A 54,775-nucleotide genomic window follows, 5' to 3' on the forward strand; every position below is an offset into this window, starting at 1 on the left:
GGTCTTTTGTTGGGGCGGGCCGCGGCGCGGAGCGCGGCGCCGCCGGGGGCCTCGTGGGCTTTGTGGTCCTGGGGGGGCTGGTTGTCGCGGGGGGGGGGGGCGTAGCGCCGCCGCCGGCGCACTTGATTCGATGGATGCGCTGTTCGGCTCTTCGGCCGACGACACCGCGATCTGAACTGTCGTCATTCCTGTCGTCAACGGTGCTCGTGAGAGGCTCGCAAACGACGAAAGCCAGGTCCGCAATTTCGCCGGACCTGGCTTTTTGTTCGAGTGGAGCTAAGGGGACTCGAACCCCTGACCCCCACACTGCCAGTGTGGTGCGCTACCAGCTGCGCCATAGCCCCTTGGTGGGTCGCGCTCGGTTTCCCTCGCGCCTGATGAAAGTTACACCACCAGCGTGTCCGCAGCCAAATCGCCTGGAAAAAGGGGTGGCGGTGGGGTTAGCTGGGACCGTAGAATCGAACACATGTTCGAACAAAATCAGCTCTCTGCGATGGACTTCGGGACCATGAGTGACGAAGGGTTGATCGAGGCGCTCAGGGCGGTGCACGGGGCGGCGGCCGCGGCTCAGGCTGCGGAAGTGTTCGCGGTGCGTGAGTTGTATCGGCGGGCCCGGGCCGCGAGCGCGGAGCCGGGGCCGGGTGGGGTGCGGGCCGGGGAGTTCGCGGCGGCCGAGGCGGCGGTGGCGCTGTATGTGGACGAGGGCACCGCGGGGGCGTTGATCGACATCGGGCTGGTGCTGGAGGAGGCGCTACCCCGGACCCGCATGGCGTTCGCGGCGGGGCGGATCGACCTGGCGAAGGTGCGGGTGATCGTGGACAGCACGCGGGCACTGGCGAAGGAGGTCGTCGACGCGCTGGAGCCGCGACTGCTGGAGGCCGCGGCGCGGACGAATCCGGCGCGGCTGCGGCAGGCGGCGCGGCGATGGGCGAATCGGCTGGATCCGGGGGGCGCGCGGCGGCGGCGAGAGCGGCGGCAGGAAAACCGCGATGTGCGGATACGGGCGGTGCAAGACAGCATGGCGGTGTTCGACGGGCTGCTGCCCGCACCCGGCGCGCAGACGGTCGCGATGCGGTTGCGGGAGATGAGTTTGCAGGTCTGCGCGGCCGATCCGCGGACGATGCCGCAGCGGCGGGCCGACGCCCTGGTGGCGCTGGCGGACGGGTCGGGGCGGCTGCGTTGCCGTTGCGGCCGAGGTGAGCGGTGTCCCAAGGTCGGGGTGCCGGTGGAACCGCCGCGACGGCCGCTGATCCAGATCGGGATCGCCGCCGACACATTGCTGGACATGCGGGAGGCGCCCGCGTTCCTGGCAGGCTATGGGCCGATCGACGCGGCGCTCGCGCGATTGCTCGCCGAGCACGCGTCGTTCCAGGTGGTTTCCGAGCACACCGACGGCGGCGCGACGGACGAGGCGGCGCTGCGACGAGTCGCGAGCGAGATTCGGGCGGTGGACGGTATGTGCCGGTTTCCCGGGTGCACGATTCCCGCGGCGGAAGGCGAGCTGGAACGCAGCGGCGGCGGACTCGCGGTGCTCTGTTCGCGGCACGGACGACTGAAGTCGTTGGCGGACAAGAGGAAACAGTGGCGGGTCTGGCGGGACGACCGCGATCGGTTGCAGTGGACCGCGCCGGATGGTGACGTCCACACCACCGTGCGCGAAGGTGCGCGATATCTGTTCCCGCACACCGATATCGAACTACCCGCGGTCGAAACCGCCGGGATACGAGCCGCGTTCACCGCCGACCGGCCGACCGGCGAGGAACTGCTCTACCCGCTCGACGGCCACATCCCGCTGCACCGCCAACTCGCGCGAATCGCCCCCGAGAACGACATCCCGGACGACGCCCCGGAACACCGCGGCTGAGCCGCACGGGGGTCGTCGCCTCCGGCCTCGAGCCGAACCGTGTCCGACGGCGGGGGAGAAACCGCACAGCACCAGTCGGCTCTCGTCGCCGAGCCCGGCAGGGTCCGTGCCCAGCGCGCTCAGCGCGTCAGCTCGACCACCCACTCTTCGTTGTTCACATCCACCTTGTTGGACCCGTCGAACACCGACGGCGTCGCGGCGGGACCGTCCAACCGTGCGGTCAGGTCGTCCGTCGCCGCCTTCGCGTGCACCTTGGCGTCCGCCACCTTCGCACCGCTCGCCACGCACTGCACGATCGGCTCCGGCGCACCCGCCTCGCGCGCCAAGCCGGAGAGCTGCTCGTTGCTCAGGTCGTCGCCGCCTTCCTTCGGCTGCTTCGAGGCGAAGAGCAGCTCGTGGAACTTCGCGTACGACGGACCGTTGCCCGCCTCAGCGACGCATTCGTTGGCCGCGATCGCGCGGGTCGAGTAGTCCTCGCTGCTGGACTTGGGGTCGAGGAAGTTGACGTAGTGGTACCGCACCGCGAGTTTGCCCTCGTCCAGCTGCTGGGCGAGTTCCTGGCCGTAGACGCGCTCGAGCGCGCCGCAGGCGGGGCACAGCGGGTCCTCGAAGACGTCGATCGTCTTGGGCGTCCCCGGCTTGCCGAGAACGACCACGCCGTCGGGTTGCAGCACCGCTTGCACGCCGGGGTCGCGCACGGGGCCGTAGCCGTCGTTGCGCACGTCCGGCTCGTCGCGCCCCGAGCGGAACGCCAGGAAAACGATCAACACGATGAGGGCGAGCGCGACGCCGCCCAAGGCGTAACTGGTCGCGCTCGACATCGGGCGCGGGGTGTAGTTCGAACGCGATTGGTTCACGTCAACACTCTGCCCCAGCTCCCGCTGCCGATGTGCGCCGGGCACCCGGCCGCCCACACCGCGTCGGGCTAGCGGCGCGAACCCGTGGGCGAGGCAGGGCGTTCGTTGTGGACCTGGCCGCGTGACTCCTCGCACTCATCGGCCACACGATGCGCGAGCTGGTACTCCGCGTCGTCGCACGGCACCGCCGCGACGTGATCGGTCTCGACCTCGGCGGTGTGCCCGCGCAGCGTTTCGGGCACCACCAACCACGCCACGGCCGCGATGGCCAGCAACGCACCGGTCACGGCGAGCGCGGGCCCGTAGGAGGTGTGCTGGGCCAGCGCGCCCACGGCGACCGGACCGAGCACGGTGCCGAGATCGGCCGCCATCTGGAAGCCCGCGAGCACCGGCCCGCCGCGCGCCTTCGGTCCGAGGATGTCGGCCAGCGCGGCCTGCTGGGTGGGCGTCAGCATGCCCGAGCCGAGCCCGGCGACGACGGACGTCACCAGCAGCCAGCCGAAGTTCGGCGCGTACCCGAGCCCGGCGGTGCCCAGCGCGCACACCAGCGAGCCGACGACGAGGAACGGCTTGCGCCCCCACCAATCGGACAGCCTGCCGGACAGGAACAGCACCGCGACGTTGCCCGCGGCGAAAGCCGTCAGCGCGACGCCCGCCATACCGGCGGGCTGCCGCAACACCTCCACGACCAGCAGCGGCACCAGCGCCATCCGGACACCGAAGATGGCCGCGCCGTTGGCGAAGTTCGACCACAGCACCGCGCGGTACGCCGGGCGGGCCAGCGCCTCACGAAAGGTCATGACGCGCAGTTCGCCGCTGACCTCCGGCGCGGCCAGATGCGAATGGCGCAGGCTCAGGTAGACCGCGGCGCTTACCGCGAGCAGCGCCGCGGCGTAGATGAGGAACGGAGCCCGCAGCCCGAGCCCGGCCAGCGCGCCGCCCACCAGCGGACCGCTCACCGAGCCGACCAGGAAGCTCGTCGACCACAACCCCGACACCCGCCCGCGCTGCTCCGGCGGCGACAGGCGGATCACCAGCGCCAGCGACGACACGGTGAACATGGTCGAGCCGATGCCGCCCACCGAGCGCAGAGCCAGGAGCTGCCAATAAGTCTGTGCCAGCGCGCTCGCTCCGGTGGACACCGCGACGATGACCAGGCCGGACAGGTACACCCAGCGCTCCCCCAGCCGCTGCACCAGCCGACCGCTGACCGGCGCGAACAGCAGCCGCATCAACGCGAACGCGCTGACGATCGCGGACGCGGCGGCCACCCCGACGCCGAAGCTGCGCGCGAACTGCGGCAGCACCGGCGCCACCAGTCCGAACCCGATCGCGATGACGAACGCGGCGCCGACCAGCACCCAGATCTCGCTGGGCAGCGCCTTACCGCTCGCCGATGACTCGGCTCTACCGCTCACCCGTCAGCGCCTTGCCCACCATCTCCTCCGCGGCCGCCTGCACCTGGGCCAGGTGCTCGCTGCCGTGGAACGACTCCGCGTAGATCTTGTACTTGTCCTCGGTCCCGGACGGACGCGCCGCGAACCAGGCGTTCTCGGTGGTGACTTTGAGTCCGCCGAGCGGCGCGCCGTTGCCTCGGGCACGGGTGAGCACGGCGGTGATGGGCTCGCCCGCGATCTCTTCGGTGGTGATCACATCGGGAGTCAACCTCGCCAACCGCGCTTTCTGTTCCGCGGTGGCCGCGGCGTCGATGCGCGCGTAGGCCGGACTGCCGTAGCGGCGCTCGAGTTCGACGTAGCGCGCGGACGGCGTCTGCCCGGTGCAAGCGGCGATCTCGGCGGCGAGCAGCGCGAGCAGGATGCCGTCCTTGTCGGTGGTCCACACCGTGCCGTCCATCCGGAGGAACGACGCGCCCGCGCTCTCCTCGCCGCCGAAAGCCAGGCTGCCGCTGAACAATCCGGGCACGAACCACTTGAACCCGACCGGCACCTCGTGCACGTCGCGGCCGAGCACGCCGACCACCCGGTCGATCATGGACGAGGTGACCACCGTCTTGCCGATCTTGGTCAGCGCGTCCCAGCCGATACGGTTCGCCACCAGATATTCGATCGCGACGGCGAGGAAGTGGTTGGGGTTCATCAGCCCGCCGTCGGGCGTGACGATGCCGTGCCGGTCGGCGTCGGCGTCGTTGCCGGTGGAGATGTCGTAGTCGTCCTTGATGGCGACCAGCGCCGCCATGGCGTAGCGCGAGGACGGGTCCATCCGGATCTTGCCGTCGCTGTCCAGCGTCATGAAACGCCAGGTGGGGTCGACGAACGGGTTGACGACCTCGAGCTCGAGGTCGTAGCGCTGGCCGATCTCCTCCCAGTAGTCGACGCTGGCGCCGCCCATCGGGTCGGCGCCGAGGCGGATGCCCGCGCCGCGAATCGCGTCCAAATTCAACACGTTCGGCAGGTCGGCGATGTAGTGGTCGAGGTAGTCGTAGCGCTGGACGCACGTGGCCATCGCGTGTTGCAGTGTCGTCCGCTTCACCTCGGATAGACCGGTGCGCAGCAGCTCGTTCGCCCGCGCGGCGATGGCGTCGGTGGCGACGGTGTCGGCCGGACCGCCGTGCGGCGGGTTGTATTTGAAGCCGCCGTCGCGTGGCGGATTGTGCGACGGCGTGACCACGATGCCGTCGGCTTGGTGCCTGGTGCCGTTCGTGTTGTGGCGCAGCACCGCGTGGCTCAGCGCGGGCGTCGGCGTGTAGCGGTCGCGGGCGTCGATCACCGCTGTCACGTCGTTGGCCGCGAGCACCTCGAGCGCGGTGGTCCAGGCGGGCTCGGACAGCGCGTGCGTGTCTCGCGCCAGATACACCGGACCGGTGATGCCGCGGGTGGCGCGGTATTCCACGATCGCCTGGGTGATCGCCAGGATGTGCGCCTCGTTGAACGCGCTGTCCAGGCTGGACCCGCGATGCCCCGAGGTGCCGAACACCACCTGCTGCGCCGGATTCGCGGGATCGGGAATCTGGCTGTAGTAGGCGGTAACCAGGTGGGCGATGTCCTCCAGGTCGGTCGCCCGCGCGGGTCGCCCGGCTCGATCATGGGCCATGCTCGGGTCTCCCTTCCAGGTCGGCTGCGCCCGGCTCGTCATCAGGATCATGCCCACAACCACTGGGTCGTGGACGCGGCAGCGTATACCGCGACCAAACAGGCCGTCACGCTGATCACGACATTGCCCACCGCGTAGAGGTAGGCGCCGTCCGCGACCAGCCGGATGGTCTCGTAGCCGAACGTGCTGAACGTCGTCAACGCGCCGCAGAAACCCGTTCCCGCCATCGCCAGAACCTCGCTGCTCGCGCTCGCGCCGATCAAACCGCCCAGCACCGCCGAACCGACAATGTTAACCGTCAAAGTTCCCAATGGCAGCAGGGATTCGAAACGAGCGGCCATCGCGCGATCGATCAGGTAGCGCAGTGGCGCGCCGACCATACCGCCGACCACGACGAGTACCGCCATCATCGGGCGACCCCGACGGCGGGCTGCCAGGTCTCCACCGGCGACAGCGTGACGGTCACGCCGGAGAGCACCTCGGCGTTCTCCGCCACGAACGAACGCAGCCGCTGCGGCTCGTCCACGATCATCACCTGCACGGGTAGGTGCTCGGCGAGGTCGAGAACGCGGCTGGTGTGGATGCGTGAGGACGCGCCATAGCCTTCCACGCCGCGCCACACGCTGGCGCCGGCCAGACCGGCGTCGCGGGCGCGGCGCACGATCTCGTGGAACAGGGGGCCGCGCCGCCACTTGTCGTCCTCGTCGAGCAGCACCGTCAATCGCGCGGCCTGCTGCCACCGACCCGCGTCCGCAGGTGAACCACTCATCGCCTGACCCCCTTCCGTCGTACGTACAAGCCGTCCACCGCGCCGCCTGCGGGCGCCGCGTCGTTCACTGTCGTCCACCGCGTCGCGGTCGTGTCGTGCCCGCCGAGAGCCGTGCCACCCCCATGCCGAGCCAGACCGCGGTGAGCGACGCCGCCACCGTCCCCCCGAGATAGCCGAGCGCCTCGACCGCGGCGCCTGATTCGAGCAGTCTACGAATCTCGAGGCTGTAGGTCGAAAAGGTCGTGAAACCGCCCAGCAACCCGACACCGAGGAAGGGGCGCAGCAGTCTGTGGGCTACCCATACTTCGGTGATCAGAACCATCAGAATTCCGATCGAGAAACAGCCGACGACATTGACGACGAACGTCGCCCACGGCACCTCGTCCGGCTGCGACGGCCAACGGAGACCGACGAGATAGCGCATCACGGCGCCGATTCCGCCGCCCACGGAGATCACCGCGAGCACCGCGGGCTCGACGGCCGGGGTGCGGGCTTGCGAGCCCATCTGCTGACCTCCTGCCGCGCCGAACGTCACCGGCGACATGCTATCGGTAGGACCACGCGGTCGGTTCGGGCGGGGACACGGGTGACGAACAGCCGCGTTCGTTGACATGCGTTCGGCCGCCGACTACGAATGCCCCGAAGGTTTTCGCCGCGATTCCACCCACCCTTATCCCTTCGGCACTGGAGCGACGATGGCGGCACGACGGGAAGTACCGGACGCGCGTCCGAGGGCGGCGGCAGCGCATCGCACTGGACGACAGCAAACTTCGAGCACGGGCATACGCTCGGTGCGGCGACTGGCATTGGCGGCACTCGCGGCAGCGGCCTGTCTCGGGCACGCCGCGCCCGCGAGCGCGTCGCCGGTCTATCCCGTCCCCGACGCCGACGAGTTCTACTCCGCGCCAGCGGATTTGGCCGGATTTCAACCCGGTGACGTCGTGCGCAGCAGGATGGTGCCCGCCGCGAACTTCCCCGGTTCCACGGTGTGGCAGTTGCTGTTCCGCACCACCAACTCCGCGGACGAACCGATCGCGACGGTGACCACGGTGCTGGTACCGCCGGGCGGCGGGATCGACCGGCCGCTGGTGTCGTACCAGCCGTTCGTCAACTCGCTGGGCCTGCACTGCGCGCCTTCGCACAGCCTCTTCGACGGCAGCATGCGGGAGGCGCCCGCGTTGAATCTGCTGCTGGCCAGGGGCTGGGCCGTCGCGGTGCCCGATCACCTCGGCCCGACGAGCGCCTATGGCGCGGCCCAGCTCGGCGGCCGCATCACCCTCGACGGCATCCGCGCGGCCAAGCGCTTCGGCCCCGCCGATCTCGCGGGCAGCCCGGTGGGCATCACGGGCTATTCCGGCGGTGGCATGGCCACCGGATTCGCGGCGGCGCTCGCCCCGGAGTACGCGCCGGAGCTGCCGATCGTCGGCGTCGCGATGGGCGGCGTTCCGATGAACATGGACAAGCTCGCCCGCGATCTCGGCACCGCCCCGAACCCACTGTTCGGGCTCGGATTCGCGGTCACGATGGGCTTGGAACGCGAATACCCGCGGCAGGCGGCGATATCACGGCTGCTCAATCCGGCCGGGCGGGAGCTGCGCGACCAGATCGCCAACGCCTGCGCCGAGCAGATCATCAACGCGGGCGCGAACCGCAGTTTCTCCGACGTGTTCGACGGCTCGATGGACGCCGACCCGTCCACCGTCCGGGTCCTGCAGGAGAACAGCCTGGAGACATTCCCTGGCGTCCCGCGCGCTCCGATGTACGAGTGGCACGGCGAGGCCGACGAGATCGATCCGGACCTGGTCCGCGCGGTCGCCGCGCGCTACTGCCAGGCGGGCACGCCGGTGCAGCTCGACATCCTGCCCGGCGTCGACCACGGCGACGCGATCATCCAGGGGGCGCCGCGGGCCTTCGGCTATCTGTCCGATCGATTCGCCGGACTCCCTGCGCCGAGCAACTGCTGACGGTCACAGCACAGCGCCCGCGTCCGGTCGAAACCGGCGCGGGCGCTGTGTTGTTCGAATGTGGGCCCAGTGCGCGAGCACCGATGCTTCAGTGCGCGAGCACCCGTGACTCAGTGCGCGAGCACCGGCTCACCCTCCGCGGGCGCGGGCGCGGTGTTCGGCATCAGCACGGCCGAGAGCACGGCGCCGAGGACGAATGTCGCGGTCGCCCACCAGAAGCTGGTGGTGTAGCTCTCGATCTGCGCCTGCGCGACGGCCAGCGGGCCCGGCTGCGCGGTGGACAGGTAATCCGTGGCGGCCGAGGCGGCGATCGTGCTCAGCAGCGCGGTGCCGATGGAGCCGCCGACCTGCTGGCTGGTGTTGATCATGGCCGAGGCCACGCCCGCGTCCTCGTGCTGCACGCCGGAGGTCGCGCCCTGGAAGGCGGTCGCCATGGCGCCACCGAGGCCGAGACCCATCAGGATCAGCGCGGGCAGGATGTGCGTGCCGTAGCCGGTGTCCAGGCCGATCCGGGTCAGCCAGGCCATGCCCGCCGCGGCGATCAGGAAGCCGGCCGTGACGACGATCTTCGGACCGAACTTGGGCAGCAGCAGGGACGGCGCGGTGGTCGAGGAGACGATCATGGCCGCCACCATCGGCAGGAACGCCACGCCGGTCTTGATCGGCGAGTAGCCCAGGCTCAGCTGCATGTAGTAGGTCAGGAACAGGAAGATCGCGAACATGCCGATGCCCATCACGAACACGGTCATGTAAGAGCCCGCGCGGGTGCGGTCGAGCAGGATGCGCAGCGGCAGCAGCGGATGCGCGACCCGGGCCTCCAGCCAGACGAACACCGCGAGCAGCGCCGCGCCGCCGAGCAGGAAGGCCAGCGTGACGCCGTTGGTCCAGCCGTCGGTCTCCGCGTGCGAGAAGCCGTAGACGATGCCGAACAGCGCGACGGTCACCACGGCGGTGCCGGGAATGTCCAGCTTGGGTCGCTCCGCACTGACGTGCTTGGCCAGCAGCAGCACCGCGCCGACCAGCGCGACGGCCGCGAAAGCGAGGTTGACGAACATCACCCAGCGCCAGTTCGCCCACTCGGTGAGCGCGCCGCCGAGCAGCAGACCGATCGCGCCGCCGGTACCGGCGACCGCGCCGAAGATGCCGAATGCCTTGGCGCGCTCGGACGGTTCGGTGAAGGTGACGGTCAGCAGCGAGAGCGCGGCGGGCGCGAGCAGCGCGCCGAACACGCCCTGGCCGACGCGGGACGCGACGAGCACCTCGAAGTTGGGCGCGGCGCCGCCGACGGCCGAGGCGACGGCGAAGCCGACAAGGCCGACGATGAAGGTGTTGCGGCGGCCGAACAGGTCGCTCAGTCGTCCGCCGAGCAGCAGCAGGCTGCCGAATGCCAGCGCGTAGCCGGTGATCACCCACTGGCGGTCGGCGTCGCTGAAGCCGAGGTCCTGCTGGGCGGCGGGCAGTGCGATGTTCACCACGGTGGCGTCGAGCACCACCATCAACTGTGCGACGCCGAGCACGGCGAGCACCCACCAGCGCAGCGCGTGTGAGCCGCGGCGCTGGGCTTTCTCGGGGGCCGGCGCCCCACGGTCGATCGCGGTAGTCATAGGTCCCCTCGAAGTCAGGTCGACGATGCGGAGGTAATATCTCCGCTTACCGGTAGAAGCTATCACGTTAACGGAGACAACGCCTCCACTTAATCCCGGTCGTTGCTAGCATGGGGGTGTGAATCCCGCCACTGCCCCTTCTCCGCCTCGACGCCTGCGCGCCGACGCCGCGCGCAATCAGCAGCGCATCGTCGCCGCGGCGCGCGAGTTGTTCGCCGACCACGGACTCGAGATCACCCTCGACGACGTCGCCGAGAAGGCCGGTGTCGGCGTGGGGACGGTGTACCGGCGGTTCGCGAACAAGAAGGAGCTCATCGCCGAGGTCTTCGAGCAGCACATCGGCGAATTCGCCGTCGCCGCCGAGGACGCGGCGCAGCATCCCGACCCGTGGCTGGGACTCGTCCAGTTCTTCGAGTACGCCTGCCAGCACCTGGCGAACAATCGCGGGTTCAGCGAGGTCATGCTCGAACTCGAGGAGGATCCCGAGCGTTTCGCGGCGCTGCGCGATCGCATCAAGCCGACCGTCGCGGCCGTCATCGAGCGAGCCCGCGACGCGGGATCGCTGCAGCCCGACATCGAGGCGAGCGATTTCTTCGCGCTGATCCACATGGTCGACGCGCTCGCCGAGTTCGCCAAGCCCGTCGATTCCGAGGTCTGGCAGCGCTACGCCGCGATCATGCTGAACGGGGTGCGCGCCGAATCCATCCCGCGCATGCCGCTGCTCGTTCCGCCGCTGACCGACGAAGACGTCGAAGCCGCGAAGGCGCACGCCTGCCTGGGACGTCGCAGGTAATTCGAAAAACCGAGCTCGGGTAGCGCGCGTCACAGTCGATGCCCTAAAGTTGGACGCATGACCAATTCGTGGGTGAACTGGGCCGGCGATCAACACTGCGCACCGGCGAGCATCGCGACCCCGCGCGACCACGACGAACTCGCCGAGTTGCTGGCGAGCGCGACCGACCGCGGACAGACGGTCCGCGTCGCGGGCGCGGGTCACTCCTTCACCGACACCGTCTGCACCGACGGGCTGCTGCTGAACCTCTCCCGGATGAACCGCGTCCTCGAGCTCGACACGGCGACCGGGCTGGCGCGAGTCGAGGCGGGCATCACGCTCAACGCGGCCAGCACCGCACTGCATGCCGCCGGGCTCGCCTTCCCCAACCTCGGCGACATCGACGTGCAGACCATCGCGGGCGCGACCGCGACCGGTACGCACGGCACCGGAGCGACCCTACAGAACATCTCCGCCGCACTGCATTCCGTCGAGCTGATGCTCGCCGACGGCAGCCGGATCGAGGTCGAAGCCGAGAACGATCCCGACGGCTGGCGGGCGGCGCGGGTCAGCGTCGGCGCGCTCGGCGTGGTCACCGCCGTGACGCTGCAGCTGGTGCCCTCGTTCGTCCTCGAAGGCATCGAACGACCGGTGCCGGTGGACGAGGTGCTCGCCGATCTCGATTCCTATGTCGACGACAACGAGCACTTCGAGTTCTACATGTTCGCGCACAGCCCGCTGGCGATGACCAAGCGCAACAACCGCGTCGAGCTGCCCGAGCAGCCGCGCGGCAAGATGATGGACTGGTTCGCCGACATCCTCATGTCCAACTACGCGTTCGACGCGCTGTGCCGCTTCGGCAAATGGCAGGCCGGAGCGATCCCGTGGATCCACCGCGGCGCCGCCTACGCGGGCAGCTACCGCCGCCAAGTGGATCGCTCCTACCGAGTGTTCGCCTCGCCCAGGCTGTTTCGGTTCACCGAGATGGAATACGCCATCCCGCGCGAGCATTCGGTCGCGGCCATCCGGGAGATCAAAGAGGTCTCGGCCCGTTTCCAGACGCCGATGCCGATCGAGGTGCGCTGGGTCGCCCCCGACGACGCCTTCCTCTCCCCCGCGGGCGGCCGCGACACCTGCTACATCGCCGTGCACCAGTACCGCGGCATGGAGTGGGAGCCGTACTTCCGCGCCTGCGAAGAGATCTTCGACCGCTACCAGGGCCGCCCGCACTGGGGCAAGCGCCACTTCCAGACCGCCGACACTCTGCGCGAGCGCTACCCGGACTGGGACCGCTTCACCGAGGTCCGCCGCCGCTTCGACCCCAAGGGCCGCTTCGCCAACCCCTACCTCGACCGCGTCCTCGGCCCCGTCGTCTGATCAGTTCCCCTCGGCGCCGAGAATCTCGGCGACCAAGCGGGGGACGGCGGTGCCGATGGGTTCGCGGACGACCTCGGTGGCGAGGTCGTCGTAGGGGGTCGGTTCGGCGTTGACGATGACCAGGTCGGCGCCCGCGCGGACGGCGACGGCGCACATCGAGGCGGCGGGTTCGACCTGTAGCGAGGTGCCGATGGCCAGGAAGATGTCGCTGGTCTCGGCGGTGAGCGCGGCCTTGGTCAGGCTGCGGTGGTCCATCTGCTGCCCGAACATGATCGTCGCGGCCTTGAGGATGCCGCCGCACTCGGGGCACGGCGGATCGGGCTCGCCCGCCGCGACGCGCTCCAGAGTGGCGGCCATGCTCGTCTCGAAATCGCACTCCACGCAAACGACCTCGAACATATTGCCGTGGATCTCGATGACCCGCTCGGGCGCCGAGCCCGCGCGCTGGTGCAGGCGGTCGATGTTCTGGGTGATGATCGTGACCGCGCGTCCGGCCTCGGCCAGCTCGGCGAGCGCCTTGTGCGCGGCGTTCGGGGTCGCCTGCCAGGCGGGGTTGTCGCGCCTGGCCAGCCACGCGCGCTGCCGCAAATCCGGATCGGCCAGGTAGTTGTCGTAGGTCGAGAGCAGTTCGGCGATCGGGTCTTTCGTCCACACCCCGCGCGGCCCGCGGAAATCCGGGATCCCGGAATCGGTGGAAATGCCCGCGCCGGTGAGGACGCCGATCCGGCCGGTGCGCTCGCGCCACTGCGTACTCATGGCAGCCAGCGTAAGCGAGGACGAATTCCGCCGCGCCAAGAGAATGAGAGATTGGTATGCTAATCATCTCATCGTTCTGAAGTGGGTCGATCAAAGGAGATCGCAATGACCGCGTCCGCCGCACTCGAAACCACCGCGCGGGAGCTGCCGCCACGCCGCCCCTTCGCGCCGGGCACCAGGATGTGGGACGAGACGGGGCTGATCACGTTCTCGCTGACCGCCGGATCCGCCTTCCTCCTCCAGACCATGGAGCCGACCATCTCCGCCGTCGTCGACGAGCACTCCACCTTCCGCACCGATCCCATGGGCCGCGCCGTACGCAGTCTTTCCTCGGTGATGATGTGGGTCTACGGCGGCGAGGAGGCGCTCGCCGAGGCGGACCGGCTGCGCGCGATGCACGCCTCGCTGAACACCACCGACGCCGCGGGCGTCCGGCACAAGGCGCTGGCCTCCGGGCCGTGGGCCTGGGTGCTGCACACCGGAACGTTCGCGTTCACGGAGAGCGCGAAGTACTTCGGCCGCCGCCCGCTCACCTACGCCGAGAAGGAGGCGTACTACCAGGAGACGCTGCAGCTGATGCGCAACTTCTCGGTGGCGCCCAAAGAGGTTCCGGAGAACTACGCCGCGTTCGAGAAGTTCTTCGACGACATGGTCGAGAACCACCTGGAAGAAACGCCCACCGCGCACGACTACCTGCGGGTGATCCGCTCGGTCGCGCCGCCCAAGCAGCTGCCGCGCGCGCTGGCGCCGCTCTGGCGCACCGCTGTCGCGCCGATCGGACGGATGCAGTACTTCGTCACGGTCGGCACCACGCCGGAGCCCGCGCGGCGCAAGCTCGGTCTTACCTGGACCGCCGCCGACGAACGCAAGCTGCGGGTGCTCGGCTGGCTGATCGGGCGGATCGTGCCCCTGCTGCCCGAGCGGGTGCGCTACTTCCCCATCGCCTACGAAGCGCGGCGGCTCGAGCGCGACCGGGCGCGGCTGCGCAAGGTGATCGATCTGCGCCCGATCTGAGCAAGCGCGACCGACCGCCGCGACGCCATCCGGACGTCGCGGCGGTTTGCCGTTCCGGCCGGGCTAGGTATTGGCGACGTGGCCGGAAATCGCCTTGCCCACCAGAGCGATTCGGATTGCGCTCCGCGACGACCGCGGACATGAGGCCGTCGGATTCTGCGATGGTGGCGTCCGTCTCCGACGCCGCGGGTGGCCTTTGCCTCCGACGCCGCGGCTCGATACGCGAAGGCATGGCCAGGATTTCGGAGAACCCATTCACCAAGCGCGGCATGAGCTCTCGGTGACCCGTTGCCGCCAGCCGAGTTCCCCGACCGACCGGTCCGTTCTTACCCTTACGCGTTCCTCCACCGCGGCAACAACTTCTGAGCCCATCGCCTCTAGCAGCGCGAATGCCCTACCACAGCGCGCACCACAGAATCAAGCGGCACCCACAGGTGCCCCATCCTCGCCGGGCGATCGCCCGTATCCCTTACGCTACGACAGCGTTTCGACCCGAGCCTCCCGGACGGCACGCACCGGGACCATTCCGCGCCGTCGGACGGGTCCGGCCACCGCATCACCCGAGCATTGCCCCACCGAAAGGCGTCCCGATGGCCCACAAGCCCAGTGTGCTGTTCGTCTGCGTGCACGACGCAGGCCGATCCCAGATGGCCGCCGGGTTTCTGACCGCTCTCGCCGGTGATCGCATCGAGGCCAGGTCCGCGGGCAGCGCGCCTGCGGCCGAACTGAATCCGGTCGCGGTCGAGGCCATGGCGGAGGTCGGCATCGACATCGCGGACAACACGCCGAAGAAGGTGACCGACGAGGCCGTCGGCGTCTCCGACGTGGTGATCACCATGGGGTGTGGCGACGCCTGCCCGTTCTTCCCCGGCATCAGCTACCGCGACTGGATACTGCCCGATCCGGCCGGACAGACCATCGAGGTGGTCCGCACCATCCGCGACCGGATCCGCATCCTGGTCGAGAACCTCATCGCCGAACTGGTGCCCGCGCCGACGCACTGAGTGTCCGATTTCTTCAAGACCGAACCCACTGGCCGCCCGTACGCTGCCGATATGACACCGCAACTGGACTTCATCGGCATCGTCACCTCGAACATGATGGCCTCGCTGGCCTTCTACCGCCGCCTCGGCCTGGAGTTCCCCGCCGACGCGGAAACCCAGCCGCACGTCGAAGCCCAGCTCGCCGGCGGGCTTCGCCTCGCCCTCGACACCGAGGACACGGTTCGTTCCTTCTACGCCGACTGGGAGCCGCCGACCAGCGCGGGCCGCATCGGCCTCGCCTTCCGCTGCGCCGACGCCGCCGAGGTGGACTCCGTCTACGCCGACCTTGTCTCGGCGGGCTACCAGGGTGAGCTGAAGCCGTGGGACGCGCCGTGGGGCCAGCGCTACGCCGTCATCCAAGACCCTGATGGCAACGGGATCGATTTGTACGCGCCGCTGGGCTGAGATTTCCCGGCGCGCCGCCTGGCCGGACGGGTGAACGCCTCCTTGCAGAGGCGACTCGCTGTGCCACGTCCTGCACCACGCGGCCGGTCGACCGGAAATCGCCGTACCGCGCGGATCGCTAGGCGTCGGTCGCTCGAGCACTCGCGCGGCGGGCCGCCCACTCGCTCAGCGTCATGCCCGCCAGCTCCCGCATATCGCGGGACAGATGCGCCTGGTCCGCGTATCCGGCGGCGATCGCGACATCGGCGGGCGGTGTGCCCGCGTGCACGGCGGCCAGCGCCCGCTGGAGGCGCAGGATGCGGGCCAGTGTCTTGGGTCCGTAGCCGAAGGCGGCCAGCGAACGGCGGTGCAGCAGGCGGGCCCCCACGCCCGCGGCGTCGGCGGTCGCGGCGACCGACCGGCCCGCGTGCAGTGCCGCGACGACGCGGCGCAGCAGCGGGTCGGGCGGCTCGGCCTCGGCCGCGCGGCGCAGCGCGATGGACTCGAGCGCGGCGGCCCGGTCGGGCGCGTCCGAGACCCGGCCCGCGAGTGCTCGCACGGTCGCCGCGGGCCACAGATTCGCCAATTCGACGCGCTGGTCCCGCAATTCGTGCGCCGGCACGCCGAGCAAGGCGGGCGCAGTGCCGGGAAAGAACCGCAAGCCCGTGTATCGCGCGGGCTTCGGACTGCCCGCGGGATGCGCGGTGGTGTCCGGCCCCGCGACGAAGAGCGTGCCGTCCCGCCACAGCAGGTCCATACAGCCGTCGGGCAGGACGGGCAGTGGTTCCTCGACGCGAGTCACGGTGCGCGTCCACAGCACCGCGCCGTCCAGTCGGGACGGGCGCTCGCGATAACCGTCGTCGCCCACGGTCCCGAGGCTACTCAGCGGCGCCGACAACCGCGATTGCGCGGCGCACCGCCCGTTTCCTAATCTGAGGGCACCCGCCCTCGCCGAGGGCGGGACCGGTGAATCAAAGACGACGAGGTCCGCGGCGGGCACGCGCGCGGACGCCGTGCGGCCGATGGCACGCCGGACCGCACGCGCGAAAGGAATCGGTCCGCATGACCGACAACAGCACCGACGACGCCCCTCCGTTCGTCGACATCATCAACGGCGCCTTGGAGTTCACCATCCCCGCGGCCGCGAAGATGGGCGTCCAGGCGGTCGAGGTGCGCCGCGGGTTCGCCGCGACGACGGTGCCGCTGGAGGGCAACGGCAATCACTTCGGGGTGATCTACGCGGGCGTCCAGTTCACCGTGGCGGAGGTGCTCGGTGGCGCGATCGCCGTGGCGACATTCGACAATTCCGCCTACTACCCGCTGGTGAAGGGCTTCGAGATCAAGTTCGTCGGCATGGCGAAATCGCAGCTGCGCGCCGAGGCCACGCTGCCGGAGGAGGAGATCGCGCGAATCGAGGCCGAGGCGGCCGAGCGCGGCAAGTCGGACTTCACCTTGGAGTCGGTCGTCACCGATGCCGAGGGCAACACCGTCGCGGTGACCAAGGGCCTCTATCAGCTGCGCGCCCACGGCAAGTAGCGCGGGCGGCACTCGTGGACTCAGTTCGGCGCGAGCCCGCGCGGCACGACGCGGATGTAGCGCAGTTCGGCCGCGGTGACCGCGTTGTCCCCGTCCACGCAGCCGACGGTGACCTCGGTGGCGGGCGGCGAGGAGAAGGTCCACAGTGTGATCCACCGTGCGCCGGCGACGACCTCTTGTTTCTTCGGCTCCGACGAACGTAGGTCCTCGTTTCGACCGTTGTTGTCGGTTACCGCGCAGCGCACGCTGTCGACGGCGGTCCCCCATTCCGCGGGAACCTTGATTTCCATAATCGCGTCGGCCGGAATGGGCACCGTTTTCGTCTCGCCGAGCGGTATGTGCACTCCCGCGGAATCGACGTTTTGCGACGCGGCGGCCGTCGTCGTTCCCGCCGCTTTCGCCGGTGCCGCGGTCGAGGTAGCCGCGGTATCGGCGGAAGTGCCTCCGGAACAACCCGATACCGCGACGGCCAACAGTGCGGGCACCGCCATCCAACTCGATTTCACGGATCGACCTCTCTTCATCCCGTGCGCTCGGCAGCGGGTCGGACCAGCGAACGAAACAGAGCATGACAGCTTCTCCCCTGGCCGACCGGTAATCCGCGCCGTATTCGCGCAATTGGTTGGCAAATCGCGTGTTCGGCGGGCGAAATTCGCGCCGCGCGCGGCTGACTATGATCGCGTTCGCCTGATGAAGCGGAGGTACGCCTTCACGCCCGACGACGCCGGAGGAGCCCGATGGACCCGCACCCGACGAAACTTGGCTACGACGACATCGAGGCGGCCGCCCAGCGCATCGCGGGACGCGTCCGACCCGTCACCCTCGCGCCCACCGACCCGCAGGACGACGGGTCGCCCGGCCACTGGCTGGCCCTCGAGTTCCTCCAGCACACCGGGACGTTCAAGGCCAGGGGCGCGCAGAACTTCCTCCAGGCGCACCGCGAGGCGGGCAGCCTGCCCGACTCCGGCGTCACCATCGCCTCCGGCGGCAACGCGGGCATGGCCTGCGCGTGGGCGGCGCGCAGCCAGCACGTGCCCGCCACGGTCTTCCTGCCCGCCACCGCGCCGACGGTGAAGATCGACAAGCTGCGCGGCTACGGCGCCGACGTCCGGCTGGTCGGCGAGCAGTACGCCGACGCGCTCGCGGCCTGCCACGCCTTCGCCGAGTCCAGCGGCGCGCTGCTCTCGCACGCCTACGACAACCCGCTCATCGCCGCGGGCGCGGGCACCCTGCTGACCGAGATCCATCGGCAGCTGCCCCGGCTGGACACCGTCGTCGTCGCGGTCGGCGGCGGCGGTTTGTTCGCCGGGATCGCGACCGCGGCGGCCCATTACGGCGTCCGCGTGGTCGCCGTGGAACCGCGGAACTGCCGTGCGCTGCACGCCGCGCTGGCGGCGGGCGCGCCCGTCGACGTCGCGGTCGACTCGGTGGCCGCCGACGCGCTCGGTGCGCGGCGCGTCAGCGAACTGGCCCTCGTCGCGGCCCACTCGGCGGACTCGGTCTCGGTGCTGGTCTCGGACGAGGACATCCTCGCGACTCGCAGGGCCCTCTGGGCCGAGCATCGCTTGGCGGTCGAACACGCCGCCGCGACCGCCATGGCCGCGCTGACCTCCGGCGCGTACCGCCCCGCGCCCGGCGAGCGGGTGTGCGTCGTGCTGTGCGGCGCCAACACCGATCCGGCCGATCTGACGAAGTGACGCGCTCGTGACAGACCGTTCGACAGCACCCGCGGGCTCCGCGACCGCACTACCCTCGTAAGGGAACCGGACGGAGGCAGCTATGGCACTCGAATCCCTGATGGTCCCGCTGGGCACACCCGCCCCCGAATTCGCGCTGCCCGACCTGGACGGCCGGACGCACCGGCTGTCCGATTACGCGAACGGTCCCGGACTGCTGGTCGTCTTCGCCTGCAACCACTGTCCGTACGTGAAGCACCTCGAGAACGAACTCGGCGCGGTGATCGACGCGTCGGGCGTGCCCGCGGTGGCGATCTGCACCAACGACGCGGACGCCTACCCGGACGACAAACCGGAAGGTCTTCGCGCACAAGCGGAACGGGCCGGGTGGACGTTCCCGTACCTCATCGACGCGACCCAGTCGGTCGGCCGCGTTTTCGGTGCGGCGTGCACGCCGGACTTCTTCCTCTACGACGCGAATCTCTTGCTGACCTATCGCGGCGCGTTCGACGAATCCACACCGGGCAACGGCAAACCCGTCACCGGCTCCGAGCTGCGCGCCGCACTCACCGCGGTGCGCGCGGGCAAGCCCGCGCCGGAGCCGCAGCGACCGAGCATGGGCTGCTCCATCAAGTGGCGCGCCGTCTGAGCTACGCCGGGCTCGGTCTCAGCCGACGACCGCGTTCATGATGGTGCCCGCGCTGGTGGCGACGGTGCCGCCGATCATGGCTCCGGCCACCATCTTCGGCGACTGGAGGCCGCCGCCCGTCCACTTCTCCCAGGCGAACCGGCCACCCGCGTAGATGATGGCCGCAATACCCGAGAGCAGCACGAACCAGGTGAGATAGCGAACCATCTGGAGAATCTTGTCTGAGATGGGCGGGGCCTCGGGTGTCGGGTTCCCGACCTGGGCCAGCACTGTGCCATACACGTCATGTGCCGTAGCGAGAATCATGCTCACAGCCGTACCCCTCTTCTGATGTCGGCGACAGTTCGAGAACGCCGTCGAAATCTTACCGCGCTCAGCCCGGAAACATTGGGGTGCAGCGTGTTTCGCCGTCAATACCGACCGGTCTCAATTGAACATTCCGGCCGAGGACGCACTCCGCGCCGTGGTACACCGCTGGAACTCAGTTTCCGCAGCCGATCCCCTCGAACTCGGCGGTCGTTCGGAGCTCGGTGCGCGGGTAGTAGTCCCCCATCCCCGCGGCCGGATCGTCCTCCGGCGCACGTTGGATGGAATGCGCGAAAACCGTGTCGGGCAACATGTTCCGCATCAGCAGCGTGGTGGTGAGTCCGGCCGTGGGCAACCACGCGACGCCGCAATAACGGGTCGCGTTCGCGGGCCGGTCGGCGCGATCGGACACCACGACGGTGAACCAGCCCCGTTCGTCGACCGGCGTCTCGTCGTCGACGACGCAGGCCGAAACACGGGTGGTGGCAAGCTCGTTCGAGCACATCGACCAGTACCGCAGTTGCGCGAGCGTCATGGTCGCCTGGCCGCGGTAGGTCCCGGGAGTCGTCGGCAGCTTGGCACGGACGACCGCGACCTGTCCCGCTCGCGGCGCGACGTGCGAGGCGAGATAAGTGTTGTCCGGATTGGCGAACACGCCGTCGCCGCTCGTCTTGGACCACACGCGGTAATCCGGACCCGGCACGCCGGGGGGCAGCTGCTGACCGCCGGACAGGCGCGCGGAAGACGTATCGATCGCCCCCTTGGCCGTCGTGCATGCCGGAAGCGCGCGCGGGCCGTCGGCCCCGTGCACGGTGATCTCCGGCAACGGCTCCCCGCCGAGCGGATCGCGTCCCTCGTCCACGCGGTAGACCCGGTAGATGATCAGCGCCACCCCGGAATCCGCGTAGAGGGTGTTCGGCGCGGGTCGCTCGGGTCGGGGGCCTGGCAGCACCCGCACGGTGAAAGAGCGTTCGGTCGCGGCGCGGTCCGCCCCGGGCCGGAACGGGTTGACGCTGCCCGGATCCGGATCGATGCGCAGGTCGTCCAGGCCGTCCAAGGTCCGCGATCCCTGATAGCTGGTGAACGAGATGTACCGGCCGTGCGGGTATCGGCCGCGCAGGGTGAGGCCCTCGGCGGGCAACCCGGGGACGGCGGCCATCCAGTAGTTGGCGAAGGTGTCGGGCAGCGCGACGTTCAGCGTGTCGGCGCCGATCCTTCTGCTCCACCCGCAGTCCGTCAACGGCCCGGCCTGCGCGGGCGGCGTCAGCGCCATCGGCGCCGCGGTGGAACCTACGACAGCGACGACCGCGAGCACGCGGCGCAGTACGGCGATCATGTTCACGCGCGCCAGTATCACCCGTGAACGGCGCGGATCCCCTTGACACTCCCCAGGGCGCGTCATCTAATCGGACAACTGAACGTGCGTCCACGTGAACGCACCGGCCCCACGAGAGGGAATCCGATGAACGAGCGACCCGGCGACCGACCGCGGTACACCGGAGTGCTCGGCCAGGCCGAGGCCATCCGCACCGGTCGAATCTCGGCGGTCGAACTCACCGAGCAGACCCTCGCGCACATCGGCCGCGTACAGCCGCGGCTCAACGCCTTCGTCACCGTGCTCGCCGAGGAAGCGTTGGCGCAGGCCCGAACCTGCGACGACGACCAGGCCGCCGGGCGCGCACTCGGCCCGCTGCACGGCGTGCCGATCGCGATCAAGGACGAGGTCGACGTCGCGGGCGTCCGCACCACCTACGGCGGCGCCGCGGTGACCACCCCCGCCGCGGCCGACTCGGAGATCGTGCGACGGCTGCGCGCGGCGGGCGCGATCATCGTCGGCAAGACCGCGATGCCGGAGTTCGGCACCTGGCCGTTCACCGAATCCGCGGCGCACGGTTACACGCGCAATCCCTGGGACACCACCCGCAGCACGGGCGGCTCCAGCGGCGGTTCGGCGGCGGCGGTGGCGGCGGGCGTGGTGGCGGCGGCCACCGGCGGCGACGGCGGCGGCTCGATCCGGATTCCGGCGGCCTGCTGCGGCTTGTTCGGTTTGAAGCCGCAGCGCGGGCGGGTCAGCACCGCGCCCAACGGTGACCTGTGGCGCGCGCTCGGCACGCTCGGCGTGCTGACCAGGTCGGTCGCCGACAGCGCGTTGCTCTACGACGTCATCAGCGGCAGCGTCGCCGGGGATCGCTGGCACGCGCCCGCGCCGACGACCTCGTTCTCGGCGACCGCCCCCGCGACCCCCTTGCGGATCGCCGTGTCGGTGCGATCCGCCGTGCCGTTGACCCGCCTCGACCCCGAGTGCGCCGCGGCGCTGCGCTCGATGGCCGACACGTTGACCGAACTCGGCCACCACGTCGAGGAATTCGATCCCGACTATCCCGACGCCACGCCCGCGTTCTTCCCGCAGTTCCTCGGCGGCATCAGAGAGGAGGCCGATCGCGTCGACCGACCCGATCTGCTCGAGCGCCGCACTCGCACGCTCGCGGCCACCGCGCGTGCGCTCGCCCCCGAACCGGTGCTGCGCTGGGCGGAACGCCACGGCGAACGGGTCGCCGCCCGGGTCCACCGCGTTTTCGAACGCTACGACCTCGTACTCACCCCGACCTTGCCGCAGTTGCCGCCGCCGGTCGGCAGGCTGGACGGCGCGGGCGCGCTGCACGCGATCCTGCGCAGCATGCCGATGACCGCCTACACCGCGATGTGGAACGTGTGCGGCAACCCGGCCGCCGCGATCCCCGCGGGCTGGTCGGATTCCGGACTGCCGCTCAGCGTCCAGCTGGTCGGCCGTCCCGACGGGGAGCTCGAAATCCTGCGCGTCGCAGCACAAATCGAAAAGGCGAGACCGTGGGCGCAGCGTTGGCCGGAAGAAGCGGAAGCCGTCGCCCGAATTCGCTGATGAGAGCGGGGCGCCGGTCGAAAACCTCGACTTCGGTGATCTGTATCACCATTCCGACCAATTGTGTGCCGTCGCACACCTGCGCTACTCTCGCATTCATCTGAGACCCCGTGGTCTCAAAGCCGCCTCCCACGGGCTGGGCTCCGCCTTCCCTCCGGCCGTGCGCGGGTTTTGTCCGGCAGCGCCGTCCGAGGTCGTCCGCGGGGGCGGATTCGTCAAGGGGAAAGCCCCCGGCGGGGCGTGCAGCAAGGGGAGCGGCACCATGCGATCCACACTTCTTCGTGCGGTCATCGGCATCTCGGCGATGGCGTTGTCCACCATTTCCGTCGGCGGCGGGGCACAGGCCGATCCTGGCTGTCCGAACATGTATGTCGTCGCGATTCCGGGCACCTGGGAGAGCGACGAGCACCGGCCCGGTCCCGGCATGCTCGCCGGAGTGACCGACGGCCTGCCGTCCTCGGTGCGCGTCGACTACGTCAGCTACGCCGCGACCGCCTTCCCGTGGGAGGGCGACGTGTACGGCGCGTCCAAGAAGGAAGCCGTCGACAACGCCCGCGGTCTGCTCGGCGCGATGGCGCGCCAGTGCGGCGCGACCAAGCTCGCGCTGGTCGGTTACAGCCAGGGCGCCGACGCGGCGGGCGACGTGGCCGCCGAGATCGGCACCGGGCTCGGCGTGGTGCCGCCGCAACGCGTCGCGGCGGTCGGTCTCATCTCCGACCCGCGCCGCTCCCCCACCGACGCGTTGATCGGCCCGCCGGTCGGCGGCGCGGGCGCGGGCGGTCCCCGGGTGGGTGGCTTCGGCTGGGTCACGCCGCAGACCCGCACGATCTGCGCGGTCGGCGATCTCTACTGCGCCACCGCCGCCGACGACTTCGTCACCAGGTTCGCCGGTTTCCTGGCCCAGAGCTCCAGCCCCGATCTGGCCAACATGTGGCGCTACCAGCTCGAACTCGGCACCATCGTCAACGATCTGATGGCGCGCGGCGGCGTCGCGCTGTTGCAGAACCAGCTCTCGGACTCCGCCAACGAGGAACGCCGCAGGAAGCTCGAGGAGTTCTACCGCTCCGAGGCGCACACCCTCTACGGCAGCTACCCCGTCGGCGGCGGCGAGACGGCGCTGTCCTGGATGCACGAGTGGCTGGCGTCGCTGGCCTGAGCAGGGCCGATTCTCAGCGCTTTCTCATCGAACCGAGTACTCGTGGCTCAGGAACGGCCCGTTGAATCAATCGCGGCTGCCCCGCCCGGCTCCTCTACACCGGGCGGTAGGCAGCGCCAAACTCGGTTCGCGCCAACACCGCTCCGGAGATCGCCGATGATCACCATCCGCACCGTCTCCGTCGAGCACTGGCACATCGGGCGCGAGATCCGATTGGCCGCGCTGGCGGGCTCGCCGCCCGGCACGTTCGGCTCCACCCTCGAAGAGGCGGTCGCCTGGCCCGATCAGCGCTGGCGGCAATGGGTTTCCGACCGGGTGCTCGTCGTCGCCGAGCGGGCGGGCAGCGTCGTCGGGTCGGCGGCTTTGGTGCGCGATGCCGATGATCGGCCTATGCGAACCGACTACGAGACCGGCTGGAACACTTCCTGCCGGACTCGCGCCGGTGGGACCGCCACCGCCTTGCGCCTGGACGTCGCCAGGAACAACAACACCAGCAGCACACTCAGCCACACGTAGGTATTGCCGATCACGTGCTGCCATGGCGTCCAGAGCGACTCGCGCTGTTCGCCGTTGGGTAGCCAGTTCTGCGGCCCGTAGACGAACACCGCACCGACGGCGGCGGCGACCGCGTACCAGCCCAGCGCACGCCGCCACGGCAGCCGGATCGCGGAGCCGATCACGGCGAACAGCGCGGGCGCGATCCAGATCCAGTGGTGCGACCACGAAATCGGCGAGACCAGCAGGGTGAAGACCGCGTTGATGGCCAGCGCGAGCGCGGGAGCGTCGGCCGCGCGCCGCATCGCGAGCACGACCAACGCGAGCAGGGCCGCGCCGACCACCAGCCAGACGATGGTGAAAGCGGGCTCGGGCACCCGCAACCGGGCGAGCACCGCCTGGATCGACTGGTTGGTGTGGAACGCCGAGCCGCTCAGACCGTCCACGTTGCCGAGGCCACCGAACCAGTACTTCACCGAGGTGCTCGGCAGCACGAGGAAGCTGAGCGCGGTCGCCGCGGCGCCGGTGACGGCGGCGGTGATCGCCGACTTGTAGTCGCGGCGAACCAGGAAGAACAGGACGAATGCGGCAGGGGTCAGCTTGATCGCCGCGGCGATGCCGATCAGCATGCCGCGCCGCCACTTCGGTTTCTCGGTCAGGCAATCGGCCGCGACCAGCGCCATCAGCAGCAGGTTGACCTGGCCGAAATCCAGCGTCGCCCGGGTCGGTTCCAGCAGCATGGCCATCGGCGCCGCGCAGGCGGTGGCGAACAGCGCGAGCCGCCGCGCATTCTCACCGGGCCAGACCCGCCGCGCGACCAGGTACAGCGTCACGGTCAGCGCGGCGACCGAGGTGACGAAGAAGGCGAAGGCCGCGATGTCCCAGGGCAGCAGCGCGAACGGCGCGAGCACCAAGGCGGCGAACGGCGGATAGATGAAGGGCAGTCCGATGCCGATCGTCGTCTGCGGGAGTTGCCCGTACATGTCGCCGCCGTCGCGCAGCGTTTCGACGCCCAGACGGTAGACCTGCAGGTCGATGAAGCCGCCGGTGATCTCCTTGAACGGCCAGAGCGGCTGCGTCAGACACAGCGCGGTGAACGCGACGAGCAGCGCAGGCACAAGCCAGACCACACGCCCGAACCGGCGGGTCGACGACATCGGCACATCACAGGCGGCGGAACTACTCATCCGCGGCGACTATACCGACCTGCGCGCCGGTGTTCGACGGGTGGCGCGGGATCGGCGCTGCCCGGTGAATTGCCAGTCGATAACTATCCTCGGCGCGGCGCGGACCCGCCGAGCGTGACGCCCGACCAGTCCGGCAGTTCCTCGCATCGCCGCAGCCATTCGTCCGGGATCGTCGCGCCGCGCGCGCCGAGGATGCCGCCGACGATCGCGCACGTCGTGTCCACGTCACCGCCCGCGCCCGCGGTGGCCCAGCACGCCTCGGCGAAGTCGTCGAAGCGTGCGGCGATCCACAGGCAGAACGGCACCGTGTCGGGAGCCGAGACCTCGCGGCCGTTGCCTAGCGCGCGGGCGGCCTCGGCGGGATCGGCGTCGAGCAAGTCGCGCGCGACGCTGATTCCGTCGCCGACCGCGCCCGGCGGTATGCGCGCGGCGACCGCGTCGAGTAGATCAGCGCCGCGCAAATGTGTGCTTGCCGCGGCGAGCGCCACGGCGATCGCGCCCGCGACACCCTCGGGATGGGCGTGCGTGATCTCGGCCGAGGCGGCCGCGTCGTCGATCAGCCGGTCCAAGTCATCGGCGAAGTAGGCGCCCAGCGGAGCGACCCGCATGGCCGCGCCGTTGCCCCATGAGCCCGTCCCGCCGAACGAGGCGGTCGCCAGCTCGCGCCAGTCGCCGCCCTCCTGCCGGATGAGGCGCAACATGCGGTTGGCGCTCGGGCCGTAGCCGCGGTCGAAATCGTGGTGTTCGGCGAAGGACGCGGCGAGCACGTCCTGGTCGACGCGGCCGTGGCGCTCGAGGACGGCGACGATCGAGCAGGCCATCTCGGTGTCGTCGGTCCACCACCACGGATCCGGCGGCAATTCGCGCGCACGCAGCGCGGGCAGGTTGTCGGGGACGAAGAAGCAGCCGCCGAACGCGTCGCCGACGGTGAGCCCGCGCAGCGACGCGACGGCGCGGGTACGGCGGTCGGCGATCATTGGCGCGATTCTGCCCAGTGGCAGGGACGTTCGCCAGCTGTCGAGGGTGGGACCGGTTATCTTCGGTCTGGGTCGTCGGATGTCGGCGGTCCAAGGGCACCGCCCAGCACGCGCGTTAGCGAGCGCCGCCGCTCGCCGAGAGTTCAGGTACACCATGCAGCAGATCCGGAACCGCTGACATGTGCGCGCCGCGAATCGTCCAACTCGCCCACGAGAACGCCGCCCGGCCCAGCCGCCGCGCGCTCTTCGCCGCCGCGGGGCTCACCGCCCTCGCCGCCACCGCGCCGCCCGCGCGCGATCCCGCCCTCCCGCGGCGTCCTCGACCTCACCCACACCCTGAGTTCGCGACTGCCGACCTGGCCCGGCAGTCCGCCGTTCACGATGGTGCCCGTCGCCGGGCACGCGCTCGGCGGATTCGGCCAGAACGCGCTCGCCTTCTGGGAGCACTCGGGCACCCACCTGGACGCGCCCGCCCATCGCGTGCCGGGCGGTGCGACCACCGACGCATTGGCGGTCACGGATCTCGTTGCGCCACTGGTGGTTATCGACATCAGCGCGCGGGCCGAGCGCGACGCCGACGCGGCACTCACCATCGACGACATCGAGAACTGGCAGTCCGTACACGGCCGCATCCCCGAACAGGCCTTCGTCGCAATGTATTCCGGTTGGGAGCGCCTCATCCACGATGCCGCCGCCTTCCTCAATCTCGATGCCCATGGTGTGCCGCACGCACCGGGCATCGCGCCCGACGCCGCGGCGTACCTGGTGGAGCGCTGCGGGGTCGTCGGAGTCGGGGTGGACACGCTGAGCCTGGACCACGCGCTCAGCCGAGATCACGGCGCGCACACCGCGATTCTCGGTGCGGGGCGCTACGGGGTGGAGATGCTGGCGAATCTCGGCGCGGCGCCTGCTTCGGGTGCGACGGTGGTTGTCGGAGCGCCGAAGCATTCGGGTGGGACTGGGGGGCCGTGTCGGGTGATCGCGCTTACCTGAGGGTCGGTTGGAGGCCGAGCGTCTAGAGCAGGGCGCAGGCGTTTCGCCGAGCGTCCGAGTTCGCCGCTGTCACCAGTCCGGTCGACCGATCGACAGTGCGTGCTGGAAGACCCCGCGTGGATCCCAGGTCTGCTTGATACGCAACAACTTCGGGTAGTTGTCGCCGTAGTAGAAGCGGTGCCACGGCACACCGGAGGTGTTCCAGCGCGGGTCCGCCAGATCGGGGTCCGGGTAGTTGACGTAACTTCCACCGTTGTCCGCGTTGGGAACCGGTACGCCCCCGGTCGCCTGGTATACCTCGCGGAAGAGTTCACGCGCCCACCGCAGATGTTGCTCGTCACCCTCGGGTAGTCGCCACGCGGCGTGAATCAGCATCTGGGCGAACGCGTTTCGCGCTGGAATCGCCGTCGCATCGGACGCGACGGCATTGACGGCCCCGCCGAAGGGCAGGAACTCCACCTCTGTCTCGCCGAGCACAGCGAGATCCGTCAGGTACCGGTAGAACACCCGCAGCTGATCCTCGGAGTACGCGCGCCGCAGGTAAGCCGCTTTCACCTTGACGCGTGGCGTCGACAGACCTTTCGGGTAATACACCTGCCGCACCGTGTCGGGATACGACAACTGCGCGACCGGCTGTACGACCGGAATGGCGTCCACTCCGTCGAGCACCGCACCGAGGAACTCGTCGAATTGCGCTCGGGCGTCTGGCGAATCTGCATCCAACAAGACCAGCAATTGCGCGAACCCTGTGCCTACCGTCCGGAAACTCAACGGCGCGTACAGCCCCGCGAACCGATTGCCCGGCGCATTGTTGCGCTCGAAGAACGACAGATAGTTCCCCAGCAGCCGAACGAACGCTGTCTCGCTCATCAGCGGCAGCACCACCCGCGAATTCAACATCGCACCAGGCGATTTCGGCAGCGCCGTCACCGGATCGGCCCCATCGGAGAGCGGCGCACGCAACAGATACCGCGTCACCACACCGAAATTGCCGCCGCCGCCGCCGGTGTGCGCCCACCAAAGGTCCGCATCCGGACCATCTTTGGTCGCCAGCACCACCCTGGCCGCCCCATCGGCGCCGACGGTGACGACCTCGACCCCGTACAGAAAGTCGGCGACCAGCCCGAGCCGTCGCGACAGCGGCCCGTACCCACCACCGCTCATGTGCCCGCCCGTGCCGACGCCCAGGCAGATCCCCGCCGGAATCGTCACGCCCCAGCTCCGATTCAACACCTCGTACACCGAACCGAGTTCCGCACCGGCGTCCACTGAGAACGCCCGGTGCGTCTCATCCCAGCGCACCTCGTTCATTCGCCCGAGATCGATGATCGACCGCGTCTGCGCCGAGTCCACGAAATCCTCGAAGCAGTGCCCGCCCGATCGCACCGCCAACCGCGACCCCGCCGCGACCGCCCGCCCCACCGCATCCCGCACCTGCTCGGCCGAAGCCGGCACATAGATCCGCTCCGGCCGCGCCACGAAACGCTTGTTGTACCCGCGCAGCGCCAACGGCAAATACTCCGGATCCCCCGCCCCCACCACCCGCAATTCGGCAGCCCCAGCCACCGGCGCCCCAACTACCGCCCCAGCCCCACCGACCGCCGACGCAACCAAGAACCGTCGACGCGACAGTGTCATGAATTTCCCCTAACCATCAGGATTGACGAGCGCCACCGTATCCCCCGAACGTCCCCGGGAAAAGACGACAGGCCTGTACCTCGCACCCTGCTCGCGCACGAGCCTTCCGACACGGACGTCACAATTGCCCACGGCAAGATCGGCGATGGCGCTACGCTGACGTGGCACTCACTTCGGTCCGAACAGCAAGTCGAGACACGCAGGGAGGACGCCATGGGCGAAGACGACCGCTCGCCGGACCGCGATGACACGTCCCCGAACGTGACCAGCGATGATGATTCCGATCGGGTGCCAACACATCACCACACGATCACCGAGGACGACATCGAGGTCACGTACCTCGCGTCCGAACTTCGCCGATATTCGCGGATCCAAGGTGGCACAACGCTGATCATTCAAAACCCCGAGGATCGGTGGGACTTCGCTGACGAACGACCTGATTTGCCGCTCCCGCAGCCGCTGCCGACGGACGGCAGCCAGGACGTAGGCCGCCCCGGCGGCGGGGACATCTGGAACAACCCTTGAGCGGGCGATAGGCCCGTTCGACGTCGCGTCATTCACCTACGGGGGTCACCGTGGACCTGAACGATCTGCTGTCTCCGAGCGACACCGAAGTCTTCGCGCGCGAATACTGGGAACAACGGCCCCTCGTCGTCACCGACCGGGGCACCGAGGTATACGACGGCCTGTTCTCACTGACGGACGTCGACCAGATCCTGTCCACGCCCGCACTGCACCAACGGATGATCAACGTCATCAGCGACGGTCGTGGTCTCACTTTCGATCGCATCGGACTCGGCGCCACCTCCGATCACGAAGCGATCGAAACAGTGTTCGCCCTGCATCACGCCGGCGCCACGATTCTGCTGAACGCGCTCGAACGTGCGTTCCCGGCGCTGGCAGCTTTGTGCCGGTGCCTCGGACAGCAGATGTCCGCACGATTTCAGGTCAACGCGTATCTGACGCCGCCATCCGCACAAGGCTTCGCGACCCACTGCGACACCCACGATGTCTTCGTGCTCCAGATCTCCGGTGTCAAACGGTGGAGCGTGTTCGATACCGAAGTAGAACTCCCGCTGCGGGAATCGCGCAGGCCTCCCGATGTTTCCGGCGAGCCGCTTTTCGAGCAGGAACTGCGCCCCGGCGATCTGCTGTACATCCCACGCGGATTTCCACACCATGCGGTGAGCGCCGACGCGACCTCGCTGCATTTGACGGTCGGAGCACACCCGCCCACGTGGGCCACCCTCATCCGGGCCGCCGTGGAGGAACGCATCGATCAGGACGTCCGGTTCCGAGCGGCCCTCCCTTTGGGGTTCGCCGCGAACGACTCGGTGCGGAAGCATGCGACCACAGCGTTTCGGGATCTTCTCAGCGAGTTGACCCATGGGATCGACGCGGCGGCGCTCGTCGACGACGCGGCAAGCTCGATCCGACTCGCCCAGCTTCCCGCGCTCTCCGGTCGACTGATCGACATCGAGTCCGAGTCTCGAATCGACGAGACCACACCGGTGCAGCGGCGCCCCGAAGTCGACTACGAGATAAGCGTCGACGCGGAACGAATTCAGCTCGGCTTCGGCGGGAAGATCCTGTTCATCCCGTCCTCCGCCGCAACAGAACTACGCCATCTCCTCGAATCCGGAGAATGCGCAGCGAATCAGCTACCGGGCAAAATCGACAGCCAAGGGCGTGTAGTGCTGATACGCCGCCTCGTCCGCGAAGGACTACTCACCCTGTGCCGGGATCGGAGTCATAGCATTGGGTAGGGAAGCCACAGATATCTCCAGGAGATGGTGTCGCCGTTATCCGCGAACCGGATACGAAGACTGAAACCTCAGCCGCCACTCAGCGGTCGACGTGATCCGATCGAGCTCGTTGTCCCACTCCAGAAGATCTTCCACGGCTCCCCCGAACCCACCCGCTCGAGACAACCCACTACCAACTGCTCGAGCTCGACGACCCGCCGCCCCTTCCACACCTTGTCAGCCAAACTGACCAGCAGATCCTCGAACGTCACGCCGGGATCGCTCCACGACGCATGTGTCCGCGCGAACAGAGCCGAACGCTCCCCGAACCCACGCCCCAGAAGAAGCTCGTACCTGGCCATTTCATGCTCGGAACCAGGCCCACTCAACTCGTGCGAGTACACAACCTTCCCGATGTCGTGGGTAGCGGCCCCGCCGAACAACACGGCGTCTCGATCGAACTCCCTTCCCTCGTAGCGCTCTCCAACCCACTCCTTTGCTGAGCCTCGTGGAAACCCGATGGAACCGAACGGATCTGCGGCGCGTCTATACCGGCAGACGAAACCGAAGGATCGCTCTGTGATTTGCGCTGTGCGGGTTTCGTTGAAAGGGTTCGATCGGACTGACAGTTGGTTGGGGAGTGGGAGGTGCCGATGGTTGGCTTTGATCCGAGCCGTGCCGCAGAGGATCTGGCGCAGTACACGACAGACTTGGAGCAGAAGGCCCGGCGATACGGAGAACTGCAATGGGCGCCTATCTGAGCACGTCCGATTTGCCGCTACCTGCGGGATGGGAGCGAAAGGCGTTCGGGTCGTACCGACATGCGGTATTGCCGTTCGCGATGGGATTACTCTTTCTTCAGGCCATGCTCGGGGTGATCTGGGCTGTTCTGGCCGGAGAAGACTCGGTGTGGGAGGGGATTCTGAGCATTTTACTTCCCGGCGCTCTGGGCGCCGCCTTCCTGCTGGCGGCATGGTCGCAGGCTCCGCGAAAAGCGCCGGTGGCCGCGGAGATTCGGACTACCGCCGGTGGTGATGCGTTGGTACTACCAGTTCGGCGAAATTCGGTTCTGGCTGGAAGTCGTTCCACCGCCGGTATCGAATTGACTCCCGGCCAGGTGACGATCAGGTACGGAAAATCATCGATAGGAATTGCCTGGGAGGATATCTCGGCGATCGAATCCCGTTGCGACAAGGTACGGTCCACCCGAACCAACGTCATCGATATCGTCCCCCGAGGACCCGAAATCGGATCCCGAATCATCGACCTCCCCCACACGTTCCTGGCCACCGACCCAACCAGGGTGTACCACCTACTCCGGTTCTATGTCGGCAATCCCGAGCTCCGATGGGAACTCCGCACCCAAGCCGGCTTGGACCGATTCCAGGATGGTGGCTATGGATCGGAGGTGCGCGTCGATTGATGGTGACCACTGCCGAGAATCGGTCGGCCACTTTCGGCAGCCACCACCGCGTCGGCGACAGCGAACGTAAGGGCACTTGGTCCCCAGGCCTGGCGCGAAACGCCTGGCCGCCGTGAGGTCAGCGCCCGTTCAGCGCCCTGCGGTGCTCGAGCAGCCAATCCGGGAAGTAGCTGCCCGATCGTAGGTCCAATCCCCCAGGGCCTCGTGCGCACCCTCGCGGTAACCGCCGCGCCGCTCGTCGACAACCGCGAGAGCGGCGACAACACTCTCGAGATGGGACTTGGGGCATGGCATGTGTTGGGCAGGCACCGATCCGTGGCCGCGGCGTTGGGGCGGTCGAGCGAGGGGTGAGGTGGGGGCGCAACATTGGGGAGGCAAGCCGTGGATTCGGGGTCCGGGGGCGAAGCCCTCCGGGTAGTGCGGGGGGCTTCGCCCCCACAAAACACGCGGAACCCGCAAAAAAGGCGAGTGCTCTTCACGAGCACTCGCCTTCGAGGGTGGAGCTGCCGGGAATCGAACCCGGGTCCTCCGCCGTGTCTTCAGGACTTCTCCGTGTGCAGTTCGCTGTGTCTCTGCTCGGATCTCTCGGTCACGCGAACAAGCCGAGATGACGATCCCAGTCGCTGTTCGATGTCCCGTCCGGCTCCGCGACCGAGTCGGACGGTGAGCCCTCTAGCTGATGCCGGCACCGGGACCGAGGGCATATCCCGGGCCGACAGAGACGCTTCGCTTAGGCAGCGAGAGCGTACTCGCGCTGATGAGAATCGGCGCTTAATTGGTTGCAACGACGCTTACGGTGGTCTCTTGCCTGCACCGACACGCTTCCCCTGAATCAACGTACGCAGTCGAAACCGTTCAGCCCCGTACGTGCCCGCACCTTGCGGGCTAGTAATGCTAACACTCGCCCAACGCAGGATCATCCCGATTGTTTGTGCGTGTTTCGGATCATATCGATCAGATCCGAGCACACACCAGGACAGTCTCGCGTGCAAGCCGAAACCACCATCTCACCGCCCCACTGCCCGGTACTGTTCCTGTTCGGCCGTACCGGAATTGGATCGACCGGCGGTCGGAACAGGGAGCAATAATGGGCAACACCAGCAGGCGACCTCGTCGCCTGTTCCACGCCGCGGCGGTGCCGATGATCATCGGACTCGCCTTGGCCGCGGCGTGTTCGACGCCGAGTGAGACCACCGGCCCCGGCGTCACCAGCGCGCCGTGCCCGAACGCGATCGACAGGGACAAGGGCTGTATCTACCTCGGCGTCCTCTCCGATCTCGGCGGCGGACCTTTCGCCATGCTCGGCAGGGCGATGCAGGACGGGCAGACGGCGTTTTGGACCGAGGTCAACAAGGCGGGTGGAATCGGCGGCTACGAGGTCGACATCTCGACCTACGCCAGGGACACCGCCTACGATCCGCATCGGCATGTCGAGGAGTTCCGCGAGATCGAGCCGAACGTGCTCGCGCTGGCGATGAGCCTCGGCACCGCCCAGACCCTCGCGGTGCTGCCGGAGATGGACGCGGCGGACATCGTGACCTCGGCGGGCACGCTGTGGTCGGGCTGGGAGTATCGCGAAGCGGACCGGGATCTGGTGCTGGACAGCGGCTACTCGTACTGCACCGAGGCGATCATGGGTCTGGACTGGTTCACCGAGCACCAGTACCGCCCGGCGAACGTGGCCGTCGTCGCGTTCCGCGGCAACTACGGCGGCGACTACGCCAACGGCGCGCTGCGCTGGGCGGCGCACAACAACGTGATCGTCACCTCGCGCGTCGACACCGGGCCCAACACCGAGGTCGGCAACCAGGACCGTCCGGTCGCCGAAATCCTCGCCAACCCGCCGAATCTCGTGATGCTGGCCACCGGCCCTGCCGAAACCGCCGAGATCATCGGCAAACTCGTCGCGGGCGGGTACCAGGGCCGCTTCCTCGGCTCGTCGCCCACCTGGAACGGCGCGCTGCTGAAAACTCCAGCCGGACCAGCGCTTTCGGCCCTCTACAACTACACCTCGCCGGTCGACGGCTGGGACGGGCGCAGCACGGGCGCCCGCCGGGCTCGCGCCGCCGCGCCGCAGGAGCCGACGAACTGGGGCTACAGCCTGGGTTGGGCCAGCTCCTACACGATGCGGGCGCTGCTCACGAAGGCGGCCGAACAGGGCCCGCTGAACCGGGCGGGCGTGCGCGGGTCGCAGGACGCGCTGACGGTCGATTTCGAGGGCATGGCCGCGCCACACACCTACAATGCGGGCGCACCGGATTACGCGGCCCAGCGTGCCTCGATCGGCGCCCCGGATCCGTCCGCGCCGCTAGGCTCGCGCACGGTGGCCACCGATTACCGCGGACCGACCCTGCCGCAACTGCCCATGCACGGGCCGTGCGTCCGGCTGTGAACCTGCGGGCCACCGGGCAATACGTTCGTCTGTATCGAAGGAAGAGAACTTTGGGACCAATCCGCCGCCGCCGCAGGCTGTTCCGCGCCGCCGCGGCCGCGATCGCCATGGGTTTCGCACTGGCGGCCTGTTCGTCGGCGTCGACCGAGACGGGACAGGGCGTCACCAGCGCGCCGTGCCCGCAGGCGGTGGACAAGAGCAAGGGCTGTATCTACCTCGGCGTGCTGTCCGACCTGGACGCCGGGCCGTTCTCACCGCTCGGCAAGGCGCTCAACGACGGCCAGCTGGCCTTCTGGCGGGAGGTCAACAAGGCGGGTGGCATCGGCAATTACGAGGTCGACATCACGACCTACGCCAGGGACACCGCCTACGACCCTGGCCTGCACCGCGAGAAGTTCCACGAGATCGAACCGAACGTCCTCGCGTTGGCGATGAGTTTCGGTACGGCGCAGACGCTTTCGGTGCTACCGGAGATGGACACCGTCGATCTGCTGACCGGCGCGGGCACCCTCTGGTCGGGCTGGCAGTATCGCGATACCGATCGAAACCTGGTGCTGGACACCGGGTATTCGTACTGCACCGAAGCGATCATGGGCCTGGACTGGTTCGCCCAGTTCCAGTCCAGGCCACGCACGATCGCGGTCGTCGCCTTCCGAGGCAACTACGGCGGCGACTACGCCAGCGGCGCGCTGCGCTGGGCTTCGGAGAACAACGCGATCGTCAACGCGCGCATCGACACCGGTCCGAACGCCGAGGTCGGCAATCAGGACGGACCGGTCGCCGAGATCCTGGCCAACCCGCCGGACGTCGTGCTGCTGGCCACCGGTCCCACCGAAACCGCCGAGATCATCGGCAAGCTGGTCGCGGGCGGCTACGACGGCCGTTTCCTCGGTTCCACCCCGACCTGGAACGGCGCCCTGCTGAAGACGCCCGCCGCGGCGGCGATCACCTCGCTGTACAACTACACCTCGCCCTACGACGGCTGGGACGGCCGCAGCGTCGGCGCTCAGCACGCCCGCGCCGCCGCCTTGCAGCCGCCGACCAACTGGGGCTACAACCTCGGCTGGGCGGTCTCGTACCCGATGAAGGCGGTGCTCAGCAGCGCCGAGGCGGCGGGCGACCTGACCCGCGCGGGTGTGCGCGGCGCGTTGGAGGGACTGTCGGTGGACTCGGAGGGCATGGCGGCCGTGCACAACTACGGCTCAGCGCAACCGGACCTCACCGCACAGCAGGCGGTCATCGGTGTGCCCGACGCGAACGCACCGCTGGGGTCGCGCACGCTCGTGCCCGACTTCCGCGGGCCGACGCTGCAACGCGTGACGCTGCACGGACCGTGCGCGCGGTTGTGACGTGAACCCGAAGAACCCCTGGCGCGATCCTTCGATCACGCCAGGGGTTCTTCGTCACCATCGGCCGAGGCTTCAGCGCATACCCTTCACCCGGCGGCCCAGCTCACGGGTGACCTCACGTTCGGCGGTCCGCCGCGCCAGATCCTGGCGCTTGTCGTAATCCTGCTTACCTCTGGCCAGCGCGAGCTCGACCTTCACCTTGCCGTCCGAGAAGTACATCGACAGCGGCACCAGCGTCTGATTACCCTCGCGCGACTTGCCGACCAGGCGCTCGATCTCGCGCTTGTGCAGCAGCAGCTTGCGCACGCGGCGCGGCGCGTGGTTGGTCCAGGTGCCGTGGCTGAACTCCGGAATGTGCAGCCCGCGCAGCCACACCTCGCCGTTGTCGACCGTGGCGAAGGCGTCCACCAGCGAGGCCTTGCCCTCACGCAGGCTCTTGACCTCGGTACCGACCAGCGCGATCCCCGCCTCGTAGACGTCGAGGATCGTGTAGTTGTGCCGCGCCCGGCGGTTGGTCGCGATGACCTTGCGCCCCTTTTCCTTCATAACGGTCAACTCTAAGTGACGCGGCAACCGTTTTATTCCGCGCTCCGGCCAGTGCCGGTCGGAGCCTCAGCCGCCGGGTCGCAGCGCGATGTAGACCACGAGGACCGCGACGAACGCGGTAAGCATGAGCAAGGTGGACAGACGCGGGCGGCCGAGGTGGACGGGGGTGCGCCGACGTCCGAGCCACACCGACTCCACCGCGTCGTCCGTCGGGCGGTGCGGCGCTAGTGCGGGGGTGTCGGGCGGCGGCGATCCGCCGGACGTTTCGGGACCGCCTTCGGGCGGGCCATCACCGGGTGCCATGCCTGCACGGTAACCGCCGCGGCGGGAAGTTACCGGCGCAACCCGGCGGGGTGTTGTGATTCGGTGATGTGCGTTCGGCCGCTCACGGCGTGGTTCCGCTTCGCTCGGCCCGAGACTCGCGGCGCCCGTCAGGCTAGCCGGCGGCCGAACACCTCGGTGCCCGCGCCGGTCCCCGGGTCCACGGCGACAACCCGCAGATCGACCGCGCTCGGAGTCAGATCCATGACCATGAAGCCCAGCTGGTGATAGCTCTCGTACAGCGCGGGCGTCCCGGTGCCGCCCGGTGTCACCCGTGGCTCGGCGCCAACGGTTTTCGCGGCCGCGCCCGACACCAGCTGGCGGGTGCCCTTGGCCGCCGCGGTGGGTTCGAGCACCTGGAGCGAGTGATCGTGGCCGGAGAGGATGAAATGGCACTTGCCCACCACGTGGTCCTCGAAGAACCGCTTCACGTGCACGCCGTTGACCGGTTCGATGGACAGGCCCTCGTAGTTGCCCGCGTCGCCGTGCGGGCCGTTGTTCAGGTACGGGTGGTGCGTGCACGCGATCTTCCAGCGCGCGGGCGATTCGGCGATCGCTCGGTCCAGCCAGGCGCGCTGCGCGTTCATGAACTCGCCGTCGACCGCCCAGTAGGGCGCGAACAGCGGGGGTAGGTAGGCGGCCAGCGGGTTGAGGTCGAGCACGAAGAACTCGACCACGGGCCGCTCTTCGGGCACCCGGACGGAGTAGTAGCGGCTCGGCATCCACCAGCGCGACGAGTTGGCGTGATATTCGACCTCGTGGTTGCCGCGCAGCAGCCAGCCGCCGTCACCGCCGATGACCGAGCTCGTGTCGTGGTTGCCGAGCACCATCGCCCACGGGAAATCCAGTCCGGTATTCGGGTGCTCGAACTTGCTCGCGAACTGCGCGTCGTCGCCGCTTTTCGGACCGCTGTCGTAGATGTTGTCGCCGAGGCCGACCGCCAGCGAGAACGGCTCGCGGGCGTGGAAGGCCCGCGCGGCGTCGGCGACCGCCCACTGCGTGCGCGTGCCGGTGCCCGCGTCGCCGGTGACGAGCACGCGCACAGAGCGCTGGGCTGGGAGCCCGAACTTGGTGACGCCCGCCGCGATCGGAACCGCTTGGGCGGGCGTCAGCCCAACCAGTGACGCTCCGGCCGCGACCGCGGCGGCACCCGCCAGCAGTTCCCGACGACTGATCTCCTGCCCACCACTCACACCGACCTCCGCGACGCCCATATCCCCGCCCATCCTGGCGCATGGCAGCGGACCCGTCGATTTGAGGGGTCAACATTTCACAGTTCGTCCACCGGCGTGTGCGGAGCCGGTTACTCGGCGGCGAGCACCTCGAGCACCTGTTCGCCGTACTTGGCGAGCTTGTTCTCGCCGATACCGCCGATCGCGCCCAGCTGCGCCAGGCTCGCGGGCTTGCGGCTGGCGATCTCGCGCAACGTCGCGTCGTGGAAGACGACGTAGGCGGGCACACCCTGCTCCTTGGCAGTGGCGCCGCGCCATTCGCGCAGCTTCTCGAACAACGGCACATCGGAGGCGGCGAGTTCGGCGGCCGCGGCCGCCTTGCTGGACTTGGCGGACCGCGCCGGTTTGACGACACGCTCCGGCTCGCGGCGCAGCCGCACCTGACGTCCGTCGAACAGCACCTCTTGGCTGGCCTCGGTCAGGGTCAGCACGCCGTAGTCGCCGTGCACCGCGAGCAGCCCCTGCGCGAGCAGCTGCCGGATGACGCCGCGCCATTCGGTGTCGCGCAGATCGGTGCCTATGCCGAAGACCGTGAGCTCGTGGTGGTCGTACTGGAGCACCTTGGGGTTCTTCTTGCCGAGCAGGATGTCGACCAGATGACCCGCGCCGAAGCTCTGACCGCGCTCACGCTTCAGGCGCAGGACGGTGGACAGCAGCTTCTGCGCGGCGACCGTGCCGTCCCAGGCTTCCGGCGGGGTGAGGCAGGTGTCGCAGTTGCCGCACGACTGACCGCTCTGCCCGAAGTACGCGAGCAGCTGCGTGCGACGGCAGGCCACGGTCTCGCACAGGGCCAGCATGGCGTCCAGGTGCAGCTGCAGCTGGCGGCGGTGCGCGGCGTCGCCCTCGGAGGAGTCGATCAGTCTGCGCTGCTGCACCACGTCGTTGAGTCCGTAGACCATCCACGCGGTCGACGGCTGACCGTCGCGTCCGGCACGACCGGTCTCCTGGTAGTAACCCTCGACCGACTTCGGCAGATCGAGATGGGCGACGAAGCGCACGTCGGGTTTGTCGATGCCCATGCCGAAGGCGATGGTGGCGACCACGACCAACCCGTCCTCGCGCAGGAACCGCGCCTGGTTCACCGCGCGGGTGCGGTGGTCCAGCCCCGCGTGATACGGCACCGCGCCGATGCCGTTCTCGTTGAGGAAGGCCGCCGTCTTCTCCACCGAATTGCGCGACAGGCAGTAGACGATGCCCGCATCACCGGCGTGTTCGGCACGGATGAACTCCAGCAGCTGTCGTTCCGGTCGGTTCTTCGGCTCGATGCGGTACTGAATGTTGGGCCGGTCGAAGCTGGCGACGAACCGTCGCGCACCGCCGAGATCGAGGCGCTCGATGATCTCGTCGCGGGTCTTCTCGGTCGCGGTCGCGGTCAGCGCGATGCGCGGCACGTCGGGCCAGCGCTCGTGCAACATCGACAGGCCCAGGTAGTCGGGCCGGAAGTCGTGGCCCCACTGTGACACGCAATGCGCCTCGTCGATGGCGAACAGCGCGACCTTGCCGCGATCGAGCAACTGCGCGGTCGATTCCAGTCGCAACCGCTCCGGCGCCAGATACAGCAGGTCGAGTTCGCCCGCGAGGAACTGCGCCTCCACCGTCCGCCGCTCGTCGGGGAACTGCGTCGAGTTGAGGAAACCCGCGCGCACGCCGAGCGCACTGAGCGCGTCCACCTGGTCCTGCATCAGCGCGATGAGCGGCGAGACCACCACGCCGACGCCGGGCCGCACCAGCGCGGGCACCTGGTAGCACAGCGACTTACCGCCACCGGTAGGCATCAGCACCAGCGCGTCGCCGCCCGCGATCACGTGCTCGACGATCTCGGCTTGGTCGCCGCGGAAACTGTCGTATCCGAAGACCCGGCCCAGCACCTCCCGCGACCGTAGATCCTCTTGCACCGCAGCGCTTTCGGCGCTCGCGGGAGCGCCTGGACCGGTCACGTCGACGGGGAGGGCTTCGGGGGGATTCACGCCGCCCATCCTACGAGCGACCCCCGACCACCGCGCCGCCGCTGCACGACGAATCCCGCCGTAATGGCCGACTTCTCCACATGGGGATGAACCGATTTCACCGGGCGCGGCGGCCCGCTCGCGCACACCGCCCGCCCGCTGAACATCGGCCTATTCGCGCACGTAATACCGCAGCGTGGCGTAGGCCGCCACGGCCGCGACCAGAATGCCGACGGGCAGAATCGTCAGCGCGACCGTGGCGATGTCGTCCCCGGTGATCCGCGGGAACACATTGCTGTCGAACAGCGGCCCGAGCGCCCGGTCGATGACCAGCGGACGGGCGATGAGCAGCCCGAAGATCGCCAGAACCGAACCCGCGACGGCCGCGACAACGGCCTCGAGCAGGAACGGCAACTGCGTGTACCAGCGGGTCGCGCCGACCAACCGCATGATCCCGACCTCGGTGCGCCTGGTGAACGCGGCGATCTGCATCATGTTCGCGATCAGCAGCAGCGCCGCGAGTGCCATCACCACGGCGAGGCCGAAGGCCGCGTTACGCAGGCCGTCGAACAGCCGCAGCAGCCGGTCGACGAACTCGCGGTCGTTGGCGACGGTGCGCACGCCTTCGCGGGCGTGGTAGTTGTCGTAGATCCGCTCGTACTGGTCGCCGTCGGTCATCTTGACCCGCATGGAGGCGGGCAGCGGAGTCTCCGAGATGTACTGCACCATCTCCGGCTGGTCGGCGAAAAGCTTCTTCGCCTCCTCCAGCGCGGCGGCCCGATTGAGGTACTGCACGCTGACCACGCCCGAGGTGTTCTTCATGTCGGCCAGCAGCGAGCGGCACGGATCGGTGGCGCAGTCCGGGTCGTTCGCTGAGATGTCCTCGTCGAGGTAGAAGCGCACCTCGAGGCGGCCGGTGAAGTACTGCTCGGTCTTGTCGGCCATCCGCACCGAGAGCAGGCCGCCGCCGAGCATGGCCAGCGACACCGCGGTGGTCAGGATCATCGCGACGGTCATCGTCACATTCCGGCGCAGACCGGTGACGACCTCGCTGAAGAGAAAACTCGCGCGCATTATCGATCCACTCCGTACACGCCGATCGCGTCGTCGCGCACCAGGCGGCCGCGGTCGAGCTCGACCACCCGCCTGCGCATCGAGTCGACGATGTGGTTGTCGTGGGTGGCCATGACCACCGTGGTCCCGATGCGGTTGATGCGCTCGAGCAGCATCATGATGTCGCCGCTGGTATCGGGGTCCAGGTTGCCCGTCGGCTCGTCGGCCAGCAGTACCAGCGGCCGGTTCACGAACGCGCGCGCGATGGCGACTCGCTGCTGCTCACCGCCGGACAACTCGCTGGGCAGCCGGTCGCTCTTGCCGCCGAGGCCGACCATGTCCAGCACCTCGGGCACCGTGCGGTCGATGAACTGGCGACGCTTGCCGATCACCTCCAGCGCGAACGCGACGTTCTCGTGGACCGTCTTCTGCTGCAAGAGCCGGAAGTCCTGGAACACGCAGCCGATGCGCTGGCGCAGCTTCGGCACTTTGCGTCCGGGGAGCCGATCGACTCGGAAGTCCGCGACGCGGATCTCTCCCGCGTTCGGCGATTCCTCCTTGAGGAGCAGACGCATGAAAGTCGACTTGCCTGAACCGGACGGTCCGATGATGAAGACGAACTCGCCCTTGTTCACATCGACCGTGATGTTGTCCAGCGCGGGTCGCGTCGACGTCTTGTACGACTTGGTGACGTTCCGCATGGTGATCACGGGGAGCCAGTGTAACCAGCTAAACCCGCGCATCCACCGGCTACGCGCAGCTACCATCCAGCCCCGAGCAGCGGCTACTGCCCGGCCTGCTCCGTATTCCCCACCGCCGGTACGGCGTTCACGACCTGAGTGATCCCGGTCGCAGCCGGTTGATCAGGCTTGACGAACAGGTACAACACGAATGTCGCGATCCACGCGGCCCCGAGGACCGCGGTCGATTTACGTGGTTTCACTGATACCTTCCCGGCGCAAGGCCGCGGCCACTCGAACCCTGAGCTCGCGTCCGACCTCGAACTGCTTACCCGGCAACGTCCGGGCAACCATTCGGATGCGCACCTGGTCCATTGCGAGGTCGTCCACGCCCATCACGGTGGGTTCGTCGAGCAGCAGCGGCTCGAGCCTGCGGTCGCGGAACGCCTCGGCTCCTACCTTGTGCAATATCTCGTTCACCCGGGTGATGTCGGCGCTGGCCGCCACCGGAACGTCGATCGCGGCGCGCGCCCAATCCTTCGACAGATTGGTCACTTTCACGATCTGACCGTTCGGCACGGTGATCACCTCACCGTCGGCGTTGCGCAGCGTGGTGATCCGCAGCGTGACGTCCTCGACCGTACCCTCGGCCACCTCCGCGGCTCCAGTCACGGCGATGCGAACTACGTCACCGAATCCGTACTGCCGCTCTGTGATCAGGAAGAACCCGGCCAGAATGTCCTGCACGATGCGCTGCGCACCGAAACCGAGCGCGGCGCCGAGCACCGCGGCGGGCGCGACGAGACCGGTCACCTGGAAGCCGAGCCGCTGCAACACCTCCATGCCGACCAGCACGTAGACGATGGTCAGCACCACCCAGGTGAGCACCTGGGCCAGCGCGTGCCGGTGCTTGGCCGCCTCGGTCCGCACCAGCGCGTCGCTGCTGCGGAACCCGGCGTCGATCTTGCTGGTGACCCGGTCGCGCACGAAGGTGGCGAACCGGCTGAACAACATCGCGCCGAGGATCAGCAGCACGATCTCCAGGCCACTGGAACGCAGCCACGCCGTGGAATCCGCCGCGGACGCCGCCGCGATCACCGCGACCATCCCTGTTGCCGTTTCACACCATCCGCGACACGCACGCCAGACAGGCTACAACGGAGCACCGTTCGAGGCCGCGCGTCGCACCGGAATGCCACGCAGCGCAAATTAATTCGCCTGCTCCCGCATTCGCCACCGGATACCCGACTCGATGAAACCGTCGATGTCGCCGTCCAGCACCGCGGTCGGGTTGTTCACCTCGTGCGCGGTGCGCAGGTCCTTGACCATCTGGTAGGGGTGCAGTACGTAGGAGCGCATCTGGTTGCCCCAGGACGCGCCCTCGTTGGTCTTCAGCGCGTCCATCTCGGCGCGCTCCTCCTGCCGCTTGCGCTCCAGCAGCTTGGCCTGCAGCACGCGCATGGCCGAGATCTTGTTCTGGAGTTGGGATTTCTCGTTCTGGCAGGTGACGACGATGCCGGTCGGGATGTGCGTGATGCGCACCGCGGAGTCGGTGGTGTTGACGCTCTGACCACCGGGGCCCGAGGAGCGGTACACGTCGACGCGGATCTCGGTCTCGGGCACCTCGATGTGGTCGGTGGTCTCGACCACAGGAAGCACCTCGACCTCGGCGAACGAGGTCTGGCGGCGGCCCTGGTTGTCGAACGGGCTGATCCGCACCAGGCGGTGAGTACCCATCTCGACCGAGAGGGTGCCGTAGGCGTACGGCGTCTTCACCGCGAAGGTGGCGCTCTTGATGCCCTGACCCTCGGCGTAGGAGGTGTCGTACACCTCGACGGGGTACTTGTGCCGGTCCGCCCAGCGGATGTACATGCGCATCAGCATCTCGGCCCAGTCGGCGGCGTCGTCGCCACCGGCGCCGGAGCGGATGTTGACCAGCGCCTCGCGCTTGTCGTACTCGCCGGAGAGCAGGGTGCGGACCTCCATCGCCTCCACGTCGCCGTGCAGCGCGGCGCGTTCGGCGTCGGCCTCGGCGAGGGCCTGGGTGCGGGCCTCGCCCTCCTCGCCCTCGGCGAGCTCGTAGAGCACCGGCAGGTCGTCGAGCCGCTGGCGCAGCTCCTCGACCCGGCGCAGCTCGCCCTGCGCGTGGGACAACTCGCTGGTCACCTGCTGGGCGTGGTCCTGGTTGTTCCACAGGTCGGGATCGGCCGCCTGGTGCTCGAGTTCATCGATGCGGCGGCGCAGTTCCTCGATGTCGAGGACCGACTCGACCGTCTTCAGCGTGGCGTCGAGTTCGGCGAGATCAGCGGAAACATCAGGATGCACGGTCTACTAGGCTACCGGTCCCGGTCGATACCACGAAAAGGGCGCCCGCGATTTCCCGGCACACCTCAACCGGAGACCGCGCGCAGCTGTCCGGGGCGGCGACCCGCCAGCGTGTCCAGTGCCGCGGCGGTGGCGTCATCGGCGGGGAGATGGACAACTATCTGCTGGTCGTCGTCGGCGAACAGGTCGAGGGTCTCGTAGGCGAGCCGCAGTGGACCGGCCGCCGGGTGGGCGAGCCGGGTGACGCCGGTGGCGGCGGGCAGGCTCGGGACGCTGGCCACCCGCCGGGTGAACTCGTCGCCCGCGACCACGGTGAGTTCGTCGGCGAGCGCCGCGATGGCGGGGTCCGCGCGGAAGGGCCCCTGCTTCAGCGTCGCGACCTGCTGGTCGGCCACGTAGTCCCAGTCCGGATAGATCTGGCGGGCGCGCTGGTCGGCGAAGACGAAACGCGCGAGGTTGGCGAAGGGGTCGGCGTCGAGCAGGCCCGTCGGACCCATCAGCCTGCGGTAGCCGTCGGTGCAGGCGAGCACCTCGCCGAGCCGATTGACCACGACCGCGGCCGCCGGATCCAGATGATCGAGCACGGCGCGCACCGTGGGCCGCACCTGGCGGTTCGGCTGCGCGTCGCCCATGCAGGTGAACCCCGGGGTGGTGGCCTTGGTCAGGCGGTGCAGGTGGATGCGTTCGCTCGGCGCGAGCTGAAGCGCGTCGGCCAGCGCGGAGAGCACCGGCGGCGAGGGGTGACGATCGCGTCCCTGCTCCAGCCGGGTGATGTACTCGACACTGACTCCGGCCAGGGTGGCCAGCTCGGCGCGGCGAAGTCCGGGGGTGCGCCTGCGCGGTCCGGCGGGCAGGCCGACCCGAGCCGGACTCACCGCCTCGCGTCTGCTGCGCAGGAACAGGCCGAGCTCGTTGTCGCTCACCCTTCGAACAGTACAAGCGGGGGTCGCCCCGAGGGTGGCCCTGCCGCTACCACTCTCGGCGCGGTCTTCCAGCATCGTCCGTGCCGCAGCACATTGAGACATGGCGGTCGCACCGGCCGCACTCGATGCGCAAGGAGAACAGCAATGTCGTCACTCAGGCTCGCGGTGATCATCGGCAGTGTCCGGGAGGGACGGTTCGGTCCCACGGTGGCCGCCTGGTTCGCCGAACAGGCGGCTCGGCACGGCGGCTTCGAGGTCGACGTGATCGACCTCGCCGACGCGGAGCTGCCGCTCGCGCTGCCCGCGGTCCCGCCCGCGATGGAGCCGAACCCGCCTCGGCCCGCGGGCATGGACGACCTCACCGCGCGGCTCGCCGCCGCCGACGCGTTCGTCATCGTCACGCCCGACTACAACCGCAGCTATCCGGCCGCGCTCAAGGCGGCCATCGACTGGCACTTCACCCAGTGGGACGCCAAGGCGATCGGGTTCGTCGGCTACAGCGGCGGCAGCGGTGGGCTGCTCGCGATCGAGCACCTGCGGCAGGTCTTCAACGAGCTGAACGCGCACACGGTCCGCGAGTACGTCTCGTTCCCGCGCTACTACCTGCTCTTCGACGAAGCGGGTCGGCTGCGCGAACCGGACGAGCCCGCCGCCGCGGCGCAGACGATGCTCGGCCAGTTGCGGTGGTGGGCAGGCGCGCTGGCCGCGGCACGAACGGCATCGGTCGCCTCCTGAGCCGCTTTTGATCACTCGGCCCACTACCCATGCCTCCGCCTTCGCTGCGGCCGTGCGCGGGCTGTCGACGGACTCCGTCCGGCTGCGTCCATTAGGGTTTGCGGACGTGGCTGCTCACTCCTCTGACCTGGAACTCGCGTTGCGGCTGGCCGACGCGGCCGACTCGATCACCAAGGCGCGGTTCGGCGCGCTGGACCTGAAGGTGGACGCCAAGCCGGACCTGACGCCGGTCTCGGACGCCGACCTCGCGGTGGAGCGGGCGATCCGCCACACGCTGACGCAGGAGCGGCCTGCGGACTCGGTGCTCGGCGAGGAGTTCGGCGGCGACGCGGAATTCGCCGGACGCCAGTGGGTGGTCGACCCGATCGACGGCACCAAGAACTTCGTGCGCGGCGTGCCGATCTGGGCCAGCCTGATCGCGCTGTTGGAGGACGGGGTGCCGGTGGTCGGCGTGGTGAGCGCGCCCGCGCTGGCGCGGCGCTGGTGGGCGGCCGCGGGTTCGGGCGCCTGGACCACTTTCCATCCCGGTGCGCCGCACCCGATCTCGGTGTCCGCCGTCGCCGAGCTCGACTCGGCGAGCCTGGCCTTCTCCAGCTTGTCCGGCTGGCGCGAGCGCGGCATGCGCGAGGACTTCCTCGCGCTCACCGACGACGTGTGGCGGGTGCGCGGCTACGGCGATTTCTTCAGCTACTGCCTGCTCGCCGAGGGCGCGGTCGACATCGCCACCGAACCCGAAGTGTCGCTGTGGGATCTGGCCGCCCTCGACATCCTGGTCCGCGAGGCGGGCGGGGTCTTCACGTCACTGTCCGGCACGCCGGGACCGCACGGCGGCGACGCCGTCGCGACGAACGGACTTCTGCACGAGGCGGTGCTGTCCCGCTTCGCGCGCTGATCAGCCCAGCAGCTTCTCCATCAGAACGACGCGGTCGGTGCCGTGGAACTGCGGAGGCAGCGTCGTCTCCCGCAGCTCGGTGAAACCCTGTGCGGCGTAATACTTCCGGAGCGCACGATTGTCCGCGGCGGTGTCCAGCCGCTGGCGGTCGAGCCCGCGCGCCAAGGTGCGTTCGGCGCAGAACGCGAGGGCGCGCGCGCCGAGCCTCCGGCCGCGGTGGCCCGGCGCGACCATCAGTCCGTGCACGTACCCGGCTTCGATCTCGTCGGGTCCCCAAAAGTCTGGGTCATGCCAGATCAGCCGCACGGCCGCCAGCACCTCGCCGGTCGGCTCGCGTCGCACGTACCATTCGCCGCGCGCCGCCTCGCGCGCGAGGATCGCGACCGGATACTCGCCGGGCAGCCACTGCGCGATGCCGTTGTCCACCATCCAGCGCGCCAAGCCATCGCGCATGGCGATGATCGGCGCGGCGTCGGCCGTGGTCGCCGGAACCATCTCGAGGGGTTCGAGCGCTCGGGAATCCACCATGCCCGCCAACCTACTTGGCGCGCGGACGCCGCAGGCGCAGGTTCCGGCTAGCGCCGCCGTTCGTCGGCGGGTGTGAGGTCGAGACCGGACGGTGGGCGCAGGCGGCGCAGTGCGCCGTCCATGCTCGTGACGTACAGTGCCCAGCCGTCGCCGTCGCGCACGATGCGCACCGAGGTCGCGCCGTCCGGCGGGTTACGGAAGGGGCCGGGCTTGATCAGTCCGGTGATGATGGCGCAGGCCGCGCCGGTGGCGGTGTCGACCTGGTAGACGGCGCCCAGCGCGTGATCGGCGACGAACAGCAGGCCGTCGCGGGTGGCCTCCATGTCGTCGGGCAGCGCGAGCAGTTGCGGGATGCCGGTGACGGCGCTCCAGCTGTTGGGCGCGTCCAGCGGGATGCGGAAGACCTTCAGTTCCAGGCTGTCGGTGAAGAGGGACCGACCGTCGGGGGCGAGCGCGAGTCCGTTGGTCAGCGGCAGCGCCGACCAGGTCTTGGTGTACTCGCCGGTGGACGGGCGGTAGCGCGAGATGCCGGTCGGCGGGGCCTTGATGCCGATGGTCGTGAACAGCAGATCCCCGTCGGGAAGGACCAGCAGGCCGTTCGGTCCGTTCAGGCCGGTCAGCAGGACCTCGACCGCGCCGGTGTCGATGTCGTAGCGCCGCAACGTGCCCGGCGCGGCGTCGAGGCCGTCGCCGGTCAGGAAGTACACGGAGCGGCCGACCACGCGCACGCCCGCCGGGTGGTCGAGCCCGGTGACCAGCGGTTCGAAGCGACCGGCGGCGTCCACGTGGGCGAGGAATCCGTCGAGGATGCCGGTGACGTAGAACCCGCCCGCACCGTCGCTGTCGAGATTCTCCAGATTGCCGACACCCTCGACGACGGTCTCCACGCCCCAACCCTGCGCACAGGACGCGGGCACGAAATCACCACTGGCCGTCGGCGATCCGATGACCGATCCGGCCGCGAGCGCCAAGAGCGCGGCGCCGAAACGCATACTCCCCATCCATGATGGCATGCGGCATACGCTAATGCCCGCGAGTCACTCTCGCGCGAGCCAGTCACGGATGGCATCGCGCTGGACGCCGAGCAGAGCACGCTGCCGCACGAGTTCGGCGATCTTGCCGTCGAGTTCGGCGTAGCGCTGTTCCACGATGTCGAGCGACTCGTCGCAGGGCAGCACCCACCGCGTCGGATCCCACAGACAGGGCAGCAGACCGCGGATGTCCTCCGTCGACATTCCGGCCGAAAGCAATTCGCGAATGCGCGCGACCCGCACTTGTGCGTCCTCGCCGTAGACGCGGTAGCCCTTGGCGTCTCGGCCGGGCAGCAACAGACCCTGTTCCTCGTAGTAGCGCAACAGCCGCGGGCTCACGCCGCAGGCCCGCGACAGGTCTCCGATCAGCATGTGACTCCGCTCACTCCGGGTTGGCCTTCACATCCATGTCAATACCTAACTTCTGCGGCATGACTGCGATTCCTCTGACCACCACCGTCACCGGGTCCGGGCCCGGCATCGTCCTCGCGCACGGAGCGAGCGGATCGATCGAGAGCAATTTCGGCGGCATCGTTGCGGCACTGGCCGCGAAGCACACCGTGGTGGCCTCCGACTATCCGGGCGACGACACCTGCCTCGACGTCGACGGACTCGCCGACGCCTTGGTCGCGGCCGCGGTGGAGGCGGGCGTCGAGACGTTCACGATCATCGGGTACTCGCTCGGCACCACGGTCGCGGTGCGCGCCGCGGTGCGGCATCCCGACCGGATCCGCGGATTGGTGCTGGCCGCAGGCTTTTCGAAGGCGGACAACCGCGCCAGGATCGTCGCGCAAGCGTGGCAGGATCTGCTCGATCTCGGCGACACCGAGACGTTCGCGCGGCTGTCGGCCTTGGTGGGATTCTCGGCGGACCACCTCGAGTCGCTGTCCGCGGCGGCGTCCGACGCGCTCGTCCGCCAGATGGCCGGGTCCGTTCCCGGCGGCACCCGACAGCAAGCGGTGCTCGTCGAAAACGTCGACACCACCGATGATTTGGCACACGTCACGGTGCCGACCCTGGTGGTGAACGCCACGGCCGACCTGCTCATCCATCCGGCCAACTCGCGCGCTCTCGCGGCCGCCATCCCCGGCGCGGAGTACACCGAGATCCACGCCGGACATGTGCTCATGATCGAGCGGCCCGAGGAGTGGTGGAAGACCATCGACGAATTCCTGTGTCGGCACGGACTCTAGCTGTCAGCCGAGATACTTTGCGCGCGGCCAGAGTTCATGCCACGGTGCGCGGAGTTCGCGGCACACGAACAGCGGCTCGCCCTGCTCGTCGATGCCGAGGCCGTTGTCGATGCGGTAGGCCTTGCCGCCGGTCAGCAGAAACACGACGAACAGCAGGACATAGGTGACAGGGAAAGCTCGATAGCGCGGTTCCCGCCACAACCGCCAGAGCCCGTAGCCCCACAGCGGCGCGAGCAGCGGACCCATCAGCCCGAATCGCAGAAGCACGAACATGATCGGCGAATCCGAGGTGCCCGACGAGCCGCCCGCGATGGCGCGCGCGACGTCCCACTGTGGCCATCCGCTGTTCGCCGGCCACCAGCCCGATCACAAGCCACCAGCCGACACCGCCCTGGCCACCAGCGGGGTGAACGGCGGCTGATCCCGGCCACGCGAGACCAACGCACCGTCCGATGCGACGGCCCCGCGGAGCCGCCTCCGTCAGCCCGCGCTACCCGGCCGCGCGGAGCCGGTTCCCGACCCCGTCGCCGAACCGGACTCCCCCGATCCCGACCCCGCCGACCCGGACGGGAATCCGACCTCGCCCGAACCGAGGTCGATGCCCGTCCCGCCCTCGCCCGAGCCCAAATCGAAGACCGGTGCGCCGGAACCGAAATCGACCCGCGGCGGGCCGCCCGGATCCACATCGATGGGCGTCAACGGCAGTCCGGGCGCGGCGCCCGCGACCGGTGCGCCCAATCCCACCGCCACCGCGAACCCGGCCGATACCACAAGTCGTTTCATGAACAAGACCTCCATTTCGGGGGCAACTATGTGCCGACACCGTAGCCGAATCCGCAGCGTTGTGAAGTACATTCGTTTCACTATTCGGCAATACGTGAGGTATCACTGAAAAAACGGCAGACACCTGGGATCGAGAGGCGAATCGGTCGACCGTCCAGCATGCGTCGGCAACCTCCGGCAGCATCGACTCCGATGGCCGCTCGACGGTCTTCTTACTCTGGAGTAAGATTGCCTTACTCAGGAGTAAGATAGCTGGGACAAGACCTCACCCACCCACCCGAGAAAACAGGTGATGATGAGCACTCGAGACAGCGCAACGACGCGACGTCCAGACACGTCAGCCGTCGGCCTCAACCAGCCCAAGCGGGACTGGATGGGTGCCGCGATGCGGGTCATGACAACCCTCACCGGGTCGGAGCTCGCCGAGAAGTACAACCTGCGCAAGCCGATCGAGCGAGTCACCTACGAAGGCACCAAGACCGGCTTCCGCACCCTGGGTGCGGCCACCCGCGCGTTCAACAAGGTCGCTGGCGGCGGCGCCCCCAAGCGGCTCGCGGACAACGAGTCGAAGAAGAAGGACCTCTTCGACATCACCCCGTCCGACGAGCAGCAGATGATCGTCGAGACCGTACGCGAATTCGCCGCCGAGATCCTGCGCCCCGCGGCCTACGAGGCCGACAACTCCGCCAAGGCGCCGCGCGACCTGCTCGAGCGCGCCGCGGAACTCGGCATCACCCTGATCAACGTGCCCGAGGAGCTCGAGGGTGCGGCCTCCGAACGCGGCGCGGTCACCAACTCGATGGTCGCCGAGGCGCTCGCGCACGGTGACATGGGCCTCGCGCTGCCGATCCTGGCGCCGAGCGGCGTCGCGGTCGCCCTCTCCCAGTGGGGCACCGATTCCCAGCAGAAGACCTACCTGCCCGCCTTCACCGGCGAGAACGTGCCGCAGGCCTCGGTCGTGATCAACGAGCCGCGCGCCCTGTTCGACCCGTTCGCCCTGCAGACCAAGGCCACCCGCTCCCCGAGCGGCTACCGCCTCAACGGCGTCAAGAGCCTGGTGCCCGCCGCCGCGGACGCCGAGCTGTTCCTGATCGCCGCCGAGCTCGACGGCCGTCCCGCCCTGTTCATCGTCGAGTCCGACGCGCCGGGCCTGGTCGTGGAGGCCGACCCGAGCATGGGTCTGCGCGCCGCGGGCATCGGCCGCCTGCTGCTCAACGACGTGGCGGTCTCCGCCGACGCCGTGCTCGGCGACGGCGACGCCAAGACCCGCGCCGAGGAGTACGCCGACGCGGTGCGCCTCGCGCGACTGGGCTGGGCTTCGCTCGCCGCCGGCACCAGCCAGGCCGTGCTGGACTACGTGATCCCCTACGTCAACGAGCGCGAGGCGTTCGGCGAGCCGATCTCGCACCGCCAGGCGGTGGCGTTCATGGTCGCCAACATCGCCATCGAGCTCGACGGTCTGCGGCTCGTGACCCTGCGGGGTGCGTCACGCGCGGAGCAGGGCCTGTCCTTCGGTCGCGAGGCGGCGCTGGCCCGCAAGCTGGCCACCGACAAGGGCATGCAGATCGGCCTGGACGGCGTCCAGCTGCTCGGCGGCCACGGCTTCACCAAGGAACACCCGGTCGAGCGCTGGTACCGCGATCTGCGGGCCGTCGGCGTCGCCGAGGGTGTCGTGCTCATCTGATCGGCTCGTTCCTTCCTTCAGGAGACCTTCAACAATGATCAATCTCGAACTCCCCAAGAAGCTGCGGGCCAGCGCCAACCAGGCCCACCAGGTCGCCAAGGAGATCTTCCGGCCGATCTCGCGCAAGTACGACCTCGGCGAGCACGAGTACCCCGTCGAGCTGGACACCATGGCCGCCATGGTCGAGGGCCTGGCCGACTCCGGCACCCAGAAGATCGGCGGCGCCGCGGGCGGCCGCTCCGAGGAATCCGACGCGCACGCCACCGAGCTGCTCGGAAACACCAACGGCGGCAACATGTCCGCGCTGCTGAACGCCCTGGAGACCTCGTGGGGCGACGTCGGCCTGATGCTGTCGATCCCCTACCAGGGTCTCGGCAACGCGGCCATCGCGGCCGTCGCCACCGACGAGCAGCTGAAGCGCTTCGGCAAGGTGTGGGCCGCGATGGCCATCACCGAGCCGTCGTTCGGCTCCGACTCCGCCGCCGTCACCACCACCGCGGTGCGCGACGGTGACGAGTGGGTGCTCAACGGCGAGAAGATCTTCGTCACCGCTGGTCAGCGCGCCACCCACATCGTGGTGTGGGCGACCGTCGACAAGAGCCTCGGTCGCGCGGCGATCAAGTCGTTCGTCGTGCCGCGCGACGCTCCCGGCCTGTCGGTGGCCCGGCTCGAGCACAAGCTCGGCATCAAGGCCTCCGATACCGCCGTGCTCCTGTTGCAGGACTGCCGGATTCCCGCCGACAACATCCTCGGCAGCCCGGAAGTCAACGTGGAGAAGGGTTTTGCCGGGGTCATGCAGACCTTCGACAACACCCGCCCGCTGGTCGCCGCGATGGCCGTCGGCGTGGCCCGAGCCGCGCTCGAGGAGCTGCGCGCCATCCTGACCGCCGCGGGTATCGAGATCTCCTACGACACCCCGGCGATCAACCAGCACGCCGCGGCGGCCGAATTCCTGCGCATGGAAGCCGATTACGAGTCCGCCTACCTGCTCGCGCTGCGCGCGGCGTGGATGGCCGACAACAAGAAGCCCAACTCGCTCGAAGCCTCCATGTCGAAGGCCAAAGCGGGCCGCACCGGCACCGACATCACCCTCAAGGCCGTCGAACTGGCGGGCACCATCGGCTACTCCCAGCGCACCCTGCTGGAGAAGTGGGGCCGCGACTCGAAGATCCTCGACATCTTCGAAGGCACCCAGCAGATCCAGCAGCTCATCGTGGCGCGGCGGGTGCTCGGCAAGACCAGCGCCGAGCTGAAGTGACGCGCTGACCTGAAGCGAAACAGGTGCGGGGTCGGGTGGCCCCGCACCGGTTTCGTCGTCTCTGATGTCGAGCCCATCGCACGACCGCTCGCTCAGGCCGCCCGTAGGCCGTCATCGTCGGAAAGCTACCGGGGCGGCGCAGTTTCTGCGGTGGCCAACTCAGCCGTCACCGGTGGGATGACCGGAGCCTCGAACCGGCCACCTGCACCGGCCGGATAGTCCTCAGGGGCGCGGACAGTTCCACGACTGCCCTTGATGGCCAGGGCAGTAGACACGGATAGTCGCACGAGCACGGAGTCCGTAACTACCGTTGGGCCCGTCCGGAGCGGCGTAGACATACTTGGCCTCGATGTCATATGTGCCCTGTTTCGACGGTGTCCATTGCATCGTTGCGGTGCCGTTCGATGATTGGATCGGCTGGTAACAGGTCGTTATGCGATCGACGGTGGTACAGAAGGTCGCTGTCCCTTCCATTGCGGGGTCCGCAGTGATCGTCAGCGAATAGGTTGACCAGACAGAGTAGGTCCCATTGTCCGAGGACATCGTCAAGCGAGCTTCAGCCGCAGAGGCGGTGGGCGCGGCGAGCACCATTACCGCAGCGGCCACCGCAGCACCGAGACCGAATCGGCGCACGCGCCTGCTCGAAAAAGTTGTAATCATGGATGATTCCCCCTCATCTGCGAGTTCTGCGCAGGTATGCGGCCGGGCCACATTCCGTCGTACACGGTATCGGAAAGTGCCCCAGGGAACAATGTGAACAGCGCTGTGTCCCAACAGATCTCACGATCGCGACGTTCTGCGGGCGGACAATGCGCGCGTGAGTGCAACGATCGGTGGCTCGCGGCCCGCACGCGAGCGCGTCTTCGTGGCTGTCACGACCTCCGGTGGGTAGCCCTGCCGGGTCGGCGGCCTGCGTTGTGCGCCTGAGCCAGTTGTTGTTCGGGGTGGGTTGTGGTGGGGTTTCGAGGGTCGGTAGGGTCCCGGGGGTTACCGCGAATCAGCGGAGGAATTTCAGTAAGGCTGTACCAAGGACTCTGGCAAGGAGATTGGTTATGCGTCGACTGAGTTTCAAGCGTCATCTCACCGCGGCGGCGGCCATTTCGGCCGTGTTGGCGACGGTGTTCAGCGGGAGCGCGGCGGCGGAGCCCGAGGTCCCGACCGTGGACTGGGGCGTCGCGGTGCAGAAGCTGCGGGAGGCCGCCGAAGGTAATCCCTTGGCGGAGGAGGCGATCGAGCGACTCCTCGCCGAGCGGGACCGGTTGCCCGCCAAGAGCAAGGTCGCGCTGCCCGCCCAGCCGTTCCAGATTCCGGCCCAGTCCGACATCGGCCGCGGCGGGGGCCCCGGCGTGTACGGGTCGGGCATCGCGCTGGGCACCGACGGCTTCCGCCTCGGCTTCTTCGGCGGTCCCGGCACCATCTCGCCGAACCAGGGCGGCGCCAAGATGGAAGCGCTGTGGGTCAATCTGTCCAACGGACGCAGCGGCACCGAGGTGCTCTACGAGCACAACGACGTTCCGGTCGACACCACTATCCGTTCCAGGGCGCTCGACCTCGGTCCCGGCATGATCGTCTCCGCGGTGTACGGAACCCTGTGGCACCGTTGGTCGGTCCCGGTCAGCGACGCCAACCCGGACGGCTACCAGTACCAGCGCGGCACCATCTCCGTCCCCTCGATGGGCGCGGTCTACAACTGACCCTCGGTTCGTCGCGGCGGCCCACCGCCCCGCGCGACCGCGGCTTACCCCGGGGAAACCGTGACCGAAGCCCCA

At 68.8% G+C, this 54,775-nt stretch carries 55 protein-coding genes, 1 tRNA gene and 1 other RNA gene; 26 read left to right on the forward strand and 31 right to left on the reverse strand.

Annotated elements, in window-relative coordinates; all coding sequences use genetic code 11:
* Nucleotides 1–271 precede the first annotated feature (271 nt).
* Nucleotides 272–344: transfer RNA gene (locus AB0H49_RS33240), tRNA-Ala, on the reverse strand.
* A gap of 122 nt (nt 345–466) precedes the next feature.
* Here AB0H49_RS33240 and AB0H49_RS33245 point away from each other — a divergent pair.
* Nucleotides 467–1,864 (forward strand): DUF222 domain-containing protein, encoded by a 1,398-nt coding sequence (locus AB0H49_RS33245; protein ID WP_357256859.1) that lies wholly within the window; start codon nt 467–469, stop codon nt 1,862–1,864.
* Nucleotides 1,865–1,983: 119 nt separating this feature from the next.
* Here the strand turns inward: AB0H49_RS33245 and AB0H49_RS33250 are convergent, their stop codons facing one another.
* From AB0H49_RS33250 to crcB (AB0H49_RS33275), 6 genes are all read right to left on the reverse strand, one after another.
* Nucleotides 1,984–2,721, reverse strand: a complete 738-nt coding sequence (locus tag AB0H49_RS33250; protein WP_357256861.1) for a thioredoxin domain-containing protein — start codon at nt 2,719–2,721, stop codon at nt 1,984–1,986.
* A 68-nt stretch (nt 2,722–2,789) separates the two neighbouring features.
* Complete coding sequence (locus tag AB0H49_RS33255; RefSeq protein WP_357256863.1) at nt 2,790–4,139, reverse strand: MFS transporter; 1,350 nt, start codon at nt 4,137–4,139, stop codon at nt 2,790–2,792.
* Nucleotides 4,129–5,772, reverse strand: a complete 1,644-nt coding sequence (gene pgm, locus AB0H49_RS33260; protein ID WP_355003802.1) for a phosphoglucomutase (alpha-D-glucose-1,6-bisphosphate-dependent) — start codon at nt 5,770–5,772, stop codon at nt 4,129–4,131. Before pgm ends, AB0H49_RS33255 begins: the two co-directional genes overlap by 11 nt.
* A gap of 47 nt (nt 5,773–5,819) precedes the next feature.
* Entirely contained in the window at nt 5,820–6,182 is a 363-nt protein-coding gene (gene crcB, locus AB0H49_RS33265; RefSeq protein WP_355003803.1) for a fluoride efflux transporter CrcB, read from the reverse strand.
* A complete protein-coding gene (locus AB0H49_RS33270) occupies nt 6,179–6,541 on the reverse strand; it encodes a DUF190 domain-containing protein (protein ID WP_355003804.1) in 363 nt (120 codons plus the stop codon). Before AB0H49_RS33270 ends, crcB (AB0H49_RS33265) begins: the two co-directional genes overlap by 4 nt.
* Nucleotides 6,542–6,605: 64 nt before the next feature.
* The gene (crcB, locus tag AB0H49_RS33275) at nt 6,606–7,076 is read right to left on the reverse strand and encodes a fluoride efflux transporter CrcB (protein WP_357256866.1); all 471 of its coding nucleotides are present in this window, start codon (nt 7,074–7,076) and stop codon (nt 6,606–6,608) included.
* A 265-nt stretch (nt 7,077–7,341) separates the two neighbouring features.
* Between crcB (AB0H49_RS33275) and AB0H49_RS33280 the strand changes: the two genes are divergently transcribed.
* The gene (locus AB0H49_RS33280; protein WP_357256925.1) at nt 7,342–8,505 is read left to right on the forward strand and encodes a lipase family protein; all 1,164 of its coding nucleotides are present in this window, start codon (nt 7,342–7,344) and stop codon (nt 8,503–8,505) included.
* A 110-nt stretch (nt 8,506–8,615) separates the two neighbouring features.
* Here the strand turns inward: AB0H49_RS33280 and AB0H49_RS33285 are convergent, their stop codons facing one another.
* On the reverse strand, nt 8,616–10,109 hold the full coding sequence (locus tag AB0H49_RS33285; RefSeq protein WP_357256868.1) for an MFS transporter: 1,494 nt from the start codon (nt 10,107–10,109) through the stop codon (nt 8,616–8,618).
* Between the two features lie 118 nt (nt 10,110–10,227).
* On the opposite strand from AB0H49_RS33285, the gene AB0H49_RS33290 reads away from it, so the two are divergent.
* Complete coding sequence (locus AB0H49_RS33290; RefSeq protein WP_355003807.1) at nt 10,228–10,902, forward strand: TetR/AcrR family transcriptional regulator; 675 nt, start codon at nt 10,228–10,230, stop codon at nt 10,900–10,902.
* A 57-nt stretch (nt 10,903–10,959) separates the two neighbouring features.
* The gene (locus AB0H49_RS33295) at nt 10,960–12,258 is read left to right on the forward strand and encodes a D-arabinono-1,4-lactone oxidase (RefSeq protein WP_357256870.1); all 1,299 of its coding nucleotides are present in this window, start codon (nt 10,960–10,962) and stop codon (nt 12,256–12,258) included.
* Here the strand turns inward: AB0H49_RS33295 and AB0H49_RS33300 are convergent, their stop codons facing one another.
* Complete coding sequence (locus tag AB0H49_RS33300) at nt 12,259–13,014, reverse strand: Sir2 family NAD-dependent protein deacetylase (protein WP_355003809.1); 756 nt, start codon at nt 13,012–13,014, stop codon at nt 12,259–12,261.
* Between the two features lie 105 nt (nt 13,015–13,119).
* Between AB0H49_RS33300 and AB0H49_RS33305 the strand changes: the two genes are divergently transcribed.
* From AB0H49_RS33305 to AB0H49_RS33315, 3 genes are all read left to right on the forward strand, one after another.
* Nucleotides 13,120–14,028 carry an oxygenase MpaB family protein gene (locus AB0H49_RS33305; protein ID WP_355003810.1) on the forward strand — a complete coding sequence of 303 codons (909 nt, stop codon included), beginning with the start codon at nt 13,120–13,122 and terminating at the stop codon, nt 14,026–14,028.
* Nucleotides 14,029–14,618: 590 nt separating this feature from the next.
* Complete coding sequence (locus AB0H49_RS33310) at nt 14,619–15,032, forward strand: arsenate reductase ArsC (RefSeq protein ID WP_357256873.1); 414 nt, start codon at nt 14,619–14,621, stop codon at nt 15,030–15,032.
* Between the two features lie 51 nt (nt 15,033–15,083).
* A complete protein-coding gene (locus AB0H49_RS33315; RefSeq protein ID WP_357256875.1) occupies nt 15,084–15,476 on the forward strand; it encodes a VOC family protein in 393 nt (130 codons plus the stop codon).
* A 118-nt stretch (nt 15,477–15,594) separates the two neighbouring features.
* Here AB0H49_RS33315 and AB0H49_RS33320 read toward each other — a convergent pair whose 3' ends face one another.
* Nucleotides 15,595–16,323, reverse strand: a complete 729-nt coding sequence (locus AB0H49_RS33320) for a helix-turn-helix transcriptional regulator (protein WP_355003813.1) — start codon at nt 16,321–16,323, stop codon at nt 15,595–15,597.
* 194 nt (nt 16,324–16,517) lie between these two features.
* Here AB0H49_RS33320 and AB0H49_RS33325 point away from each other — a divergent pair, with 194 nt between their 5' ends.
* Entirely contained in the window at nt 16,518–16,991 is a 474-nt protein-coding gene (locus AB0H49_RS33325; RefSeq protein WP_357256877.1) for a YiiD C-terminal domain-containing protein, read from the forward strand.
* 20 nt (nt 16,992–17,011) lie between these two features.
* Here the strand turns inward: AB0H49_RS33325 and AB0H49_RS33330 are convergent, their stop codons facing one another.
* A complete protein-coding gene (locus AB0H49_RS33330) occupies nt 17,012–17,497 on the reverse strand; it encodes a hypothetical protein (RefSeq protein ID WP_355003815.1) in 486 nt (161 codons plus the stop codon).
* 231 nt (nt 17,498–17,728) lie between these two features.
* Between AB0H49_RS33330 and AB0H49_RS33335 the strand changes: the two genes are divergently transcribed.
* Together AB0H49_RS33335 and AB0H49_RS33340 are read left to right on the forward strand one after the other, a co-directional pair.
* The gene (locus AB0H49_RS33335; RefSeq protein WP_357256879.1) at nt 17,729–18,688 is read left to right on the forward strand and encodes a threonine/serine dehydratase; all 960 of its coding nucleotides are present in this window, start codon (nt 17,729–17,731) and stop codon (nt 18,686–18,688) included.
* Between the two features lie 82 nt (nt 18,689–18,770).
* Nucleotides 18,771–19,316 carry a thioredoxin family protein gene (locus AB0H49_RS33340; protein WP_357256881.1) on the forward strand — a complete coding sequence of 182 codons (546 nt, stop codon included), beginning with the start codon at nt 18,771–18,773 and terminating at the stop codon, nt 19,314–19,316.
* An 18-nt stretch (nt 19,317–19,334) separates the two neighbouring features.
* On the opposite strand, the gene AB0H49_RS33345 is transcribed toward AB0H49_RS33340, so the two are convergent.
* Together AB0H49_RS33345 and AB0H49_RS33350 are read right to left on the reverse strand one after the other, a co-directional pair.
* Nucleotides 19,335–19,622, reverse strand: coding sequence for a hypothetical protein (locus tag AB0H49_RS33345; RefSeq protein WP_355003957.1), 288 nt, complete (start codon nt 19,620–19,622; stop codon nt 19,335–19,337).
* A gap of 175 nt (nt 19,623–19,797) precedes the next feature.
* A complete protein-coding gene (locus tag AB0H49_RS33350; protein ID WP_357256883.1) occupies nt 19,798–20,964 on the reverse strand; it encodes a hypothetical protein in 1,167 nt (388 codons plus the stop codon).
* A gap of 120 nt (nt 20,965–21,084) precedes the next feature.
* Between AB0H49_RS33350 and AB0H49_RS33355 the strand changes: the two genes are divergently transcribed.
* From AB0H49_RS33355 to AB0H49_RS33365, 3 genes are all read left to right on the forward strand, one after another.
* On the forward strand, nt 21,085–22,521 hold the full coding sequence (locus tag AB0H49_RS33355; protein WP_357256885.1) for an amidase: 1,437 nt from the start codon (nt 21,085–21,087) through the stop codon (nt 22,519–22,521).
* Nucleotides 22,522–22,783: 262 nt separating this feature from the next.
* Nucleotides 22,784–23,677 carry a cutinase family protein gene (locus AB0H49_RS33360; protein WP_357256887.1) on the forward strand — a complete coding sequence of 298 codons (894 nt, stop codon included), beginning with the start codon at nt 22,784–22,786 and terminating at the stop codon, nt 23,675–23,677.
* 156 nt (nt 23,678–23,833) lie between these two features.
* Nucleotides 23,834–24,193: a hypothetical protein gene (locus tag AB0H49_RS33365; RefSeq protein WP_357256889.1), complete on the forward strand. Its 360-nt coding sequence runs from the start codon at nt 23,834–23,836 to the stop codon at nt 24,191–24,193.
* On the opposite strand, the gene AB0H49_RS33370 is transcribed toward AB0H49_RS33365, so the two are convergent.
* Both AB0H49_RS33370 and AB0H49_RS33375 read right to left on the reverse strand, forming a co-directional pair.
* Complete coding sequence (locus AB0H49_RS33370) at nt 24,079–25,359, reverse strand: glycosyltransferase 87 family protein (RefSeq protein ID WP_357256891.1); 1,281 nt, start codon at nt 25,357–25,359, stop codon at nt 24,079–24,081. The two genes, AB0H49_RS33365 and AB0H49_RS33370, sit on opposite strands and share 115 nt — an antisense overlap.
* 83 nt (nt 25,360–25,442) lie before the next feature.
* Nucleotides 25,443–26,336, reverse strand: a complete 894-nt coding sequence (locus AB0H49_RS33375; protein ID WP_357256893.1) for an ADP-ribosylglycohydrolase family protein — start codon at nt 26,334–26,336, stop codon at nt 25,443–25,445.
* 381 nt (nt 26,337–26,717) lie between these two features.
* Between AB0H49_RS33375 and AB0H49_RS33380 the strand changes: the two genes are divergently transcribed.
* On the forward strand, nt 26,718–27,329 hold the full coding sequence (locus tag AB0H49_RS33380) for a cyclase family protein (protein ID WP_357256895.1): 612 nt from the start codon (nt 26,718–26,720) through the stop codon (nt 27,327–27,329).
* A 69-nt stretch (nt 27,330–27,398) separates the two neighbouring features.
* Here AB0H49_RS33380 and AB0H49_RS33385 read toward each other — a convergent pair whose 3' ends face one another.
* Nucleotides 27,399–28,967: an FAD-binding protein gene (locus tag AB0H49_RS33385; RefSeq protein ID WP_357256897.1), complete on the reverse strand. Its 1,569-nt coding sequence runs from the start codon at nt 28,965–28,967 to the stop codon at nt 27,399–27,401.
* 213 nt (nt 28,968–29,180) lie between these two features.
* On the opposite strand from AB0H49_RS33385, the gene AB0H49_RS33390 reads away from it, so the two are divergent.
* The 3 genes from AB0H49_RS33390 to AB0H49_RS33400 all read left to right on the forward strand — a co-directional run bounded on the left by AB0H49_RS33390 (nt 29,181) and on the right by AB0H49_RS33400 (nt 32,135).
* On the forward strand, nt 29,181–29,492 hold the full coding sequence (locus tag AB0H49_RS33390) for a hypothetical protein (protein WP_357256899.1): 312 nt from the start codon (nt 29,181–29,183) through the stop codon (nt 29,490–29,492).
* A 404-nt stretch (nt 29,493–29,896) separates the two neighbouring features.
* Nucleotides 29,897–30,733: a cupin domain-containing protein gene (locus tag AB0H49_RS33395; protein ID WP_357256927.1), complete on the forward strand. Its 837-nt coding sequence runs from the start codon at nt 29,897–29,899 to the stop codon at nt 30,731–30,733.
* A 724-nt stretch (nt 30,734–31,457) separates the two neighbouring features.
* Nucleotides 31,458–32,135, forward strand: coding sequence for a hypothetical protein (locus tag AB0H49_RS33400; RefSeq protein WP_357256901.1), 678 nt, complete (start codon nt 31,458–31,460; stop codon nt 32,133–32,135).
* A 495-nt stretch (nt 32,136–32,630) separates the two neighbouring features.
* Here the strand turns inward: AB0H49_RS33400 and ssrA are convergent.
* Nucleotides 32,631–32,998, reverse strand: a transfer-messenger RNA (tmRNA) gene (ssrA, locus tag AB0H49_RS33405).
* A 224-nt stretch (nt 32,999–33,222) separates the two neighbouring features.
* Here ssrA and AB0H49_RS33410 point away from each other — a divergent pair.
* Both AB0H49_RS33410 and AB0H49_RS33415 read left to right on the forward strand, forming a co-directional pair.
* Nucleotides 33,223–34,527, forward strand: coding sequence for an ABC transporter substrate-binding protein (locus AB0H49_RS33410; RefSeq protein WP_357256903.1), 1,305 nt, complete (start codon nt 33,223–33,225; stop codon nt 34,525–34,527).
* A gap of 50 nt (nt 34,528–34,577) precedes the next feature.
* Nucleotides 34,578–35,876, forward strand: coding sequence for an ABC transporter substrate-binding protein (locus AB0H49_RS33415; RefSeq protein WP_355003834.1), 1,299 nt, complete (start codon nt 34,578–34,580; stop codon nt 35,874–35,876).
* 72 nt (nt 35,877–35,948) lie between these two features.
* Here AB0H49_RS33415 and smpB read toward each other — a convergent pair whose 3' ends face one another.
* From smpB to AB0H49_RS33460, 9 genes are all read right to left on the reverse strand, one after another.
* Nucleotides 35,949–36,422: an SsrA-binding protein SmpB gene (gene smpB, locus AB0H49_RS33420; RefSeq protein ID WP_043729939.1), complete on the reverse strand. Its 474-nt coding sequence runs from the start codon at nt 36,420–36,422 to the stop codon at nt 35,949–35,951.
* A 66-nt stretch (nt 36,423–36,488) separates the two neighbouring features.
* Nucleotides 36,489–36,725 carry a hypothetical protein gene (locus tag AB0H49_RS33425; protein WP_355003835.1) on the reverse strand — a complete coding sequence of 79 codons (237 nt, stop codon included), beginning with the start codon at nt 36,723–36,725 and terminating at the stop codon, nt 36,489–36,491.
* A 128-nt stretch (nt 36,726–36,853) separates the two neighbouring features.
* Nucleotides 36,854–37,936, reverse strand: a complete 1,083-nt coding sequence (locus tag AB0H49_RS33430) for a metallophosphoesterase (RefSeq protein ID WP_357256906.1) — start codon at nt 37,934–37,936, stop codon at nt 36,854–36,856.
* Between the two features lie 110 nt (nt 37,937–38,046).
* A complete protein-coding gene (recQ, locus tag AB0H49_RS33435; RefSeq protein ID WP_357256929.1) occupies nt 38,047–39,870 on the reverse strand; it encodes a DNA helicase RecQ in 1,824 nt (607 codons plus the stop codon).
* Nucleotides 39,871–40,092: 222 nt separating this feature from the next.
* Nucleotides 40,093–40,995 (reverse strand): permease-like cell division protein FtsX, encoded by a 903-nt coding sequence (gene ftsX / locus AB0H49_RS33440; protein ID WP_355003837.1) that lies wholly within the window; start codon nt 40,993–40,995, stop codon nt 40,093–40,095.
* Nucleotides 40,995–41,684: a cell division ATP-binding protein FtsE gene (gene ftsE / locus AB0H49_RS33445; protein WP_355003838.1), complete on the reverse strand. Its 690-nt coding sequence runs from the start codon at nt 41,682–41,684 to the stop codon at nt 40,995–40,997. The genes ftsX and ftsE overlap by 1 nt, the downstream gene beginning before the upstream one ends.
* A gap of 219 nt (nt 41,685–41,903) precedes the next feature.
* Complete coding sequence (locus AB0H49_RS33450) at nt 41,904–42,761, reverse strand: mechanosensitive ion channel family protein (protein ID WP_355003839.1); 858 nt, start codon at nt 42,759–42,761, stop codon at nt 41,904–41,906.
* Between the two features lie 102 nt (nt 42,762–42,863).
* Nucleotides 42,864–43,979: a peptide chain release factor 2 gene (gene prfB, locus AB0H49_RS33455; RefSeq protein WP_355003840.1), complete on the reverse strand. Its 1,116-nt coding sequence runs from the start codon at nt 43,977–43,979 to the stop codon at nt 42,864–42,866.
* Nucleotides 43,980–44,044: 65 nt separating this feature from the next.
* Nucleotides 44,045–44,902, reverse strand: a complete 858-nt coding sequence (locus tag AB0H49_RS33460; RefSeq protein ID WP_355003841.1) for a helix-turn-helix transcriptional regulator — start codon at nt 44,900–44,902, stop codon at nt 44,045–44,047.
* A gap of 144 nt (nt 44,903–45,046) precedes the next feature.
* Here AB0H49_RS33460 and AB0H49_RS33465 point away from each other — a divergent pair, with 144 nt between their 5' ends.
* Nucleotides 45,047–45,637 (forward strand): NAD(P)H-dependent oxidoreductase, encoded by a 591-nt coding sequence (locus AB0H49_RS33465; protein ID WP_357256910.1) that lies wholly within the window; start codon nt 45,047–45,049, stop codon nt 45,635–45,637.
* Nucleotides 45,638–45,743: 106 nt separating this feature from the next.
* Nucleotides 45,744–46,529: a histidinol-phosphatase gene (gene hisN, locus AB0H49_RS33470; RefSeq protein WP_355003843.1), complete on the forward strand. Its 786-nt coding sequence runs from the start codon at nt 45,744–45,746 to the stop codon at nt 46,527–46,529.
* Here hisN and AB0H49_RS33475 read toward each other — a convergent pair whose 3' ends face one another.
* Genes AB0H49_RS33475 through AB0H49_RS33485 form a run of 3 tightly spaced genes read right to left on the reverse strand, consistent with a single transcriptional unit; the run spans nt 46,530 to nt 48,460 of the window.
* Complete coding sequence (locus tag AB0H49_RS33475; RefSeq protein ID WP_355003844.1) at nt 46,530–47,057, reverse strand: GNAT family N-acetyltransferase; 528 nt, start codon at nt 47,055–47,057, stop codon at nt 46,530–46,532.
* Nucleotides 47,058–47,104: 47 nt separating this feature from the next.
* Nucleotides 47,105–48,070, reverse strand: coding sequence for an SMP-30/gluconolactonase/LRE family protein (locus AB0H49_RS33480; RefSeq protein ID WP_357256912.1), 966 nt, complete (start codon nt 48,068–48,070; stop codon nt 47,105–47,107).
* A gap of 24 nt (nt 48,071–48,094) precedes the next feature.
* The gene (locus AB0H49_RS33485; RefSeq protein WP_357256914.1) at nt 48,095–48,460 is read right to left on the reverse strand and encodes a MerR family transcriptional regulator; all 366 of its coding nucleotides are present in this window, start codon (nt 48,458–48,460) and stop codon (nt 48,095–48,097) included.
* 59 nt (nt 48,461–48,519) lie between these two features.
* Between AB0H49_RS33485 and AB0H49_RS33490 the strand changes: the two genes are divergently transcribed.
* Nucleotides 48,520–49,281: an alpha/beta hydrolase gene (locus AB0H49_RS33490; RefSeq protein WP_357256916.1), complete on the forward strand. Its 762-nt coding sequence runs from the start codon at nt 48,520–48,522 to the stop codon at nt 49,279–49,281.
* A 3-nt stretch (nt 49,282–49,284) separates the two neighbouring features.
* Here the strand turns inward: AB0H49_RS33490 and AB0H49_RS33495 are convergent, their stop codons facing one another.
* Nucleotides 49,285–49,554 carry a hypothetical protein gene (locus AB0H49_RS33495; protein ID WP_357256918.1) on the reverse strand — a complete coding sequence of 90 codons (270 nt, stop codon included), beginning with the start codon at nt 49,552–49,554 and terminating at the stop codon, nt 49,285–49,287.
* Here AB0H49_RS33495 and AB0H49_RS33500 point away from each other — a divergent pair.
* Nucleotides 49,553–49,702, forward strand: a complete 150-nt coding sequence (locus AB0H49_RS33500) for a hypothetical protein (protein ID WP_357256920.1) — start codon at nt 49,553–49,555, stop codon at nt 49,700–49,702. The genes AB0H49_RS33495 and AB0H49_RS33500 overlap by 2 nt on opposite strands.
* A gap of 59 nt (nt 49,703–49,761) precedes the next feature.
* On the opposite strand, the gene AB0H49_RS33505 is transcribed toward AB0H49_RS33500, so the two are convergent.
* Complete coding sequence (locus AB0H49_RS33505) at nt 49,762–50,064, reverse strand: hypothetical protein (RefSeq protein WP_357256922.1); 303 nt, start codon at nt 50,062–50,064, stop codon at nt 49,762–49,764.
* Nucleotides 50,065–50,356: 292 nt separating this feature from the next.
* On the opposite strand from AB0H49_RS33505, the gene AB0H49_RS33510 reads away from it, so the two are divergent.
* From AB0H49_RS33510 to AB0H49_RS33520, 3 genes are all read left to right on the forward strand, one after another.
* Nucleotides 50,357–51,748, forward strand: coding sequence for an acyl-CoA dehydrogenase family protein (locus AB0H49_RS33510; protein ID WP_355003850.1), 1,392 nt, complete (start codon nt 50,357–50,359; stop codon nt 51,746–51,748).
* A gap of 34 nt (nt 51,749–51,782) precedes the next feature.
* Nucleotides 51,783–53,006: an acyl-CoA dehydrogenase family protein gene (locus AB0H49_RS33515; protein ID WP_355003851.1), complete on the forward strand. Its 1,224-nt coding sequence runs from the start codon at nt 51,783–51,785 to the stop codon at nt 53,004–53,006.
* Nucleotides 53,007–54,058: 1,052 nt separating this feature from the next.
* Nucleotides 54,059–54,700 (forward strand): hypothetical protein, encoded by a 642-nt coding sequence (locus AB0H49_RS33520; RefSeq protein WP_355003857.1) that lies wholly within the window; start codon nt 54,059–54,061, stop codon nt 54,698–54,700.
* Nucleotides 54,701–54,775 lie beyond the last annotated feature (75 nt).

It is taken from the genome of Nocardia sp. NPDC050713 (assembly GCF_040654315.1).
Taxonomy (GTDB): domain Bacteria; phylum Actinomycetota; class Actinomycetes; order Mycobacteriales; family Mycobacteriaceae; genus Nocardia.

Coding starts and splice junctions, on each gene's coding strand:
- AB0H49_RS33245 (WP_357256859.1), top strand. CDS start 467: ATGTTCGAACAAAATCAGCTCTCTGCGATGGACTTCGGGACCATGAGT.
- pgm (WP_355003802.1), bottom strand. CDS start 5,772: ATGGCCCATGATCGAGCCGGGCGACCCGCGCGGGCGACCGACCTGGAG.
- crcB (WP_355003803.1), bottom strand. CDS start 6,182: ATGATGGCGGTACTCGTCGTGGTCGGCGGTATGGTCGGCGCGCCACTG.
- AB0H49_RS33270 (WP_355003804.1), bottom strand. CDS start 6,541: ATGAGTGGTTCACCTGCGGACGCGGGTCGGTGGCAGCAGGCCGCGCGA.
- AB0H49_RS33285 (WP_357256868.1), bottom strand. CDS start 10,109: ATGACTACCGCGATCGACCGTGGGGCGCCGGCCCCCGAGAAAGCCCAG.
- AB0H49_RS33295 (WP_357256870.1), top strand. CDS start 10,960: ATGACCAATTCGTGGGTGAACTGGGCCGGCGATCAACACTGCGCACCG.
- AB0H49_RS33300 (WP_355003809.1), bottom strand. CDS start 13,014: ATGAGTACGCAGTGGCGCGAGCGCACCGGCCGGATCGGCGTCCTCACC.
- AB0H49_RS33305 (WP_355003810.1), top strand. CDS start 13,120: ATGACCGCGTCCGCCGCACTCGAAACCACCGCGCGGGAGCTGCCGCCA.
- AB0H49_RS33310 (WP_357256873.1), top strand. CDS start 14,619: ATGGCCCACAAGCCCAGTGTGCTGTTCGTCTGCGTGCACGACGCAGGC.
- AB0H49_RS33315 (WP_357256875.1), top strand. CDS start 15,084: ATGACACCGCAACTGGACTTCATCGGCATCGTCACCTCGAACATGATG.
- AB0H49_RS33325 (WP_357256877.1), top strand. CDS start 16,518: ATGACCGACAACAGCACCGACGACGCCCCTCCGTTCGTCGACATCATC.
- AB0H49_RS33335 (WP_357256879.1), top strand. CDS start 17,729: ATGGACCCGCACCCGACGAAACTTGGCTACGACGACATCGAGGCGGCC.
- AB0H49_RS33340 (WP_357256881.1), top strand. CDS start 18,771: ATGGCACTCGAATCCCTGATGGTCCCGCTGGGCACACCCGCCCCCGAA.
- AB0H49_RS33345 (WP_355003957.1), bottom strand. CDS start 19,622: ATGATTCTCGCTACGGCACATGACGTGTATGGCACAGTGCTGGCCCAG.
- AB0H49_RS33355 (WP_357256885.1), top strand. CDS start 21,085: ATGAACGAGCGACCCGGCGACCGACCGCGGTACACCGGAGTGCTCGGC.
- AB0H49_RS33360 (WP_357256887.1), top strand. CDS start 22,784: ATGCGATCCACACTTCTTCGTGCGGTCATCGGCATCTCGGCGATGGCG.
- AB0H49_RS33365 (WP_357256889.1), top strand. CDS start 23,834: ATGATCACCATCCGCACCGTCTCCGTCGAGCACTGGCACATCGGGCGC.
- AB0H49_RS33370 (WP_357256891.1), bottom strand. CDS start 25,359: ATGAGTAGTTCCGCCGCCTGTGATGTGCCGATGTCGTCGACCCGCCGG.
- AB0H49_RS33375 (WP_357256893.1), bottom strand. CDS start 26,336: ATGATCGCCGACCGCCGTACCCGCGCCGTCGCGTCGCTGCGCGGGCTC.
- AB0H49_RS33380 (WP_357256895.1), top strand. CDS start 26,718: ATGGTGCCCGTCGCCGGGCACGCGCTCGGCGGATTCGGCCAGAACGCG.
- AB0H49_RS33385 (WP_357256897.1), bottom strand. CDS start 28,967: ATGACACTGTCGCGTCGACGGTTCTTGGTTGCGTCGGCGGTCGGTGGG.
- AB0H49_RS33390 (WP_357256899.1), top strand. CDS start 29,181: ATGGGCGAAGACGACCGCTCGCCGGACCGCGATGACACGTCCCCGAAC.
- AB0H49_RS33395 (WP_357256927.1), top strand. CDS start 29,897: ATGTCCGCACGATTTCAGGTCAACGCGTATCTGACGCCGCCATCCGCA.
- AB0H49_RS33400 (WP_357256901.1), top strand. CDS start 31,458: ATGGGCGCCTATCTGAGCACGTCCGATTTGCCGCTACCTGCGGGATGG.
- AB0H49_RS33410 (WP_357256903.1), top strand. CDS start 33,223: ATGGGCAACACCAGCAGGCGACCTCGTCGCCTGTTCCACGCCGCGGCG.
- smpB (WP_043729939.1), bottom strand. CDS start 36,422: ATGAAGGAAAAGGGGCGCAAGGTCATCGCGACCAACCGCCGGGCGCGG.
- AB0H49_RS33425 (WP_355003835.1), bottom strand. CDS start 36,725: ATGGCACCCGGTGATGGCCCGCCCGAAGGCGGTCCCGAAACGTCCGGC.
- ftsX (WP_355003837.1), bottom strand. CDS start 40,995: ATGCGCGCGAGTTTTCTCTTCAGCGAGGTCGTCACCGGTCTGCGCCGG.
- AB0H49_RS33450 (WP_355003839.1), bottom strand. CDS start 42,761: ATGGTCGCGGTGATCGCGGCGGCGTCCGCGGCGGATTCCACGGCGTGG.
- AB0H49_RS33465 (WP_357256910.1), top strand. CDS start 45,047: ATGTCGTCACTCAGGCTCGCGGTGATCATCGGCAGTGTCCGGGAGGGA.
- AB0H49_RS33475 (WP_355003844.1), bottom strand. CDS start 47,057: ATGGTGGATTCCCGAGCGCTCGAACCCCTCGAGATGGTTCCGGCGACC.
- AB0H49_RS33480 (WP_357256912.1), bottom strand. CDS start 48,070: ATGCCATCATGGATGGGGAGTATGCGTTTCGGCGCCGCGCTCTTGGCG.
- AB0H49_RS33485 (WP_357256914.1), bottom strand. CDS start 48,460: ATGCTGATCGGAGACCTGTCGCGGGCCTGCGGCGTGAGCCCGCGGCTG.
- AB0H49_RS33490 (WP_357256916.1), top strand. CDS start 48,520: ATGACTGCGATTCCTCTGACCACCACCGTCACCGGGTCCGGGCCCGGC.
- AB0H49_RS33500 (WP_357256920.1), top strand. CDS start 49,553: ATGATCGGCGAATCCGAGGTGCCCGACGAGCCGCCCGCGATGGCGCGC.
- AB0H49_RS33495 (WP_357256918.1), bottom strand. CDS start 49,554: ATGTTCGTGCTTCTGCGATTCGGGCTGATGGGTCCGCTGCTCGCGCCG.
- AB0H49_RS33505 (WP_357256922.1), bottom strand. CDS start 50,064: ATGAAACGACTTGTGGTATCGGCCGGGTTCGCGGTGGCGGTGGGATTG.
- AB0H49_RS33510 (WP_355003850.1), top strand. CDS start 50,357: ATGATGAGCACTCGAGACAGCGCAACGACGCGACGTCCAGACACGTCA.
- AB0H49_RS33515 (WP_355003851.1), top strand. CDS start 51,783: ATGATCAATCTCGAACTCCCCAAGAAGCTGCGGGCCAGCGCCAACCAG.
- AB0H49_RS33520 (WP_355003857.1), top strand. CDS start 54,059: ATGCGTCGACTGAGTTTCAAGCGTCATCTCACCGCGGCGGCGGCCATT.